This window comes from Leptospira kanakyensis, assembly GCF_004769235.1.
GTDB classification, from domain to species: domain Bacteria; phylum Spirochaetota; class Leptospiria; order Leptospirales; family Leptospiraceae; genus Leptospira_A; species Leptospira_A kanakyensis.
In genome coordinates, this window is record NZ_RQFG01000016.1 from 1 (window position 1) to 57040 (window position 57040).

The window sequence follows — 57040 nt, forward strand, 5'->3', positions numbered from 1 at the left end:
CGTTCACTGTGACCACTTAATTACAGCAAAAGACGAATCCGGTGTGGATCTTGGTATCGCTGTCAAAGAAAACAAAGAAGTTTATGATTTTTTATCCTCCGTTTCTAATAAATATGGAATCGGTTTCTGGAAACCAGGTGCTGGTATCATCCACCAAGTAGTTTTAGAAAACTATGCTTTCCCTGGTGGGATGATGATCGGAACCGACTCCCACACAGTGAACGCAGGTGGCCTTGGAATGGTTGCCATTGGTGTTGGTGGAGCTGACGCTTGTGATGTGATGGCAGGCCTTCCATGGGAACTCAAATGGCCAAAAGCCATCGGTGTCAAACTCACTGGAAAACTCAACGGTTGGACTTCCGCAAAAGACGTAATTTTAAAAGTAGCTGGGATCCTCACGGTTAAAGGTGGAACAGGTGCCATTGTAGAATACTTTGGTCCTGGTGCCGAAGCACTTTCTTGTACTGGAAAAGGTACAATTTGTAACATGGGTGCAGAAATTGGTGCTACCACTTCTACTTTCGGTTACGATGAATCCATGGAAAGATACCTAAGATCCACTAACAGAAGTGATGTGGCAGATCTTGCCAACAAGTATAAGGCGCAGCTCACTGCTGACCCAGAAGTGTATGCAGATCCTTCTAAATACTTTGACCAAGTGATTGAAATTGATTTAGATACACTCGAGCCTTATGTGAATGGTCCATTCACTCCAGACCTTGCCACTCCTATTTCTAAAATGAAAGAAGAGGCTGCAAAGAATGGTTGGCCACTCAAAGTAGAAGTAGGCCTTATCGGATCTTGTACGAACTCTTCTTACGAAGATATCTCAAGAGCTGCATCCCTTGCCAAACAAGTGGCTGCCAAAGGTCTTAAAACCAAAGCTGAGTTTACCATCACTCCTGGTTCGGAACTCGTTCGTTACACCATCCAAAGAGATGGATTCATTGATTCTTTCCATACGATTGGAGCCAAAGTATTTTCGAATGCTTGTGGGCCTTGTATTGGAATGTGGTCACGTGTGGGTGCCGATAAAAAAGAAAAGAACACCATTGTTCACTCTTTCAATCGTAACTTCCAAGCACGCCAAGATGGAAACCCAAATACATATGCATTTGTGGCATCTCCTGAGATCACAACAGCCCTTGCCATTGCTGGTGACTTAGGTTTCAATCCACTCACAGACACTCTAACCAATGAAAAAGGGGAAAAGGTGAAACTTGACCCACCAACTGGGGAAGAGTTACCTAAAAAAGGTTTTGCGGTTGAGGATGCGGGTTTCATCGCTCCTGCGGCTGATGGTTCTGGGGTGCAAGTGATTGTGGATCCGGCATCCACAAGACTCCAACTCCTCGCACCGTTTAAGGCTTGGGAAGGAACGGACATCAAAGGTCTGAAACTCCTCATCAAAGCAAAAGGAAAATGTACAACAGACCATATTTCGATGGCAGGCCCTTGGCTCAAGTTCCGTGGTCACTTGGATAATATTTCCAATAACTTACTCATTGGTGCTACAAACAACTTCAATGGAAAAATCAATGAAGTGAAAAACCAACTCACCGGAAACTACGAACCAGTTCCACAAACTCAAAGAGCTTACAAGGCTCAAGGAATTGGATCGATTGTTGTGGGTGATGAGAACTATGGGGAAGGTTCTTCTCGTGAACACGCAGCCATGGAACCAAGACATTTAGGTGTTCGTGCGGTTCTTGTGAAATCGTTTGCTCGGATTCACGAAACCAACTTGAAAAAACAAGGGATGTTAGCTTTAACTTTTGCAAACAAAGATGACTACGAAAAAATCCAAGAAGATGATGCGATTGACATTGTTGGACTCACTAGTTTTGCAGAAGGAAAACCACTGACTCTTGTGTTGAATCATAAGGATGGTAAAAAGGATGAAATTTCTGTAAACCATACTTACAATGCACAACAGATCGAATGGTTCAAAGCAGGTGCTGCCTTGAACTTGATGAAAGCATAAACTTAAGTTAACGACTTTACGATTCGCCAGATGGAAGTTTCCCTCTGGCGAACTTCCTTTCTCATGCCCAAACAAAAATCAAAACCCATCACAATCAAAACAGAAGAAACTTTGATTTGGACGGGATCTTCTTCTAACCAAACAAAAGCACAAAAAGAGTTTAACGATGCTCTTCGCAAACATAAAGAAATCTTAGAACATTCCAAAGAAATCGAACCATTGTTTCAGATGGTAAACGAAACCTATTTAAAAGAAGTGCTTCCGGAGCTAGAAAAACAAAAGAAATTGGAACGGATGCGTTTTGAACTGATGTGTTCCATTCTCATTGAAGAAAAACTTTCTTTTGGCAAAATGCAAAGAGAGTTCCTCCGGCGTTATTTATTAGATATATGTACAGATTCTATTTTGGAAGATCCAAATTTTTATGGGAAGTTTCGAGATCAGTTAGAAACCAAGTTTGAACGGATGGAAAGGCTTCGGTATAAAAACCAAATGGAATCCAAAATAAAACAAAAGTTTGGTGTTGAGATTGATTTAGATGATTTGAACAGAACACAGTTTGATTCCGAAGAAGATAGAGAATCCCACGAAGAGAAGTATAAGGATTTTCGTGAGAAATATGAAGAATATAGAGCAGAATACTTTAGAGGAAGGGGGACTAAATCTAGCGAACGAAAGAAATCTAAATCCCAAACGGAAAAAGAAAAGAAGATCCTCGAATCGGAACGTTTACTCAGCACAGACATCAATGTTCTATTTAAAAATTTAGCTAAACTCATCCATCCCGACAAAGAACAAGACCCTGTGTTACGGGAAAAAAAAGCAAAACTCATGACCAAACTCTCTGGTGCCAGAGACAATATGAATATCGCAGAAATTTTAGAAATCAAAATGCAAGTGGATGAACTACTTCCCAACCAACAAACGGATGTATCCTTCCATGATACTTCTATCAAACGATTTGTAGGGATCATCAAATCAAAAATTCGTGAACTAGAAGATTCAATCAGGCAAAGATTTTTTTCGCATCCACTGATGGCAGATTTTACAGAAAGAAAAATCACAAAAGAATCTCTCACAACTTATTTGAAACGAGTCAAAAAAGACAACCAAATGGTAACAAAGGCTTTTGAAGAAGAAGTGGAACAATTAACAAAAGAACCAAAATACATAAAAGAAATGATCAAAGAATTACAAAGCCTAGGAGTTCAATTTTAGTGAAAGGTTTCTTAAATAAAAAAAACTTTGGTCTTGGTAAAAATGGCAAACAGTTCGATGGTTCCTACTGGTCGGATATTTACGGGAATGGACTGGACGTAGATGGATCTTATAATGCCAAACAACATGCCGAATATTTAAAAGCACTTTTTCAACTCATGGAGATTCCTGTTTACAAAATGGCAGATTTTGGTTTTGGAAAGGCCATTTTACTTCGAGAGATGGTAAAAACTTTTTCTCCCGTGAAAGTGTATGCAGTGGATGCCTCCAAAGAAGCCTATGAAGATTTGAAAAAAAAAGACTGGGTCAAACGTTCTGACAAATTTCATCTCTACCATGAATCCCTAGAAACATTCAAACTTCCCAAATTAGAAAAAGAACCGGTAGAACTTGGGATTTGTAATTCAGTCATCCAATACCTTCCCGATTCCATGATTCCAGGTGTATTAGAAAAAATGGCAAAGTATTGTAATTATTTATATTTCACTGTTCCAACAAACGAAGACTATGCGGTCATGAAAGAAGAAATGAGTTTTTCTGATCCTTATGCCTTTAGTAGATCCAAAAAAAAATACCAAAAGTGGATATCTAGGGATTTCGAAATTGTCGGATACAATCTTTTGCAAAGCAAATGGTTAGGGGAAAAAGGATTTAAAGAAGATTTCTTTAGGATATAGTAAGTAAAAAGTTTTTGCAATTTATTTCCAAGTGAATATACTTGAGTCGATATGCGATGGCTACTTCGAATCACAGTAATTTGTGTTTTGGTTTCTACCACTCGCTGTAAGCAAATAGAGCTTGGTAATGCTTGTGATAGCCGATCACATGCTTTTTTCGACGCATTACTCATTAAGGTAGTCGCCAATCTCAGATCCCCACACTGTGGAATTAATGTTGATTTACAACTTTCACCTATCAAACACCTCTACGAAGGTAGAACACAATTACTTGATTATATAAAAAACGATGGAATCTCTGCCATCAACGCTTCCAATACTAGTTGTACGGGCACAGAGTTGGGTGGCTATAGTGCTTGTCTACATGCCGGTTTAATGTTGTCGGTAGAAGGCTCAGGAGGGATATTCAATTCCAATTCCTGTGATGGTTATTTTGCAGAAGATAACACAGGTACTTTGCAATTCACTTGTTTTGAGAAAACCGGTGGTGGTCTTGTTTTTGTAGCAACTTCTATCAAACCAGGAAAGTATCTCGGAGACCTGGTTGTTTCCGAAAATGGAAGTTACCATTTCGGCCCCATTTCCGTTTCTGTTTTTCATACAAACCAACTGGTAGGAAAAACACAGTTTGCTAACACCTGGACAAACCAGATTCTTTCTTATCCACTTGCAGGTGGGACATTGAATAGTCCTGGAACACTCTATCTACTCGATCAACCCACTGCCTCCTTAGGTTCTGCCGACATTCCATCCAATCGAACGGGAATTTTATACAAATCTAATACAAGTTTGTCTTTAGCTGCCACTTCACCATTCTTTCGCTTTAGTGGTAACTTCCAATACTTAGAAGGTGAATTCGGAACTCTTTCCAGCATCAATCCGCTAGTTTCTATTACAGAAACCAATCGTTTCATGTGGTCGCCTAACTTAGTGGCTACTGTTGGAGGAGCCACATTTTCCGTGCAAGGTTCGCAAGGTTTATACCAATCGATCCGAGTTTCTACAGAAAATAGCGGTAATGTTGTTAGTTTGTCATCTGCTGGGATGTCAGTAGGAAATCTCATTCAAAACAATACGTTTTCATCAATTACAGCCGGAGACATCGATGGTGCTGCTATCAGTTTATCTTCCGGTGGAACCAACAATCATATTTGGAACAACAGTTTTTTAGATACGGTTCTTTACTCCTCATCTGAGGATGGCATAGCTATTTCTACAGCAAATTCAAATATAGGTGGAAGTGTATTTAAAGATATGGTCGTTGCCAATAGTTCTACGAACGCAACGATCTCAGCATTTGAAACCCTACCAGCAAAAATTTCGGGTTTGACCATTTCCAATCAAATCTTAGTAAATATGGTTTCTGGGATTGGATTGATCAGTTCAGGTAGCTCTGATTTTAAAATGATCCTAGAAAACATTGGAATCTTTAGAGCTTCCAATTATGCATTTGAAAACTCTTCCGTTAACAATCATTACTTAACGGGGAATGTAAGGTTTTCCGGAAGCTTAAGCAATAATATTTTAAGCGGAACTAATATTGGTTTTACAGTCAATGGATTACCTGCTGGGTCCTCCGATTATAATTTTGTTAATAACATCCCTTATGAAAATAGTTTTGTTGGATTTATCTTCCAAGATGATACTTCAAACCCCAATGATAACTCTGGCTTTATCACTACTTATTTACGAAATGCTAGTTACATGAAATTTCAAAATACATATCGTTCTTTTACAAACTACGACTCATTAGGTGTTTTTACAGATAATGTGAAAGGAATTTGCTCCAACAATTGTCGAATTTTTGATTGGTCTTTAAAGAAATCTGATCCTTATTTTAAAAATACTAACGTATGTCCGGATTCATCGCGCCCTCTGTTACATACAGTTGGAGGTGTAGCAACTTCTGAATCAGATTGTCAGAATTTGGTACGAGGATCTAAATACCTTGGTTCCAATGTATGCGGAATTTATCACCTTAGAAATGCTCGAGAAATCATAGGAGATGCCAAAGGAAACGAAAACGGTCTCTGTGAATCGAATGAGGATTGTTTATTCACTCCCAATCTAGGTGCTTACCAAGGTCACGGCATTCTAAGAAAGTCAAATTCGATTGCTCCTTATCATTGTGGTGACATTCCTAAAAGCGAAGGTAATTTGAGCCAAATCCGATTATTTGGATTTGAAGAAAATGGTTATTAAATTTTTTCTTTGTAAATGACAGATTTTTTTTTATACGGCTCGATTGAATTTCCTCTTTTTTCTGTCTTCGGTTATACCATTAGTTTGATTGAATTCCTTGGCACAAGTTCGGGTCTTGTTTGTGTTTATTTAGCTTCGAGAAATCATATTCTCACCTGGCCGATTGGGATTTTCAACTCCATCTGTTTTTTCTTTTTGTTTTTCCAAATCCAGCTCTATTCAGATATGTTATTACAAATTTATTTTTTTGGATCAAGTATTTATGGTTGGTATGTTTGGAGAAAAAGAACTGGTGCTTATATAAAAATCCAATCTTTGGGAAAAATAAAAAACTTGGTTCTCGTTTTTGTGATTCTTTGCGGTACTTATTTTTTGGGAGAAACTACCAGTCGATTGCCATTGTGGTTCCCTCAGGTTTTTGTTAAACCACCTGAGTTTTTGTATTGGGATGCATTTACCACTGTGGCAAGTATCATTGCCAATTTTTTACTCGCACAAAGAAAGTTGGAATCTTGGTTTTTATGGGTGTTTGTCGACGTTGTTTGTATTACCATCTATTCTTTAAAGGAAATTCCTTTTGTGACCCTGGAATACATTGTGTTTTTGCTGATTGCCTTTTATGGATGTTACCATTGGTATAAAGAATACAAACTCCATTCCAATGGTAACCAGTGATCGAATTAACTTAAGGTTTTGTTCTGCGATTTTCTGGTCGTAAGTACCAAGAGATTGTCGTGAGTACAAGGAGAAGGACGGATGGAAAAATTTCACCGAATCCGTGTCCGCAAACAATATGAGAAATGGCAGCCCCAGACATAGCAAAGAAAAAACCCGCATACGCCCATTCTTTGAGTAATACAAACTTTGGTACAAGGACTGCAATGACTCCTAGTAGTTTCCAAATCCCAAGTAATGTTAGAAAATAAGTAGGATACCCTAATGCATTGATTTTTTCTACTTCTTCTGGTAGTTTGATTAATTGTACGATGGCAGTCGATACCATTCCGAGTGACAACCAAAGGGTAAAAAACCAATAGGCTATTTTTTTTGTTTTATCTGACATTGTTTTCTCCTAATCATTTTATTTTTAAATATGATTTCTTTTTGTTTGGATTGGTTTGAACATGAATAAGAAGTTCATATCCTACGCCGGTTAGTCATTTAGACCTTTTCCATTTAGAATATTTTTTTCCTGTTTTGAGATTCTTTCTTCTCTTGTTTCTGATTTTTTAGCTCCAGAAAAGTGGAGAAGGTAGGCACGTTGTCTGCCGGGAGTTAAGGATTCAAATGCAGTTTGTAACTTTGGGTTTTGTTCCATCCGTCTTAAAAATTCTTCCACGACCTCAAACTCTGTTGTTTTTTTCATCTTAACTTTTTTCCCTGATTCTTCAATTTGCAGGGCTTCTTTGATATAAGACTTAATGATGGTTTTTAATTTTTTGATTTCAGAGACATTTTGGAATCGGATTTGCCTTGCCGATTGTACATTTTTGGTTTGTTGGATGAGTATATTTTTCGGATCTTTGAGTAAGGCCCCTTTAAAAAATAAAATTGCACAGTAATCTTTGAATCCATGGATTAGAAATATATTTTGTCCATTAAGAGTATAACATGGTTGTCCCCACTTGATTTCTTCGACCAGTTTACTTCCCATGGCAATCGAACGTAAAATTTCAAACTCCTTTTTCCAAGATTTAAGTTCTTGGAAATAGTAATCAATTTTCTTAGCTTTAGGATTTGTTTGTTTCATTTAAATAACTCCGATTGGATTCATAACTTCTGATTGAAAATCAAATCAAACTTTTTTATGAAGGATTTCTTCCAATCGGTTGTGAGCCATGTTGATTCCTTGTGCAAATGGCATTTTTAAAATTTGATCTCTTTGTTCGACTGACTTGTAGATGATCTGCATGGTCAGTTTACTTTTTTGATCAGATATTTTTTGGAATGTAAAAAACTCCAGTTGGACGGGAAATCCAGTATTTTCCATTTCAAAGGTGCGGACAAAACTTTCATTTTCAATTAAGTTCAGTAAAACTCCATTGGCCCGAAACATCACAACACCTTCTGGGTTTTTGACTTCATAGATCCAACTTCCATGGTTTTTTGCTTCAAACTTAAGGACTTTGTTTCCCATCCATTGTTCGATGAGTTCTGGTATTGTGTGCGCTTTGAAAACTAAATCGGCAGGTAAATCAAATTCGCGTTCTATCGTTAGTTCTTGTTTACCGTCTTCTGCAATAACTTTTGTTTTTAATTCCATCGATTTTTCCTATTGGTATGTTTTTCAGGATTTTGATTTTTTTTGGTAATTTTTCATTACCGATTCCAATTTGTTAAACCGGTCGTCCCAAAGTTTTTGAAAGGGTTCTATGAAGTTTGCTATCTCTTTCATTTTATTTGGGTTTAGATGGTAATACATCTCTCGACCGTTAGGTTCTTTTTTTAATAATTCACATTCAGTTAAAATTTGTAAGTGTTTCGAAACGGTGGGTCTTTTGGTGTCAAACTGAGAAGCTATGGCTCCCGCGGTCATGGACTGGGTGGCCACAAGGAGGAGGATGGCCCTTCTTGTGGGATCTGCAATTGCCTGAAATACATCTCTTCGTAAATCCATTGTGTAGCCATTTGACTAATCAATAATATGTAGTCATTTGGCAACACTTTTTTTGTTTCGGGGGGTATCGCTTTTGTAAAACTTTCGCTTATATTTGATTGACTTAGCCCGTTAGATTAGCTAACCTATTGGTATGGAATATAACATTCATGACGCTAAATCCAGTCTCTCGAAACTCATTGTGCAGGCTCTAGAAGGAAAGGAAGTGGTGATCTCCAAAGCGGGAAAACCAGTTGTGAAGTTAGTGAGAATTACTTCTGATAAAAAGAATAAACGAGAGATAGGAATCTACCAAGGGAAAACAAAAATCTCAAAAGAATTTTTTGAACCTCTTCCCAATGAGGAAATCTCAGGCTTTTTGTCTTGAAGTATTTATTAGACACGCATACATATTTATGGATATTATATGAACCGGCGAACCTATCTAAAAAGGTTTTGCGAATTGTCGAAAATCCAGAAAATGAGTTGTATTTGAGTGTAGCAAGTATCTGGGAAATCATCATTAAATTTAAAATAGGAAAACTGAATCTACAATATTCTCCGGATAAAATCATTTCAGAATCGTTAGTTGCAATTGATTGTAATGTTTTGGAGATAACGATGGGGCATACATTTGGACTTCTAAATTTGCCCGATTTACACAAAGATCCTTTCGATCGTATTTTGGTTTGTCAATCTAACTTCGAAAAGATGGCAATTTTAACAAAGGATTCACTGATCACTCAATATGAAATAAATTCGATTTGGTGAACCAAGGAAAGTTGAGAAATGAATTTTCCGAATCAAATTTAAAAGAAGACTGCAATTGGGAAAAACCAGATTTTGAGGAACAATTGAGAGCGGAGGGCTTGGTCGGAGGAGGCGAAGGTCTCCGAGGACGGGAGCGAAGGCGCACCCCGGAGTACGCCCGGTCGTTTTACTTTAAGAACTTGGGTATAAGAAAAAGATTCGAGGCGCTCAACTTCCGAAAATAGAATCAGCGATTTTTCTATAACCCCAATCGCACTTCGTTATGGGATGAAACGTAAGAGTGATTGGTTGAGTGGGACTGGGAGTAGAACAGAACTTGTTTTCTTATTCTAACTATTTTTTTTAATCTTTTCAGCAACAAACGCCTTGTAGGCGGGGCTACCGAAACTCACGTCCATACGAATGATTTCGGGAGCAATGTAGGGATGATGTTTCATTATGTATTCTTCGATCGCATTGTACTTGTCAGCTTTTGCTTTGAGGAGGATTTTGTTTTCCGTATCAACAGTGATTTTCCCTTCCCATAAATAAACAAGTTCCACTTCAGGAAAGATGGTTCCTGAAACAATGATTCCTTGTTCTAACATTTCGGAGATTTGTTCTTCGGCCATATCGCGGTCGCCAATTGTGGTAAATACTAAAATTTCTTCTGAAGCCATAGGAAGTCCTTGTTTGTTTTTACAAAGATCGGCTCACATTGGTGAAACCCTTATACTTTTGGAGATTTATTTTGTAAGTAGGATTGGATTCCGTCTTTGACTTGGTCCACCATTCCTGACTCACGGACGGAGCGAACCACTCGTTGCCAAAATTTGATTTTGCCTTCAAACTCGTTCCAACCTAGTTGTAAGTCCATCCGTTTGATTTTGAGTAACATCCTAAGTTCAGTGAGTGACATGTCTTTTGGATCTTTGTCTAAATACCGGTCATGGTCTGTTAATGGATTGAATCTCATGGGATTATTTTTTCTTTAGAACGAGTGATAAAAAGAAAATAGCGAAGATTAAAAATCCAAATCCTGTTCCGAAACTTGCAAGGATAGGATCTCCTTCTGCGAGAAACTTCTGAATGCTTAAATACACACCATAGGATATGTAAACAAGGCCGAGGAAGATAAGGAAAAAAGAAGTGAAAACCCAAACGGAAGAAAGAACCAAATTCCTAATATAAATTTGGAGATTCTTTTGAATGTAAATCGCCATTACTTCGCCGTAAGCGATAAGTTTGGCGACTAAGTCTTCGAAGGCGGCTTTGATCCCGCCTTTTTTACGTTGTTTTGATTCTTTGTGATCCAATTATTTCTTCTTAAAAAACCAACCAAGCGCAAGTCCTAACCCAAGGCCTACACCAAATCCAATGACGGCTGCTTTTTGTGGGTGTTCTTTTACGTAAGATCCTACATTGTCTATGACTTCTTTTGCTTTGATAGAAGCCTCTTCACTTGCTTTACCTAACTTTTGTTTGATGTCGCTTACTTGTTCCATATACTTCTCCTTGGCTCTTTGTTCAATTTCTTTGGCTTTTTTCTCATACAACTTAATTTCGTCGATGAGGGATTTGTCTTTTTTCACTTCTTCCATAACGTATATTAGTCTGGGACTACTATGTTTTCAAAATTGTCTGTGAAACGATATCCGATTCCCCAAATGGTTTCAATCCATTCTGGTTGTGCGGAGTTTTTTTCTAGTTTAGAACGAATGCGTTTGATATGACTATCGATCATCCTTTCGAATCCATCCCATTCCACTCCCCAAACTGATTCCAAAATCATTTCGCGAGAAAAAACTTTCCCTGGTGAACCGGCTAAGAGTTGTAAAATATCAAATTCCTTTCTGGAAATATTGATGATGTTTTCGTTCAGAGTGACACGACGACGGATGGAATCAATTTTCAGAGCACCACGGATGATTTCTCCGGCTTGTCCCACATTGGGTTTGATCCCAATTTTTTTATCCCATCTACGAAAGAATACATCCACACGTGTTTTGAGTTCGCGAACTGAAAATGGTTTTGTGATGTAATCATCAGCACCTAACTCAAGTCCCATGATGCGATCAATTTCCTCTGTCCTTGCGGAAAGAATAAAAATTGGAGTACTTTCATCGGCTTTACGGATGCTACGGCAAATTTCCATACCATCAATGTCCGGTAAGGAGAGATCCAGAATCACTAAATCAGGATGATTGGATTTGTAAAATTTCAAACCGTCTTCGCCATTTTCAAAAACGGAGGTTGTGTAGTGAGCAGAATCGAGAGATTTCCGGATTAGGTTCCCGATATCCGGATCGTCCTCAATTACCAAAATATTTTTCATGTTTTTCCCTTGAGTTCTTTCTCAATTTGGTTCTTGTAGTAGAAAAAAAAAGTAAAAAATGGAATCAGGAACGCAAAGAGAAGCAAAATCGTGGGCGATGTTCGCCATCTCCGGACCAAGATTACGACCGTTGGAAGTCACAGAGAAATTAGGCATCCAACCGGATTATTACCACGGTGGGGATGTAAAAGACATCGAAAATATGACAATTCCAAGTCATTGGCAGCTCAATTCTAAATTGGGACCAGAATCTCCAGTCCTAGATCATATTTGGGATCTCTTAAAAACCTTAGCACCTGTTCGTAAAAACCTAAAAGAATTCACCGAAAGTTACGAATCCACGATTTATGCCTCCGTGGAGTTTGCATCTGAGTTCACAAAAGGTGTGATTCTGGACAAAAGGACTATGCTTTTGTTAGGTGAAATGGGTGTGAATTTAGAAATTATTCCCTGGGAACTCGATGAGACTCCCTAAGGATGGCTTCACTTGGGAAAATAAGCCGGATGAGACCAAATCGTTTTAAATAAATATACCCAGAGAGTGGGAGACCGAGAAGGACAAGGACTCGTTTTTTCAGGCGAAGGTCACGGGCCATGTTCAGTAGTTTTGTGAGTAGGCTCAACGGTAGATAGGGAAGGTTAGAAAGATCCATTTGGATATGAGATCTTGTTTGGAAAAACAACATATGCATCACAGAATCCATTTCTTCTTCTAGTTCCGCATGTACCTTCTTAGACAAAATGACAATTTCATACGCATTCTGAACTTCACGTACAGTGAGGTATTTTGTTTTTTTTGCCATTGGAGGTAATGGTATGATTTCTCTCTCAAAAGATACAGTTATTTTTCGATCTCAAGTTTTTAAGATGGTTCGTGAGATTCTATTTAGAAATGAATTTTTGGAGGTAGATACGCCGACACTCAAACCCATCGTGGGAATGGAACCATATCTTGATCCCTTTGAAGTCCGTTCGCCGAGTGGGCGTGAGAAAGGATATCTCATCACCTCTCCCGAATACAGTTTGAAACAAATGATGGCAAAGGGGTTGGATCGTATCTTTGAACTGGCTCATACTTTCCGCTCCGGTGAGATGGGAAGTGGGTTCCATTCCAAAGAATTTTTGATGTTAGAACTTTATGCCAAGGGAATGGATGATGTAGTGCTCAGACATTTTATTGAAAAATTCTTAAGGGAATTGATCCATATATTTGGAAGGAAAGAAGACCAAACGAAGTTGGCCAACCCCCAATGGATTCGTCATCTTTCTGTGGAAGAGGCTTTTTTACAAAATGTCGGACATGGATTTTCGAAGGAAGATTTATTAAAAACCATTACGACTAAAAAACTAACTTCTTCACCAGTTTTCGAACTTACCCAGTGGCAATACGAGGATCTTTTCTTTTTGGTTTTTTTGAATCTAGTAGAGCCGAAGTTAGGTGAAGGGATTGTTTTTTTATACGACTATCCGCCTGAATGTGCCGCACTTGCTAAAATTGTAGATGGAGTTGCCAAAAGGTTTGAGATTTATTGGGACGGACTAGAGCTTGCCAATGCTTTTTATGAACTGAGTGACGTAGAAGAACAAAAAAAACGGTTTTTAGAAGAACAAGAGTTACGTGCCAAACTGGGAAAAGAAGTGTTTCCAATGGATGAAGATTTCCTTTTGTCTTTAGAAAATGGATTTCCAAGTTGTGCCGGAATTTCCATTGGAATGGATCGGCTTCTTTTGAAATTATCTGGTAAACACGGACTAAGTGAGATTAGTCCGTATTGGATAGAAGTATAGAAATGGTTTAGTTTTCTTCTTGGAATTTTTCGCAAGACTCTGGCACTTTTCCTTCTTCTAAGTCTGCACATGAAAATGCCGCCATATCCTTAGCACATTTTTTCATATTTTCCAAATCTTCTTTGGTGAGTTTTTTTGTTGGTTTGTCATTCGTTGCCGGTTTTTGGCCTTCAACAACATAGTTTTTGTAGCGAGATTCACAGACGTTCCCATTCACAAACTGAGATTCGATCATCTTCCTTTGGTCGGCAGGAAGGTCTTTCAGTTTTTCTTTCATACACTCAGAGGTTTTCGCACACATCTTTTTAGAGAGTGCTTGGAATTCTTTAGCATCCTTTACAGTTTGTGCGGTGATGAAGAAGGGGGCGAGTATTAGTAAAAAAATAGAAATTTTTTTCATACGAAAACCCTCTGCTAACAAATGGCTTTCGTAAAGTTTTTTTTCGTTTCCTCAACCGAATGGTTGAGTCGAAAATAAATTGATTAATCTGGGGAAATTCCCTACATTCTTAGATTATGAAAAAAACCCTTATCTTAACCATTCTCTTTCTGTTTGCGGCAGGTCAGGCCTTTGCTCAGAACCTAACGCCTCGTAATGTGGTTGTTCTTCCTTCAGAACCAACTACAATTGAAGAATTCAAATCATTGCAGTCATCGATTGCAACCACTCCAGAAGGTGCTGCTTCCATGCTTGTACTTGCAATTTCACTTTATGGAAAAAATCCAGACTTAGGTACAAAAACAATGACCCTTTCGGTAGTTTCGAAAAATCGACAAAAGTCCAACAAACCTTCCGCTGTTGATGGAATGGATTTGGGGAATGGTGATAAATTTCTTCTTGGTCAATTGGATAAATACAAAATGTTATCCAATGGTTATTGGAAAGGAGCAGAACCTTCCAATGGATACACTCCTAGTTTGCCTTTGACAGTCGAAACATATACAAATCCTTATTCGGGTGAGGAATCCAGCGGCAGAATCAAACTTTTTGTGGCCACTCGGGGAGCTTCTAGTTTTCGTCCAGTGACCGTGGAAAAAGATTCTGATGGACTTTGGCGTGCCAAAGAAATGAGTTCTTTATTTGTTGGAATGATGCCAGCCAAATAGATGTTAGATTTTATTTTATCACTACATCCAGTGGTATTGGCACTTCTTGCCACTGGGTTTACTTGGTTTTGTACAGCCTTCGGTGCCGGTTTTGTTTTTTTCTTTCGAACCGTACCAAGGCCTGTGTTCAATGCAATGCTCGGTTTTGCTTCGGGGATTATGATTGCTGCCAGTTTCTGGTCTCTTCTTTTACCCTCGATTGAACTTTCAGAAAGAGCCGGAAATCCCGCTTGGTTTCATGTGAGTCTTGGATTTTTATCCGGTGGTTTGTCTTTATATCTTTTACATAAACTTCTTCCCCATTTGCATGTAGGTTTGGAGGAAAATCGTTTGGAGGGGGGAAGGTCTTCTTTCCAAAGGAGTTTACTTCTTGTTCTTGCTATTACCTTACACAATATACCAGAAGGTTTGGCAGTAGGCGTCGCCTTTGGAGCGCTTGGTGACGGGTTTACTTATGAAGCTCTTATGGCTGCGGTTGTAGTTGCTTTTGGGATTGGAATCCAAAACATCCCCGAAGGTGCCGCTGTATCCATTCCTTTGTTAAGGGAGGGTTTTTCGACACGGAAAAGTTTTTGGTATGGACAACTCTCTGGATTTGTAGAACCTATCGGAGGGTTATTCGGAGCGGCTCTTGTTTTTTATGTAGAAAGTTTGTTACCTTTTGCTCTGTCTTTTGCGGCAGGGGCGATGATCTTTGTGGTTGTAGAAGAACTCATTCCAGAATCACATACAGGAAAAGAAACAGAAATGTCCACTCTCGGTGCTATGATTGGTTTTGTTCTTATGATGGCATTGGATGTGGGTCTTGGATGATGAGGTTTCAGTAAGAAAGATTTGTTTATCGTAAGGTTTTGAAAACTATACTTGCAAGTTTTCTTATATTTCTATAAAATGATCCAAATGTTAAATAGAAATATTACGACCGTTATACTAGTTTTTATTTTCTATATTTCATGTGCTGTAGATATCAAACAAATTCCACAGCCCAGGGAAACAAAAGATAGTCTATACCCAATCATCAACAAACCAGTGTATATTGAAGCCATGATAGAAGTTACAAATTTAAAGGTTTTGGATCGATGTGCAAAAGAAATAACAAAATATTTGCAATAACATTTGTTTTGTTATTTGGGGCTTGTATCTCTTTGCCAGAAAAACCAAAAAATGAGAAAGAAAATTGTGTGGCTCATTTTTTTCATACAAAACGTAGAATGCGAGAAATCCAAATAGAAAATCGAAATTTTACCACCGCCATTTCCGGTTTATCTTTTATGGTGGGATTTTGGGCAGGTCCGGCAGGACTGACACCACTACTAGTTCTACCATACACTCAATATAAAAACAAAAATAGAGTGGATGTCATTCAATCTGAGTATGAATCCAAGTATTGCGATGTTTAAAAAATAATTTAAGGAAAATGAAATGAAAAAAATGAGACAAATAATGGTAATCGGGATTACTTTATTTTTGTTCCATTGTGCCAACACCTCTTATTACCAGACTTGGGGTAAAAATAAAGTACGGATGAATGGTTTTTCGACGAGTGAAGGGTATTCTGTTTATAGTAAGTTTAACTTTTCTTTTACTAGGGTTTACCTTTTTTGGGGACTTTCGAATGTTAGAGATAAGTCTTTGGATGAACTTTTAGCCGAAATCTATTTGAAATATCCGAACGCTAGTATTGGTGATCTAAAGATTGCAGAAGAGTATGAGTTTTCGGATGGAATGGTTGATTTGGTCACAGGTGGGATAGTGCGGCCATACACTCTTCATATTAAAGGTAACGTTTACACACTAAATCAAAGGACTCTTAAAAAATGAAATTTTATTATATAACCAGCATTATTGCTTTCCTCTCTATTTTTAGTTGCGCTTCGTATAAATATGAAATTACAGATACTAACATCCCTGTCAGTTTTTCCAACGACCTAGAGACCAACGACAAGTTTAGAGAGTTTCGTATTGAGACAAAACTTTCTTGGTATTTATTTGACACACAACCAATAGACACTTTTGACCTTGATGAAATCATTCGAACTAACTTGCCGAATGCAAAAAAAATATGTAATCTTCGGATTCATTCAAAAGAAAATGTTGCCGATTCAATGATCCGAACACTAACAACTGGTATACAATTTCTTTTTACTTCCAATCGAGCTCTGTACTCACAAAGGACTGTCATTATTGAAGGTTTGGTTGTGGAATAGGTAGGTTGTGTATAGTTTTAGTTTATTTCCAAATGTAATCGGAATGATCTGATTCAGATGAATTATTTTCCTTGGTAAAAATTATGAAATTAAGATTTTCTTTGTCTTTAGTATTTGTTTTGTTTGTTATTTTTTTCGTTAATTGTTTCGCATACCATATTAAAAATGGGAATGTTGGTCCAGTTGCTTCGGCCCTTGACAAAGGCCAAGACATTAACGAAAAAAATGAGGAAGGAAACACTCCTTTAATGTTAGCATCTCGTTACAAACAACATGAAATGATGAAGTTGTTGCTTAGTCGCGGTGCAAAAATTAATGAAACAAATTTGAAAGGAGAGACTGCTCTAACGTTATCGACTTCTCGGTTAGACCTTGTAGGAGTGAAAATTTTACTCGAACATGGAGCCAACCCAAATATCATAAAATCTAACGGTGACTCCGCCCTACATTCTGCGACAATTTCTGGGAATGAGGAAATCGCATTCCTTTTGATCAAACACGGTGCTGACGTCAGGGGAACTCAGCAATCGCAAGCCAACCTATTGTACTGGGCATCCCATTCTTGTTCCTTAAAACTAGTTACGTATTATTTAGGTAAAAACATTAACCCGGAATGGAAATATCTTTATGGTGCTACTCCAATCATGACAGTTTGTGCTACCTACAAAGATGCCAAAGAGGCTGTGAATCCCGAAAAAATTGTAAAAATATTAATTGAACATAAGGCAAATGTAAATGCAAGATCGGATGCGGGTACAACTCCTTTACACGCTGCGGCTTCAGACCCAAATTTTTTTCAGGCCAAGGCATTGATCGAAAACGGAGCCGAAGTGAATGCACTTGATAATCTAGGAGAAACTCCCCTAATGAAAAGTGTGGGTAGCGGTTTTACATATTATGTTGAGGTAAGAGTGATCAAGCTGCTTCTTTTGAATGGTGCAGACAAAACAGTCAAAGATAATTTGGGGAAAACCGCTTATGATCATGCTGTCAAAAATCGATTACCAAAAGAGTATTTAGATTTAGTCCGCTGAATGATTTGTATCATTTATATTTATACGAAATGATTTTAAATCAAATTTCACCTTTTGTGGGAGTTCATTGTGAAACCACGACCACTGGAACTTTGTTGAAACATATTGGAATCGAACTTTCCGAACCAATGTTATTTGGCATTGGGGAAGGTCTTAGTTTTATATTTTGGAATATGAAATCTATGGACTTTCCTTTTATTGGTGGACGGATTAAGCCAGACCAACTAACGACTAATATTGCTAAAAACCTAAATTTAAAACTGGAAATTCAGGAAACAACTTCAAAGTCCAAGGCTTGGTCATCAGTTCAAAATTTGATAGATTCAGGAATACCTGTTGGTCTGAAATTGGATTGTTTTCATTTGGAATATTTTTCTAAACCTTTTCACTTTGCGGGTCATTATGCGGCCCTATATGGATACGATGAATCAAATGTTTATTTGGTGGATACAAAACAACAAGGAACGAAGGTTCATACCTCTTTAAAAAGTTTGGAATTGGCTAGGAGTGAAAAAGGTCCCATGGCTTCCAAAAATCTTTTTTACACAATTGGCCTGGGTAAAAAACAAACGAACTTAACAAAAGTAGTGAGGTTGGCTGCAAAAAATAATGCACGTGAATACCTCAGTCCTCCCATTACAAATGTTTCATTTCAAGGGATTCGAAAACTTGCATCGTATTTGGAGAAGTGGTTTCATTCTTCGAAGGATATCCAAAGAGATTTTGGAACTACGGCAATGATGATGGAAAAGGCAGGGACGGGTGGTGCCATTTTTCGGAATTTGTATAGAGATTTCCTTTTAGAATCCTATGAATTAACCAAAGACCCTATTTTTAAAAATACGCATCTCCAATTCAAAGAGGTAGCAAACCATTGGACAGAGATTATTTCCTTGTTTGATTCTTTAGGAAAAAAAGGTGACGAACGTTTGTTAAGTGAAATCAAAAACCTCCTCCACACGATTGCTGATTTAGAGTTTTCTGCCATGAGTGATTTGTTAAAATTAAAGGAGGTTTGATCTATCTTTAGCGCCAGCGATTGCAGCGGAAATCCTTTCGCAACTGCGAAAGATTGGAGCGTAAAGCGCGGTCGCATCTAACAAAAAAGGTTACTTCCGGTTAACAATGGCGAGGCGCCAAAGAAGGTAGAAAAACAACTTTGGGCCTCAAAAATATACCGTCTTAACTTGAAGTTCTGTTTAGAACTGAGCCGTTACCATAAGGTAAGCAAACTGAGCATTTTTTGAAAATTGGTTTGTATAAACTTGGGAGCTTACGGTGCGGTCGTTCACCTTGTTTTGGATGGCATCTCCCGCATAAATCAAACTATACCCACATTCTAAAATTAAATTTTGGTAGGGGACATTGTATTTAAAATCTAATTCACGAAATAAACTTTTCCCAAGCATGGAAACCGGACGATTGTTTCCCGTTCCATTTTCTGTTAACACTTGGCTCACATCATACTGGTTGTTTGTTATGGATTCGGTGCTGGCTCCTGATTTAGCAACACCAGCAATGTCATACCAACTGTCTTGGAGTTTGTGTTTTTCGATGGCAAAATAATCCATACGAAATGATCCGTAAGCTCCCAGGTTGTAACTGATGTTTACTGATTTTGATTTCATATTGACCCAACTTACTTGGTCGGCCATCCCATAAAACAAATGGTTGGTGTGGAATAAATTTTGGAAACTAGCAACGGATCCGTCTGTGCGATTAGGATCTCCACTCCCCACATCATAAGCAACACCGACTCGTAATTTATTAATTGTGTAACCGAAATCAGCACCGAAGGCGTAAGTTTTGTATCTTTCTCTTTCGGCATAAAGACTATGTTTATAGTTTGTATTAGTTAATGGATCAACTAACGTAACTTCAGTTCGGTGGTCATCCCATCTTGGTCTGATGGATTTTCCTGTAGTTCCTGTTTGTACAACATATTCAAAGGAATAATCAAAAGTTTGGAGAGATTTTTTCCCAGCTTGTGTTTTGTTCGTTACTCGAATCCCATAGGTATGGAGTATGTCCCATCTACCGGCTCGGGATTCGGGTGTTCCTGTTTCCCCTGTGGTGAGGATGAGAGATTGGTTGGTTCGTAAGTATTCCTTTTGCAAACCTAAATAATACAAATCAATGTGAAAGTAGTCGGAGGGTTTGAGTGTATTAAAAAATCCTGTGAAATAAGAATCACCTAACTCTTGTCTTTGGGCATCTAATTTAGGTGTACAGGCTTTTGTTCCATTATAAGGACAATCCATATAAGTATTATATTGTGTTTTGACACCAAAGGCCGTTGTGTTCCCTGTTATATCGGAGTGACGTTCGCTGACTGATGTTACAAACAAATGAGAAGAGATGTATTTATCATCCCATTTCAATCTGAGTCCATCAAAACTTCGGCCTACATTTGTCCAATCTAAAGATCCCACCAACCGTTCGTCACCATATCTTAAAATTTGACGACCTGCTTGGATATGTAGTGGAAGGCCTAAATTATTTTTTACTTCAATATAAGCCTCGCGAACATCTGTACTTTGTCTAGTTCCGTCATTGGCGGTTGATAACCCTGTTAGGGAACCTTTTTCGGCTCCCCAGAGTCGTGAATCTTGGAAGGTAATTTTAGCGACCACATCTTTTGTGAATTCTTTTTGAACCCAAAATTGTATCTTTTGGCCTGTAAAATCGACATTGTCATTGGTAGTTCGATTGAAATCAAAGTTATATTTCATTTCTGGACGGACACGAACCATAGCCCCGGCACTGAATCCATCAGACCAAGTTGGTGGAGTCACCGGCTTCGGCGCTTCTTGTATGGTTTGGGTCGTAGAGTTTGTGTTTGGTGATAAGCTCGGAGTTTCTGGAGTTGGTGTTGTCGTTTGTCCAAAGAGCCCATAACTAATGAACAGATAAAAAGAAAGTAGGGTGGTTGATAATCTTCGCTTCTGCATTTTCTAAAAGACCAAATTTGCGGTCTTCTCCTATGCGAAGCGAAAATGCAAGAATCGTACAGAATGGAGGAAAAAAGGTTAAAAATATTTAATTTCTAATAAAACCTAGGCAATTTGTAATTTTCTTGGAATATATTATAAAACATTGGAAAAGTTTTGCCAGTAATTTGTATTTATGTTCATCAAAATGTTCCCATTTTCAGAATAATGTGTATATCCTGTACGGATTGTCCCAAAAAGAAAATAGATTTTCCCACTTGGAATCTTTGCAATATTGTAGATGAGTACAGGCGCCGTGGAATGGGAGATAGTTTTTAGATTCAATGGTTCATACATTTCTAACTATGGATTTTTCCAAAACAAACTAACATTGATTTCTTTAGAAGTAAGAACTTTTAGGAGTATGAATAGAAGAACCATTGAGCTGTTTCTAAATTGAATTTGTTATCCATTCCCTCTACAAGTGGAGTCAATGATTTTGATAAAAAACATAAGAATACGAATAAGAGGTATCAATTCTTTCTGTTTTTTTGAATGTATTAAATCGAATAAACTTTAAGTATTACGGATAAATGAACTGTAACAAATGTAATCTGACCATCTATCCGAGAATTATTGGTATTCAATTTGAAAGATTTCTTTCTTATTTTCTTAATAAAAAATTTGACTCTCTTCATGCAGGTTTAGAATATATGGAATGAAATTGGTTAAAATTTTTCTAATCGTAATCTCTTTGTTACTCTTTCAACAATGTATCACTATTATGGGCTGGAAGTGTGTAAACGAATGTAAAAATAATTCCGGCGAATACACGTCAGGTGTGAATGACAAATACATTGGACCAACAGCGATAAGTCCCAAACTAAGTAAAAATATATTTTTCTTTGGTAACATCTTTCCTATTGGGAAAGGTAAACTCATTTATGGTGAAGAAACTCCTGGTTCCAAACGAGCATTTAGAGACACAGGTGATTCTTATGAAGGAGATTTTGGCTGGGACGATGCAGGGATGTATAGCGTTTACTCGGGCGAAGGAACCTATACCACTGCCAATGGTACTGTGACAAAAACTTTTTGGGAAAAGGACTTTGTGAAAATCGGTGCTCCGGTTGAGAAAAAATTAGTAAATGGCAGAATCATAAAAGGGATTTTTGAGGTAAAAGATTTATTATGTGAAGGAAACTGCGTTGATGGTTATGGGCTTGAGACAATGGGTAAAGATGATTTTTTCAAAGTTGGAGATTTTAAGAACAGCAAATTAAATGGTAATGGAAGTTTTTTTAACGGGCTAGTCTATTTAAAGGGAAAGTTTAAAGATGATTTATTGGTGGAGGGACACGTTTTTTGTATGAAGACAAATGCAAATTTTTGTCTATATCTAACAGAAAACTACCGAAATAATCCTCTTTACCAAAACAAAGGATATCTTAGCGTGAAGAATGTTCCAAGAGAATAACATTCGATCAATTATCGAAAGTAGAATTAGATTAGAATCGATTTCTACTTTCTTAAATTTCATTAGATTTAGAGATATCATTCCATTTTAAACAAATCTCACATCAAAGGAGTTGAGGCAAGATGGATATTATAAAAAGATTCGTTCCAATTCACATAATTTACCTATTGTTATTGGGTATTGTTTCTATATTGAATCTTAATTGTGATTTTACCGGTACTGTTTCCATTGAAAATACTAGAGATTCTGAGATTATGATTGAACTTAGTTTTAATCATTGCATAAAAGAATTGCCGTCATGTTTTGAAAGGCCAGGGTTATTTAGAAACAGTGGAAGTCGGAACGCCCATTGGGAAGAGGATATAAAACCTTACCTTTCATTCAAAAATTGCAAATTGTATTTAAAAATTCCAGAAGAGTCTACTTTTTATATGAGTAATGTATTAAACGGATGGAACACCCGTTGCCTGCCCATCTTGAGTAAAATAAAATACGGAAATGAAGTTGGTTTTGTTGAAATTGTAGGCGAAGAAATATTGAATTCCTTTGAGTCTGAAAATAGATTCAATTTTAACTTAAAAATACCAAAAAGAAATGTATTTAGAGAATAATGTGAATTTAACTATTCTTTTTGGTCATCCAATTTAGATCACATAACAATAGAACGAAATTGTACGTTTATCTATTGTAAAAAAATTCATTCCCAACTCACCACAACTTTTCCAAAATGTTTTCCTGTTTGTAAATATTCCAATGCTTGTGGGACTTCCTCCCAACCGAACACTTTGTCCACAACGGGTTTCATTTTGTTTTGTTCGATGGCCCGATTCATTTTTTCAAAATCGGCACGGCTGCCAACAATCACACCTTGGACTTTGACACCCTGCATGAGGATGGGGTAAAGGGAAAGGCTGGATTCACCTCCAGCTAAAACACCGATAAGGGCAATGGTTCCGTAAGGTTTGACACTCATCATTGACTTTTGCATGGTGCCAGCTCCGCCCACTTCGATGATGAGGTCAGCTCCGGCCATCTTCGTTGCTTTTCGAACATCTCGTTCCCAATTGGTTTTGTTTGTATAGTTGATGGTAACGTCTGCCCCGAGGGTTTTAGCACGGTCTAGTTTTTCGTCACTGGATGAGGTGATGATGACTCTTGCCCCCATCATTTTTGCAAATTGTAAGGCAAATAAAGAAACACCACCAGTGCCTAGACAAAGGACATCGGATCCAGGTTCAATGCCTCCAAAATTCACAACGGCATTGTAAGCGGTAAGGCCAGCACAACCTAAGGTGGCAGCTTCTTTGTCTGTTAAATGACTTGGGGTAGCCACAAGTCCTTCTTCGGAGAATTTTCCATAGTTCGCTAAACAGCCGTCATGTGGGCCTCCGAGGGTGGAACGAAGGTTGTCCATATTGGGAGATCCGTCCATCCACTTCTGGGCAAAGATGGGAAGCACCCGGTCTCCTTTTTTCCAAAGAGTGACCTCTGAGCCCACTGCTTCTACCACACCAGCTCCATCAGAACATGGAATGAGGGGGAGTTTTTGTCTAGGATTGTATGTCCCAATCACCATTAAATAATCGCGATAATTCAGTGAAGTTGCTGTTAGGCGAACGAGTACTTCTTTAGGAGCCAGTGATTCAGAAAGATCCCTTGTCGTTTGTTTTAGGTTTTCTAATCCGAATGATCCTTGGATTTCCCATACTTTGTTTAACATATTCCCTCGTTCGATTTAGAATCAAAATTCACTCGTCAGATCCTAAGGTCTCCTTATCCTGTGTCGAGTGGGAATCAGAAGAAAGGGGCGTTATGAAAAAAGATTTTTGGAACGATAGGGTGGTAGTGATCACCGGAGCCACAAGTGGGATTGGGAAAGCATTGTATGAAGAACTCGCTGTTTATCCCTGCGAACTTGTCCTTGTGGCAAGAAGGGCCGCCGAAATTACTGAACCCAAAAACAAACACGAAGGCACAGTCATTCACCGTGTGGCTTGTGATTTGTCCGATCCTACTTCTGTATTGGATGCCATAGAGTGGATTGGAAAACAGGTTCCTAAAATTGATGTTTTGTTTAATAACGCAGGAATCACAGCTCATGGTCGTTTTGATTCCCTTTCGATGGATGTGTATCGGAAAACCTTCGCCACGAATTTTTTTGGACCCATCCAATTCATCCGTGGACTTTTGCCCCTTCTTCTAAGTGCCAAAGGAAATATTGTTACTACATCTACTGTATCCGCTCTCTATGGAGTGCCTGGGCGTGCGGCATATTCGGCATCCAAGTCTGCTCTACATGCGGCGCTCGAATCCCTTCGGATTGAAACTTTGAAGGATGGCCTTGGTGTTTCTCTCGTCTGTGTTCCTTATACGGACACAGGTTTGCGAACTTCAGGTCTTGATGCCAGTGGAGGAGTTTTATCGGAAGCACCTGCCAAGGGAAAACGAAAGACAGCCAAAGAAGTGGCTCATGTTTTGATGTCGGTAGCCAAAGACAAAGAAGCAAGGCTTGTGACATTCAATCTGTCCGGAAAATTTTTGGAATGGATGCGATTTTTCTCCCCAAAATTTTTAGAAAAAATTCTTTATAAAAAACTTTATGAGGACTTCAAATCTCACTGAACCCTGTCTAAACCAAGGTATAGGGAGAGGATCTATCCTTTGGAAAATTTATTATTTTCGTATTTAACGGCAGTTATATTTACGTTTTTTTTTATGAGTCTGATGTGGTTTTGGGGTAAGTCGAGAGACAACTACGCAGTCATTGATGTGGGTTGGGGACTTGTCATCGCCGGGATCGCGAGTGTCCTTGTTTCTTTTGGAACGGGGACGGTGTTTGCAAAATGGGCGGTGCTTGTTCCTGTCTGGATTTGGGCCGTTCGTTTATCAGGGTTTCTTTACTTCACTCGCATCCGTACAAACCATCCGGAAGACAAACGATACGCTGGATTTCGAAAGGACTACGGTGAAAAAGTCCACCAGAAGATGTTCACCAATGTATTTCTGTTACAAGGATTTTTAGCCCTTCTTCTTTCTGTCCCATTCTATTTTGCTGCCCATTGGAAATTATTTCCTAACTCTGGAATCATGGGGCCTAACGGGTATTTGATAGTTCTTCTCGGTTGGATTTTGTTTGTGGCCGGTGTGATTGGGGAAACCATCTCGGATCGCGACCTTCACAAATTTGTGGTTGATCCAAAAAATAAAGGTAAAGTCTGTGATTTGGGCCTTTGGAAGTACACAAGACATCCCAATTATTTTTTTGAATGGGTGATTTGGGTGGGGATTGGGATCATTCCGATTCTTTCTGCGCCAGAGGCGATACTTTCACTTCTCACCCCTCTCTTTATGTTTGTATTGTTACGATTTGTTTCCGGTGTTCCTTTTGCGGAGAAATATTCGCTGCTTTCTAAGGGTGATGTTTTTCGCGAATATATGCGCACCACAAATGCATTTTTCCCTTGGTTCCCTAAACAAAAATAAAAAAGGATAAAACATGAATTTTACGGATTCTACAAATAAAGAAGAAGGATCTTCTTTTGACATCAACTCACTTTTAGAAAAGGATATTTTCCCTGATTGGCTGATTCGGTTTCGGATCCGCCAACTTTTAAAACTTCGGATTCGCCAAGAAAGAAAAGAAAATGTTACGGCCCAACTCCAACATAAAATCAACTATGTGAACGAGTTAAAAAAATCTCCTATTGCAGTTCATACTGCGGCTGCCAACGAACAACACTACGAAGTCCCTAGCGATTTTTTTACTTATGTGATGGGACCTAGGATGAAGTATTCTTCTGGGTACTGGCAAAGTTTGGATACAAGTTTTGCTGAATCCGAAGAAGATATGTTAAGGATTACTGTAGAACGTGCAGAAATCAAAAACGGAATGAAGGTTTTGGATTTGGGATGTGGTTGGGGGAGTATCTCTCTTTATATTGCCGAAAAATTTCCCAAATGTAAGGTCACCGGTGTTTCTAACTCACGCACACAAAAAGAATTCATCGACAAACGAGCCAAAGAACGTGGATTAAAAAACCTAACCATCATCACAAAGGACATGAACGATTTTACCACCAAAGACAAGTTTGATCGGATTGTTTCAGTAGAGATGTTGGAACATATGAAAAACTACGAAAAACTTTTTGAAAAACTATCTAAGTTCCTTGTGGCGGATGGAAAGTTTTTTGTACATATTTTCACACATAAAGAATTTGCATATCCATTTGAGGTCATTGATAAAACCGACTGGATGGCGAAATACTTTTTTACTGGTGGGCAGATGCCTTCGGATGATTTGTTTTTATATTTCCAAAAAGATTTTCTCATCGAAAATCACTGGGTTGTGAATGGAACTCATTATGCGAGAACTTCTGAGGCTTGGTATGACAATATGATTGAAAACAAGGATAAACTAATGCCTATCCTTGCGAGTACTTACGGCGAAAAAGAAAAAACCAAATGGTTTGTGTATTGGAAAGTTTTCTTTCTCGCCTGTGCTGAGTTATGGGGTTATCGAAACGGTGAGGAGTGGTTTGTGAGCCACTACTTGTTTCGAAAACGCTGAGTTTTTTTCCCAGCCGCCTTTACGTAAACGCCACCTTCTTTTTTCGAAGAGGGTGAGCTGCTACGGCGAGAATCCCCACCTCGGTCGCTCCGTTCTCCACCGGATCTAGAACCGCCACGGTATCCACCACGACTTCCGCCGCCAGATCCGCCATCATCACGACGTCGTCTTCCACCAGACCCACCACCAGGAGGAGTTTCACTCCATTCCCCAGGTGTTTTTCCGATTTTTTCCGGTCCACTGATTTTGGTTTTATCAAGCATTGTGGAAAGAAGTTTTAAAGATAACGAACGTTTATCGTCTAACTTCAAAAGTTTTTCCAAAACTTCTTCTGCATCTGCATGGATTTCCGTTTCTACGACTCTGTTTAGGAAGTCTTCTTCTCTTCTTGCAAGAACTTCTTTTTTCGTAGGAAGGGCAGCAATCGTAAGATTCATTCCCGATGTACCTTTCAGTCTTAGAAGGGCACGAGATTCTCTTGTTGTTACAAGAGTCACTGCTTTTCCAGACTTTCCAGCGCGACCTGTACGACCAATTCTATGTGTATAACTTTCGCTATCAAATGGAAGGTGGTAGTTGATCACAAGAGACAAATCTTTTACATCAAGACCACGTGCGGCAACATCAGTTGCGACAAGGATTTTGACTCGGCCATCGTGTAGGCTTTTTAAAACTTGTTCCCTTTGTTTTTGGTTTAGATCCCCGTGAAGTGCTTCGACAGGATATCCTTTGAAACCAAGGGTTGCTTTTAAATCATCTGCTTCTTTTTTCGTTTTTGTGAAAATGATCGCCTTGTATGGGTTTTCATAATCCAAAATTCGAACAACAGCAATTTCACGTTCTGCTTCATCGATCACGTAGTACACTTGTTCGATGTTCTTAGAAGATTTTTCTGTTGCTGCAATTTTTACATGAGCGGGGTGCGTTTGGTACTTACTTGCCAACTTTTTAATAGGCTCCGGCATAGTTGCGGAGAAAAGTAAAGTTTGTCTTTTGGTTGGTAGTAGATTAAAGATGGATTCAATATCATCCATAAAGCCCATATCGAGCATTTCATCTGCTTCATCCAAAATCACCATCGAAGGTTTGAAATTTTTAAGTTCCTTTCCTTTCAATAGGTCGAGAAGTCTTCCTGGAGTTGCAACGGCAACTTGGGCACCTTTGGCCACTTGTGTGATTTGTTTAGAATAGGAACTGCCGCCATAAATAGTGGTGGTTTTGATTCCTAAATGTTTTCCCAATTTAAACAATTCATCAGATACTTGCAAAGCAAGTTCACGAGTCGGAGTGAGGACAAGCACTTGCATGCCATCATTCACTTGGATTCGGTTCAAACAGGGGAGTCCGTAAGCTGCAGTTTTTCCGGTTCCGGTCTGCGCTTGTGCGATTAAATCTTTTCCTTCCAATACGAGCGGAATCGCTTGTTTTTGGATAGGGCTTGGTGATACGAAGCCTGCTTCAGTGATTCCTTGTAGTATTTCAGGACGTAATCCGAAGGATTGGAAGTCATTTCCAACTTCGGTGTCATTCTTAGTCATGGAAATAGGATACAATAAAAAAATGGCCTAAAAAAGAAAGGTAAAAAATACCAGAATGGCTAGTGCCTTCGGTCGGCAATTTCCTTTAGGTGGTGGTAAAGATCCTCTTTGAGATAGGGTTTTGGCATAAAATACTCAAATCCAGAGGATAGGATATGGTTTTTTTCTTCCGGCATACAAAGTCCGGTGCAGGCAAATAAAACCGGGCGATTCGGTTTTTCCGCCAGACCTTTCGCAATTTCTGTTCCATGTTTTCCCGGCATCTCAATGTCCAAAAAGGCAATGTCATAACTTGTGTTGGTTAATTCTTTTTCTGTATCAATCCCGTTATTTGATTCGGTGATTTCAAATCCAAGAGGTTTCAAATAACTGCGTAGGACCTTTCGGTTGAGATCATTATCATCGGCAATCAGGACTTTTTGTGGTTTTGCAAAAGATGGTAATTTGGATTTAGAGTTTGTATTTGTAGTTTGGGTTTCGTTTTTTTTCGATTTCCAAAGGATAGGAATTTTGACTTTAAATGTGGAACCTTCACCTAATTTAGATTCTACTTCAACTTCACCGCCCATTTCTTCTAAAGAAAGTTTTACAATAGAAAGTCCAAGGCCAGAACCGGAGATACCACAACCTTCGGGAACAAATTCATTGTACTTTTGAAAGAGTCTATCTTTTACCTCTGGAGAAATTCCAGGACCAGTGTCTTTGACTTCTATATGTAAAATCCCGTTCTCTTCAGTTTTCGTTTCTAAACGAACTGTAAAAGTAATATTCCCTTTGTTTGTAAACTTCACTGCGTTGGCAGTTAGATTCCAAAATATTTTTTCTAACTTTCTTTTATCGGAATGAATGGTTAAGTTTGAACCCGCTTGGTTATGAAGAAAAAAATTTACTTTTTTACGTTTGGTTTCTGCTGTAAAAAACGAATTCAAAATATCTAAACATTCTCGAAGTTCAAACCATTCATTTTTAAGTACACTTACGTTTTCTTCTAACCTAGAAATTTCAATGGTATCATTTACCAAATGTAAAATGACTTCTCCTGCGTTTTTGATATGATCCACATAACCTAAAATGGTTGGATTTAATTCTGTTTCACGAATCATCTCCGACATACCGAGAAGAGAGTTCAAAGGGTTCCGAATGTCGTGGCTTATTGCAGCGATAAAATCTCTTTTGGCTGCGGTGGCTTTTTCGGCAGCGAGTTTTTCAATTTCGAGTCGTTCTGTGGCCTTTCTCATCTGCAACAAACGAATGGTTTGTTTGGCAAGGAGATTCAACATTTGCATCTGCTCCCCATTCAATTCCCTTGGTTTGTTATCGATGACACAAAGTGTGCCTAGTTTGATTTGGTCGCCCAAGGCCAGAGGAATCCCTGCATAAAACATAACATTGGGTGATTCCAACACATAAGGATTATTATAAAAACGAATGTCTTCTTTGGCATTAGGAACAACAAAGGGTCCATCACCTAAAATGGCATGAGCACAAAAGGCAAGAGACCTTGGGGTTTCACGATCTTCCAACCCATGATGGGACTTGAACCACTGCCTAGTTTCATCCACCAAACTCACAAGAGAAATAGGGGCTTCACAAATTAAGGAAGCGAGTCTTGTGATTTCATCGAACATTTCCTCTTCAGGAGTATCGAGGATTTCGAGTCCTTTTAAGGCCGAAAGACGTAGAGTCTCATTTTTCGGTAAAGGGGCAATGATCATACGAAGTTTAGACGAAATCATTTTCGCCTAAAGGAAAGCAAATTTTCCTTTTTTTATATGAGTCTAAATCCTATGAAACGAATTTCCATTTTGTCTTTCATTTCGTTATCTCTAGTCTTTTATTTGTTTCTGGTAACTTCCTGTTCCCAAACTTCCTCCGGCTCAGCGAAAAAACCGGAGAATCCAGAACTGCGGAAAAAACTCACGGATCTCCAATACCGTGTCACCCAAGAAGATGAAACAGAACCTCCTTTTCAGAACGAATACTGGGACAACCACCAGTCGGGTATCTACGTGGATATCGTTTCGAAAGAACCTTTGTTTAGTTCCAAAGATAAATTTGAGTCAGGCACCGGTTGGCCTAGTTTCACAAGACCACTCGTCAAAGAAAACGTGATCGAACTGACAGACAATTCTTATGGAATGACTCGCACAGAAGTACGTTCTAAAAAAGCAAATTCTCATTTGGGACATGTATTTGATGATGGGCCAAGACCAACAAACAAGCGATATTGTATGAATTCGGCATCCATGGAATTTATCCCTAAAGACAAACTGAAAGAAAGAGGGTATGCAATTTTTCTATCTGAATTTACGGAATCAGGTAAGGACTAGGGATTACTAAAGCAAGGCAGTAGATAAGCGTTCTTCGTTGTTATGCCATTTATAGTAAGCCTGACGCCAATATAATTTCAATGGTTATTTTTTGATTACTTAGGTTAGGTTTTTTTACGTGAAAAGTTGGCCCAGGGTTTTCTTCCTCCGCATTTGCGATTTGTTTCCCTGAAAGAAACTCGTAATTTGTATCAAATTGGATATTTCTTTTTTGAAGATGTTTTATCACTATTTTTAAGTCAAAATCGTTTTGATAAAACTTTGACAGGTTTATCAATTTTTCAGTGAGTAGATTGATAATTTTCTTTTGATCCGAAAACTTCAAATTTGAGTTAGTTTCAATCTTTATTATATGAGTGAAATAATCACATCCGCCATTTCTGATTGAGAAATTAGTATCTTTGATTTTGAATTCTTCATTATAGGTGAGTTCTTTTCTGTTAAAATTAGCTTTTTTTTCCAAACCAATGACTGTTTCCGTTGGGATAGATCTGCTACAAAAGGTAATATCCTTTTCAAAAGTTTTTGAATCCGTAATATAATAACCGAAAACCCAGCCGACTAAATCACTTGAAGTTTTAACTAAATAGAAATAATCCTTTTTTTCAATTTTTCCGATTCGGGTAGTTGACTCAGATTCAGATTTTTCGCCTACGAAATCGACTGTTTCGTTTTCTTTTAAAATAGTTAGGATTTTTGAATCTAAGGAAGGTGATTCTCTCAGTCTTACTGACTTTGCATTTACGTAAAAGTATGTTTTTTCTGAATATAAATTAGTAGAAATTATGAAAATTAGTATTATGCATTGTTTAATCATAGTTGCTTATTTAACTTTAAATTGAATTAATTTTCTACCTTTTTTAAATTCATCACTGTGTTTTTCTGGAATGCCAGTGTTTGAATAAATTTCGATCATAGGCTCATCAAAAGGGTTGGTTATTACCTTGAACGTTTCAGAGTGAAATTGTTTCGGTTTACATGAGTCGGTTTGTTTTGACTCATAACAAAAGTTTAAAAGTTTTTCGTTACAGTTTCCAATTTTCGTATGAATATAAAGTTCGTTTTTTGTTTCTGAGTATCGAATTCTATTATACTCAACATCACCACCTTCTGGATAACATAAAGCATCTAAATCTTTAGCAGATCCATAAAAAGTAAAAGATTTATTGTTACCGAATAGGGCAATTATTGGAATTGTCGTTGCACAACATCCGTAACAAATATATTTCTCGCCTTCGATTATTTTTCCAGATTCATACATTCTGATCGGGTGAACATTGCTTACATCAGGAAATTCGATAATATTGGATCCTTTTATCGTTTTTATAAACGTTTTAGGATAATATTCTTCACCAAGACTAATTGTCTCAATGACAGAGTGATCATTTTCATAGAATTTTTTGAAAAGAGTTTTTTCGCTTCCGTCAATAAAAGCTGCATTTTTAGTTTTAAGCATTTTGATGATAGGTAATTTTCCAGAATCGCTAACCAAAAATTGAGTCATTGGTGCCTGATTAAAGGTTTGAGAAATTAAAAATTCCTTATCTAATGCTATGACAACGTGACCAGAAAAGACATAACCGAACTCGTTTTCAAATTCTGTTAGAATCCATTTACCTTTATATCCTTTGATGTCGATTGTCTCTCCCAGAAACTCATATATAGGAGAAACTGTCGTTTTCGGCAAGGTTTTGATTTTTGGAAAATTGGTTCCTGGGCCTTGTCTCAAAATTAATCCACTTGGTGCCGTCACTTTTAAATAGCTAATGGCCTTTTTCTCTCTATTTGGGAGACTACAGTATGAAAAAATAAGTATAATAATGATTATTGGTTTCATTCTTTATTGGATGCCATTTCATTTTCGAAATATATTTTTTGCCATTGTCGAATAAAGGCAATATAAAGTAAAAAGTATATAGAAAATAAAATAAAAGTGACTACTAATCGTAAATAATCTATAAAATATACAATTAAATCGAATTGAAATATAAGATTAATCATTATCAGAAATGAAAAAATATTTAACAGTATTTTATGTTTTAAAAATATTTTAATCTTAGAAAAAATATTATATCGAGATCTAGATCCGATGATGGATGCTAATGCTAAGTGGTATATTGATATTAGGAGTATAGTCAAAATATTTCTAGCGAATGCAGGCATTTGAATTAAATAATTTGATAATAAATACAAAAAGGGTATCATGAAAATTGAAATTATTATTTGAAATTCTAATAAAGTCCAAAATAAATACATAGGTTTAACATCTTCTTTATTTGGTTCTGTGCTAGTAAGTTCAAAAACTAAATTGAATAACATAATCAATATATAGATCCCTCCGATAATGATTAGTAACGAAATCGGAAAAAGTAAAGTAGGCTCAAGATTGTATTTTTTGAAGTTCAGGTTTATATAGAAAAGTGGAGCAATTATTATAAATATTAAACATATCCTTTTAAATTTATTATTTCTGGTAATATCACTTATTAAATTATTTATTAAAATCATTTTACTTTCCTTTGTTTGACTTGAAACGTATCACATAACTTTTTATTCGGTAATTTAAAAATTGGCAAGAATTGCAATTGTTTTTTTAATTTAAGAAAAGGAATTAACTCTGTTAGAATCAGTTCATTGGTATTGATATTACCAAGATCGATTAATTTATCAACTTCAGAAGAAAATTGAGAATTTGAGTTTCTGAAATATTCGATCCAGACTGATGAATCTAACAGAACTTGGTTCATCTTTTTCTCAAATAATTTAAATTTACCTCAAGGTCTATAGAACCTTTGAAATTTTTTAAATTTTTTAGTTTCTCTTTCCTTATTAGAGTATTTAAGGCTTCTTTAATTACATCAGTTTTTGTTTTGATGTGTGTAAGTTTCATGGCCTCTAATACTAATTCTTCAGGAATATCAATTGTAGTCCTCATCTTATGCATAAGTTCGTGCTTTTGTATGCATAAGTCAAGTTTAGTCTCTTGTTTTTGATTTTAAAAGTAATTTCCGCGACCTATTTTCTCTAGTTTTTTGTTACTAGTGTCCTGAGACATACATTTAGGTAATTAAGGATAACGAACTAGGAGAGACGACATCCCTCGTCGCTGAGCCTCGAGAGGCACAAGAGTATCTATCCTCGTATTTTAGTTAAGCGACATGACAATTGAGGGGTTGCATTTATATTTTCAGAATCGAAGAGAGTAAAATCAAGAATCGTTTTTTCATTGTTTATTAAGTGAAAGCTACCGTGAAATTCACCTAAAAAGAAAAGTTTTCCCGCTTTCTTTGAATCAAATCGTATTTTAAAATTACCGGTATGAAAATTGCCTATTAGTCCGCTATTTGTAGTTATTTGCGTAATAATAATTCCATACTCTGATTGGGTAAACTCAAGAATAAATTTCTTATCTTTGCATTTCCAATGACCAATCAGAAAGCGACTATCCTTGATTTCCTGTTTTGTTATTTTTGAATAAATATCATCTTCGTTAATAGGAATGATCGCAGAGATTTCAAATTTATCTCCTTTTAGAACATATTCTATTCTATTATCCCCTCTTAATAAGGTTATCTTATTAATATTTTCATCTATTGTTTCACCCCTGGCCCACAGATAACCAATCTTATGTGGAATACTGGTGCAGTTATCAAGAGTATCACAAGAAAAATATTGAACTATAATATCTCCAACCTCTAAAAATCCATGTCTCCCGGCAGATAAGTTTTCGTATCCGAGACCCAATCGGATGATTCCTGGCAAAGGTTCCCTGGGATCATCCGATGAAAGAAGAACCGTTTTGGCCTTCGGTGTACACATCAAAACCGCCAAAATTGTTGAAAATAACAAAATCTTAAAAGTTTGTTTCATATTTGCCTTCCATTTCAAATACATCGAGGCCAAAGTGCGGTGAATAGCCACTGTTATGTGCTGGACTATATTTTTTTAAAGTTTATATCTATTTTTTTTACTTTTATAGTTTTAATTAAGAAAAGTTTATATATTCTCGATTCTTTTACAAATAAATATGTTGGTACATATAGAAACGCAATGAAAAGCGGTATTATCGTAAAATTTCTCGTGATTGCCGCAGAGTAAAATATGTATTTATAAATTAAATTAAAGGTATTAAGGCCTAATATAATGATAAAAATAGTCTGAATTAATTGGCTAACCCAGTGAATTCGAACACGTATCGAAACTAAGGTGAATCTCTTTTCGGGGAAAATAGTTCCCTGAAGATAGGGCATAAAAGAATTTCTATAGTCAAGGTGTCTGTAAATTTGAAATTGATTATTTACAATTCTAAGAAAATATTTGTTTTCTGTTTCATTTTTCAGATTTTTAGAAATTTTTTCTGTATCTAATCTTGTATAGAGAATATAGTTATCAAAGAAAAGAAAGTCCCTTAATTTCCTAGGCGATTTTTTAAAATTGTTTACTATGAAGTGTTTTAATTCCTTCCAATTTTTGTTTTTCATTTTGTCTATAGTCTGGCTATACGATGTTACTATTTTGCACCTTCTTTTAAAAGAATATTTATTTTGTCATGTTTGAATATAAGGGCTAAAGGATAATAAAAGAACAAAAGGAATAGATTTAGTATTAAGTTTAGAAAATATTTGAATTTATTGTTTTCATCCTTATTTTCAATTTTATTTATATTTATGGTAATGATGAGCAAAGGAATAAATAAAACAATGCTCAATAAATACGTATATTCTTGAGGAATATTTAAGATATCTTTGATAACTAAATCAACTAGATATATTTCTAATAGAAATAGTAGGATAGTGATAACAGATTGCAAAATCAAAGCAAAGAAAATTGCTATATTATTCCTAAATTTATACAATTTTAATAGAATTTCGAAATATATTATATTTATTAAAAGATGCGAGAAAGGCATAATATAGTCGTCGAATTTTGCTTTTATGGGAAATCTCATTATGATTGGTGAAATAATAATGAATATATGTATGCAGTATATCATTGATTGAAAAGCAAGTAAAGATATTCCTTTAATTGGTAAAAACATTCTGATTTAAATTTCCTTTTTGGTTTGAATAGATTGTAATGTCGCAGACCAAGCGAGGCCGTAGTGCCGAAGCGCAGCGTTTACGTGCTGTTAGCCGAAGTGAATCAATTTATTTGGAAATTATAACTGAATCCGACATCCATGCTTTAATATTTTGAAATCCAGAAACGGATTTAAGTATACGGCATTTCCCAGCAAAGGGAGGGTCATTGTCAAATATATCTGGTGCCATATCATAATGAGCAACTATTCCTGACGGACGTGCCAAATCTTGCAATCTTGATGCAAGATTAATAACTGAACCTGCATAGTCTTTTGTATTGCCATAGTCGAGTTTCCAGGCATGCCCCTTTGCTACTCCAAAGCCAATTTCTAATTCTGTCACGTCGTCTGAATATGCATTGCGCTCTATCGGTGTTAAGTCCCGAAAATGATAATAGAATCTATCTTGAAAGTAATGTATTAATCCTAGAATTTCAAGCGTAAGTATGCTTTGTTCGCCTATTTCTAACTCAGATGGAATTTCCCATACCATCATTAGCCCATCACCTAGATTCTTATACATCGTTGGCGCAACCATTGAAGGATTGAATAGGTTCGTTGAGTTGTCGTTATACCAAATGGCAAAAGCCTCTGAATAAATACGAGTAAAGCGTTTTAGGAAATTGTGAATTTTCGTATCTTGATTTTTCTGTTGTTGAAGGCGGCAATAACTTGTAAATCCGCGAATATCAGAGAAACAAGCGATGACTTCGGAGTCCGATATAATGGGTTCTATTGCGGTTTCCAGAAAATGCCCTAAGGTCAAATTACGCTGCAGGTGCATTATAACATCAGCCTCTGAGATTTTTTTTAATTTCGGAATTTTCTTTTCAGGTTTTTTCGTATTCATTTTTTTTAAATTTATTCCTTAAATTAATTTTAGAAACTGTCGCATAACAAATAATAACTACATACAAATTCAATTCTTGCAGTTTGATCGAAAGATTTTATAAGTTTGATGAGTGTAATTTAAAAAACCTTTGGCACTTTTAGGCCCAAAGGTTCATCATAAACTCTTCATCATTTCGTAGAGAGATGAGTTTGTATTTGGTTTCATGAATGTCTTCCCGAGAAACTTCGCGTTTCCACCGAACGTCTACTTTCAGTTTACGAACGCGCGTTTGTAATTCAAGAAGTTCAAAAACCGAATCTTCCATTTCCTTTCGATACAGATTGGTGAAAAGGGGAGCCAACTGGTCAGGAGTGTCCATTTTTAAAAGTTCGACATGAGTTAGGTCATGGATATTTTGCAACGCCCAAATGTGAAGGGTGAGAGTTGTGATCCTTTCGAGTTGAGAGATTTCGTCTTTGATATTTCTTGTGACTTGTTGTTTGAAAAAACGAATTCGTTTTTCTAAGTAGGCAATGAGATCGGATTTTGGAATTTCTCTTTGTTTCCATTTTTCCCAATCGGTTTTTAAATCTTCAAAAAGACCTTCCCCGAAAAATATAGAAGAAGCTTCCATCAGTTGCACACTTCCTGGTTCGGAAATTTTGAGTCTGTGTCGAAGAGAATCGGCATCTCCTGCAATCATATTCACTGGAGCCACGTCTTCTAACTTCTGCAAGGCGCGGGAGATCGAATCGATGAACTGCGATTTCATTTGGTCTGTGGAATGAGCTACCAAATAAAAATTAAGATCGGACTCGAGGTGGAAATCACCACGTTCCCTCGATCCATAAAAAAGAATTTGGTAGGGTTTCGTTGACGGGATGATTTCTAATTCATCCAAAACTTGTGCATAGAGGTTAGGGTTTAGTGCTTCAAATTCCATGGTTCATTCAAAGTATAATTTCATTCGGGATAGATTTTCTAAAATGGCTTTGAAGGCGCGGTCACGTTCTTCATTACCAGGAAAGGGAAGGGATTTTACGTTATTGAGATCTTGGTATATGATTTCAATGGAAGGTTGGTTGGGATTTTTTTTGATGGAGGCAATGTAATCCAAATTAATAACTTCCGATTCGCCGAGTTTTAACCACATAGAATTTCTCCTCAAAGCCTAACGCCCTCTCCCTATTTGCCTAATCTTTTTTTCTAAAAAATCAGGCTTTGTGGGAAATCTAAAGAGTTAGTAGAGATCGAGGGACTGGAGCACCATTTGGTGGAGTTCTTTTGCCAGTTCTTTGGAACCATTCTGGCCTGGAATGACGGTCTCAAAAACGAGTAAAAACCCATTATGGATCCCTTCCCAACGGGCATAAAGTTTTGTATCGGGGAGAGAAAATACAAGGACACTGCATTTTTTGTTCCCCCAAACAAAATAGGAAACATCGGGATTTTGGATTTCGTCCTGGTAGAAATAAGGAAACCGAGATTGGTTTTCTCTATCCGTGGAGGAGAGGCGCATCCATTGGATTTGTTTGTCCGATTCCAAACGGATTTCATAACTGTTTCCTGTTCCAAAAATAGAACCTGACTTTATGAGTTCAAAATTTTCTTTTGCTACCCAAACGGCGTGGTAGGTGAGGCGTAGTTCTTTTGTTAGGTTGGATTTTTTAGAATCCAGGTTTGGATTTGGTTTTAGAGTTTCCGCTTTATTTTCCAAAAGGATTTGTTTGTTGGATTGGCAGTCCACCAGAATCATCAGTGAAAAAATAAAAATGATTTTAATGGCCCACTTCATATTCATCTCCTAAATAATTTTGGAAAAGATATCCATCTTTTGTTTTCTTTTGTAAATAGTCTGGAGAAAGAAGCACCTTCCCACCACCACCGGTCAGGTCTTTTACATAACTAGGGATAGTGATTCCGGAATGGTAACCTCGTAGTTTTCGATAGATTTCAATCCCACGTTCGATGGGTACAACAAAATCAGAACTCCCAAATACTTCATCACATTGGTGGAGGTAATAGGGTTTAATCCCGATGGAGATCAGTTTGTAATTGAGTTCCGACAAAATTTTTGCGTCATCATTGATTCCCGATAACAAAACAGATTGGTTAAAAATAGAGACATGACCTGTTTTTATCATTCGCATAACATACATTTTAGTTTCATCTGTAATTTCGTTCGGATGATTGAAATGAGTGACCATATAAAGTGGAAAGTATTTGGCAAAAACTTCGTTTAAAGATTCAGTAAGCCGCATAGGCATAGTGACAGGATGGCGGGTGTGGATTCGCACTTGGTTCAGATGTGGGATGGATTTTAATTCCCCTAAAAGATAATCGAGTGAGGAATCAGCGAGAGTGAGTGGGTCTCCCCCGGACAAAATGATTTCTCGTAATTCCGTATGGGTGCGAAAGTATTCCAATGCCTTTTCCCATTCGTTTCGGTTGGGGGTTTCTTCTGGATCGGATACCTTACGTTTCCTCGTGCAAAACCGGCAATAGACCGCACATACATGAGAAATGTACCAAATGGCGCGGTCGGGGTAACGGTGGGTCACTCCTTTGACCGGCATGTACCTTTCTTCTGCCAGTGGGTCTTCCACTTCATTGGGATTTTTTTTCAGTTCGCCGGCTCTGGGAAGGATTTGTTTGCGGATGGGACAGTTCGGATTTCCTTTCTCCACTCGTTCCAAATAGTAAGGAGTGACGGCAAAACTAAATTCTTCTAGTGCAGGTGCAAAACTCTCCCTCTCTTCTTTGGTAAGAGTTATTTTTTCTTCCAAATCAGCCAAAGTAGTGATTCGGTTTTGTAACTGCCATTTCCAATCCGACCAGGTCATCGCTTAGACCATACTTCGGTTGACACATGGCCAAGTCCCTCGGATTTTGTTTACGAGTAACGAAATTATGAACTTAGGCATTACAGAAGTAAAAAAAGGAATGATCCTCAAGATCGAGAACGAGCTTTATTCCGTCGTCAAAACAGAGTTTGTGAACCCAGGAAAGGGTTCGGCATTCATCCGTACCAAATTAAAAAATATTGTTCGCGATTCTTCCATTGAAAGAACCTTCAAAGCGGCTGAAAAATTAGAAAGTGTAGATTTAGAACGTCGTAAAATGCAATATTGTTACGCAGACGGTGACCAAATCATTTTTATGGATGTCAACGATTACGAACAAATCCCTGTTTCCAAAGATTATGTGGAAGACATCCTTCCTTTTATGAAAGAAGAAACTCCAGTGGAAGTTTCGTTTTACAATGAAAAACCAATTGGGGTGACACCTCCTAACTTTGCTATATTGGAAGTGACTTATGCAGAGGATGGATTGAAAGGAGACACAACCGGTCTTGCGCTCAAACGAGTGACTGTGGAAACTGGTGGAGAAGTCCAAGTTCCTATCTTTATCAAACAAGGGGACACTGTAAAAATTGACCTCCGAGATTTGACTTACGTGGAGCGAGTGAACAAATAGATTTGGACCCTCACCCTTCCTTAAAGGAACTGACCAAACTTTCCCATACTTATTATGAAAGGCAGTGGATGTATGCCACTGCTGGGAACCTCTCCGCTCGCGTTGGAGATACATTTTGGATCACAGCTTCCGGAAAACATAAGGGAGAACTTACTGACCATGACTTTGTTTCGGTTTCTGTAGTGGACGGGTCTTTGGTTTCTGCGGGCGAAGGATTGAAACCATCTGCAGAAACTAGCATCCATCAGGTGGTCTACTCAAAGATTCCTGACGCCGGTGCTGCCCTCCACGTCCATACTTTGGATTCTAATCTTTTGGAATTTGGAATTGGAAAAGAAGAGGGGTTTCGAGACCTTCCCCTGCCACCAATCGAAATCATCAAAGCCTTTGGAATTTGGGATGAAAAACCAAATCTTACCTTCCCTGTTTTTTACAATCATACTCATGTTCCGACCATTGCTTCGGAAATCAAACGCTACATAGAAACGAAAGGACAACCACAAGTTCCTTTTCTCCTGATCGAAGGCCATGGCCCCACGGTTTGGGGAAAGTCTGTAGTGGAGGCCAACAAACATTTAGAAGCAGTTCATTTTCTTTTGCAAGTAATGGCTAGGCGTATATGAAGACGGATGCCCATGTTTATATTTTTGGAATTGGTTCCGGAATTGGACAAGGGCTTCACAATCGATTTTTAGAAGACAAATCTGTTTCTCTGTTTGGATTTTCTAGAAAGGGAAGCCTTCCTCTGGGTTCCTTCTCTAAAGAAGAAAATGGAACTTTTGTTTTAGATGCCATAAACCTGGAAGACTTAAAAACTTTTGAGACATCGCTTGCATCCAAATATGGATCGCAAACAAATACTGACTCTTTAAAGAAGAAAGACCTTATTGTTTATTTTGCTCTAGGGGATGGAGTGTTCGGATCACTTGCCGATTTACAAGCCGACGAACTATCCTCTCATTTCCAACTCAATGTCCATTCTCTCATTTTACTGGCGAAGGCTTTTGTTCCCCATTTGCCTTTGTTCCAAAATACCACCTTTGTTTTTTTAGGATCTACGGCGGGAAAACAAGGATTTCCAGAATCGGTGGCCTATTGTGCGTCCAAACATGCAGTTCTTGGGATTGCCCGGGCGCTTAGGGAAGAGTGGAAACCACTGGGAACCAAGGTAGTTCATGTGGGCCTTGGGGCTGTGGCCACGGAAATTTGGGACACAAGACCCCAATTTGACAAGAATGATATGGTTTCTATTTCGGACATTTCCGAGTATTTGTGGAGTATTTCCCACTTGCCTAAATCTGTCTTTGTAGATGACTTATCCATTACCCCAAGAAAAGGAATCTTATAGTTCCCATGGAATTTAAGGAATCGATTGTACTCGTGACCGGCGGCAGTGGAGGGATTGGACGAGAAATCGTACGAACCCTGGTTCTTGCGGGGTTTTCTGTTTGGAATCTGGACAAAGTCCGGCCCACATCCCCCATCCTCCAAGAGACCTACCGCGAAGTGGATCTGGCAGAAACACCTTTTGTGGTGGAAAGAAGTCTTGCGAAAATCATCCAAGAGAGTTCCGATGCGGGTGATATCTATGGGTTGGTACACAATGCTGGGTATGGTGGGCCTTACCATCCCATCACAGATGTTTCCATCGAAGAATGGGATTCTATTTTTCGTATCAACTTAGGTAGTTTATTTCTTTTATCCAAATTTCTTTTGCCTATCTTTCAAAAACAAAATTTTGGAAGGATCGTAACCATTGCTTCTTCTTTGTCTATTGTTGGTTCTGCTAATTCGGTGGCATATTCTTCCTCCAAACATGGATTAGTTGGTTTCATTCGTTCCATTGCCGATGAATGGGGAAAATTTGGAATCACCGCCAATGCGGTGAGCCCCGGATATGTAGATACAAAAATGGGAATCCAAGATGACCAAGTTTCTGATCATAAAGCAAAAATTATTGACAAAACACCTGTTAGGAGAATCGCAGAACCTTCGGAAATTGCCCGTGTGGTGAATTTCCTCCTTCAAAAAGAATCCGGATATATTTCTGGATCCAACTGGACTGTCGACGGCGGACTCACAGCCATCTAAACATGAGAATATCAGTTCCTCACGATCATTTTTTACAACTGACCACTAAAGAAAACTTAGGAAGGTCATCCGGGATCATTTTACAAAAAGAAGCCTTGTCTATTATGAAAAATGTGGAGATTCAAAGTTCGCGCGAGAACATTGAAGCCGGCCATTTGTTTCGACCAACAGATTCGAATTTTGAAAAATTAAAAATGGATCATGAAACTGCCCTGGATGCGATGTGGCAGCTCATTGATTACGGGCTCACTACCCAACTTTTTGAAATCAAATACGATGCCGATGTGGGTGAGTTACGATTTGTGAATTTTCTTGTAGGCCTTCCCGGAGGAATGCCTTTAGAGGAACCATATAAATTACTCATCGCAAGATCTACAGAACATTTATACCAATACATCCAAGCGAAGCGGATTTTATCTGAAGATACTTGGCGGACTGTATTAAACAAACTCGCAGATATTGATTACAAAGAAGAAAAAGGTTCTGGTGACGAATTAGATCGGATGTTGGAACCTAAACAGTTCCCCTTACAACCGTCAGCTGAGATGTTGAAACGTTCTCGTGGACTCATTATCGATGAATTGGAAGCGGATCCCCGGATCATTGTGCTTCCCCATGTAGGTTTTTATTCGATTCCAGAAATGGAGGCCGCCAGTTTCCTCCATATCGCCAATGAATATTTAATGACGAAAGTAGAACCTTTAGCCAAGGCCTTTGATACAGAAATCAGATTGGCCTTCGAGCGGATTCATACAACAGTACCTGCCAATGGCAATTCAGAACCGAGTGAAATTGATCTCATCCGTTCCAAAATTGAAATGTTGTATGGGTTTAAGGAAATTTTAAAGGAAAACGGATTTTATCCCTTAGTTCACAATTTACGAAAAGTGGCTGAGATGGCAGCCAAATACGCAGAGGTCGAAAAAAAACGGGAAGTAGACCGGCTCCTCAAAGTGTATATGAAGATGTTGGATAGCCAATTTGATTTTGATTCAAGACTACTTCGGATCAATTTAGAAAAGGACAATGAACACGATACCATCATCATAGATTTACTTCGAAAAAATCCCAAAGTTCTTTCTGCAGAATGGCATGACCAAGATTCGAAAATTGCTGTTTTTGTGAATAACAACCAAAGTAATATCAAGGATATCAATAATCTAATTTTTCAGAATTACCGGTTCACAACGGAACATATTTTATACCTAAAGGCCATCATTGAGTTAAATGAAAAAGAACTAAAACCTCTTTTTAAAGATGATGAGTTTGTCAAAACCTACGGTAAAAATCTGCAAACTGTTTATTTCAATTATATCCCTTGGTTTTATAAACTTTTTTATTATTTAGGAGTGACTCCTATAGTAAACTCTGGTTATGCGAAGGCAAAATCGATCTTAACCTATGCGCAGATGGATCGCCAGTTTTTATACCAAAAACGAAGGGAAAATTTCTTTAAAAAGAAATTAAGGGAAAGAGAAGAACGATTTGAAAAAGAAAAAAAACAACAACTGAAAAGGGCTCTCACTTCTGCTCTCAGTGATGCCTATTTTCAAAAAAATTGTTTACCATCAGTAGATTGGTTGGGTTCTAATTATCCGGCTTTCTCTGCGGAAACTTTGGAAAAAATGATCCCAGACTTTGCGTTTATATCCACAACTGGCAAAACAGTAAAATCAAACTCTGTAATCCTTTTTCCCAATTCACCCGAGTTTGAATCACTGAACAAACGTTTGAAGGAACTTTTCAACCAATGGACAAGAGGGGAAATCGAACCTCCTGACGAAGACAAAGAGTTACTGGTTCAAATTCGTAGTTTGATTTAGCATTAATACCAACTAATACCAACGTTTGATTCTAAAATAAAGTAACATCAAAATACCTAAAAACCCCATAGCTCCAAGGGCAGTGATGAATCCATATTCCCATTCTAAAGTTGGCATATGTCGGAAGTTCATTCCATAAATTCCTGCGACAAGAGACATTGGTAACATAATTGCAGTCATGATTGTGAGTATTTTCATGATTTCGTTTGTTTTACGAGTGGAGATTGCAATATGGGCTTCGAGGGCAGACGATATGGATTCTATATTACTATCTACAAGTTCTAAAATCCGAAGGGAATGGTCACGAACGTCCCGAAAAAAAGCATCGGCTTCATCACTGAAAAAACTGTTTTTGATTTTTTCTAAATCTTCTAACACTTCTTTGTTTTGTAACATCCCTTTTTTGATGGAAAGAAGGCTTGCTCGTAAACTATAAACATTACTGATATCCAATGACTTTGCATTACTAAAAATTTGATCTTCAAAATGTTCGATCCTTTCTTCGATCTTTTGAGTGATGGCAAGTGTATGGTCGGTTTCAATGTCTAAAATTTTGTGTACGATAAATTCATACCCACGCGCCAAAATTTTATGATTCACTTTCCATTGGTCAATTAGATCCCCAATACTGTCTCGGTAATCAAGTGTTAAGGAAATGATTTGGTAAGGAGTTAAGATAAAGTTAAAATTCTTCTGTGTGAGTTGGTTCCTTTCAAAATGAAACCCACGAAACACAAAAAAGATATAGTTAGGAAAAATCTCTAGTTTGATCCGGCTCGTTGGATTCAAAATGTCTTCAATTGTTAGTTGGTGGATGTCATGTTTTTGAAAAAGAAAGGTTAGTTTTTCCTCATTTTCTGCCGTGATATGAATCCAATGTTTAGGATGCCTATGAGAGAGGGGGAGCGGCCGGTCTAGGAGGACTTCATCTTTACTAGAAGGTGTGAGTATGAAATTAAAAAGTGCTGGCATTTACACTACATTCCTTAGAAAAAATTCTCTGAGTTCTTTTCTCTCATCAGTTGTATCCTCTGCGATCACAAATTTTCTTGTTTTATAGAATCCAGATGCTGTGATCATAGACTCTTTGATTTTCCCGGCCCGAGAAAGGATGAGATGGAATTTTTCTCCTGGCCTGAGATTTTTTTCCAATTTTTGTAAGGTGTTGGAAGACGCACGTTTGCCATTGATCGCTAAAATTTCATCGTCTAACATTAAGTCAAAAGATTCTGTATCTGCTTTGTGAAGTAACTTTTGTATGTAAAGGTTTCCTGCTTTTTCTTTTGTTTTGAACCCGGTGTCTCCTACTAAATCAGTTTGGATCCTTTGGATTCCAATGATATCTAAATAATAGTCTACTGGAATTGGTTTCGGATTCTCTAAATAATCATTAAATTCTGTTTTTAAATCGACACCAGTTACTTCTTTTACCGTATCAAAGAATTCTTGTTTGGTGAATCCTCGTCCTTTGGTTTTTACAAATACTTCGTTTAGTTTATGGAAAACATGGCGGATAGTTTTTTTCTCTTTGGATTCCTTTAACAAAAATAAGTTCATACAGAGGGCAAGAACTCCTCCCTTTGTGTAATAAGAAACTGTGATGTTGTGGCTATTCGCGTTTCTTTTGTAATATTTTGTCCAAGCAGTAAAGGATGATTCTTCCAGACTCATCCAAGAATCGGCTTCATTGTCTTCCAAAGATAAAATGTCCGATTGGAGTTTGGATAAATATTCTTCTTTCGTAAGAAACCCAGAGTGGTAAAGAAAATATACATCATAAAAACTTGTGAAACCTTCGGCAATCCACAATTCACGAGTTAGGTTTGGTTTTTGGTAGTCAAATGGTCCGAGAGCAATGGGGCGAATCCGTTTGATATTCCAAAGATGAAAGTATTCATGTGATAGTAGCTCAAGGAGTCTTTTGTATTCTTCTTCATCGGAGAGAAGTTCTGGATTAAAGTAATTGATACTTGAGGCTCTGTGTTCGAGTCCTCCATAAGCCGGTAAACTCAAATTGAGAACAAATAAATAATAAGGATTTGGACTTTCCATCATCCATTCAATTTGTGTTTCTGTGATTCGTTTTAAGTCTTCCGCGAGTTTGGTTTTGAAATCGAAGGTTACATCACCTTCAACAAGTAATTCATGTTTGGTGGTTCCTGCGATGAAAAATACAGAATGTTGTTTGCTTAGATGGAAAGGGGAATCAAACAATTCATCAAAATGTTTGGCATAAAAGTTTTTTTGATTCTCTACATCGCGAGTCAAACTGGAATACACATAAGGAAAATAATCCGAAACTTGGAACAACACTGTAGAAGGTTGGTTGAGTTTTCCCTCTGGGTATAAAAACAAAGCTGGAGGATTGATGAATCCAAACTCTGTTTCTAAATAATTGGTTCTTACCGTGAAGTCTTCAAAGGCATAAATGATATAAGTAATTTCAAATTCAGGGGGTAGATTTTTTAATTTCCAACGGTGTAAGTCGACCATTTCCCAAGAAACAGATTCTCCTGTTTGGGAATTTTTCACTTCGAATTTATGGAGGTGGGTTCCGTAGTCTCGGATCATATAGGAACCAGGGGTCCAACTAGGCAAACAGAATACCATTTCTGATAGGTCGGAATGGACTCGAAGTTTTACCTGGAAGTAATGTTTGAAGAGGTCAAAAATGGAGACTTCAAAATCCAGCTGAAGGGAGTTAGACTGGTCTACTTCGGTTATGGTTTTTTCCTGTGGTTCTTTTGCCATGGTAACCCTATCTTCTTTTATTTTTAGTTTTGATCAAATGTTTTCTTGACGTTATTTCTCAATAGTACTAGAAAAGGCATAGCTAAGGTATGAGCAAAGGAGGTGGTCTATTTGGAAAGTAGTTGTTACAACAAAAGATTTTTGACTCGCGAGGTGGCTGGGCAATAACGCCTCTAGCTTTGTTGCAAAACCGACCAGACACAGTCTTTCCAAGTTCCGAACGGGTGGTCTCCTTCGGGCTTATGCAGTCGCTTGGAAAGATTCCTTCATTCCTTCTCAATCCTAAAACTTTTGAGTAATTCATCAAGTGTGTTTGTCACTTGGCCAAGGCGTTCTGCATTCTCAGACATCGAGGATGTTTGGTCAGATAACACCTGTGAGCTATTGGAAATATTAACCGTCATATTTGCCAGTTCCGCTGTGGCTCGTTGTTGTTCCTCGGTGGAAAGTTGGATGGCCTTTACCTGTTCTGTGATTTCCGCGACTTCGGTATATATACTTTCTGTTCTTACACTTTGGTCTTCAAACATTGGTCGTATTTCATTGGAGGAAATATAAATTTCGGATACTTCGTCGGTGATTTTTTTCAAAACTTCGACTAGTCTCTCTACTTGGACGTTCCCCCGTTCTATGGAGGCGAGAGCTTCTGAGGAGAGAAGATTGATCTGTGAAACTGATTCCGCAGATTGGCTTGCCAGTTTTGTGATTTCTTCTGCCACTACTGCAAAACCTTTTCCTGTTTCCCCAGCACGTGCGGCCTCTATGGCAGCATTTAACGCAAGTAATCCGGTTCGTTTTGCAATATCAGAAATTACGTTAGAAAAAGCTGTGATTGTTTTGGATTTGTCTTGGATCTCTCGGATGGCCAAGGAAGTTTCCTTTGCCATAATTCTTCCTTCTTCCGCGTTGCGGTTGGCCCTGACCGAAATTTCACCGAAGGAATTTACTTTTTCTAAAATCCGTTTCATTAATTTCTGAATGTCACCTAATGACTGATGGATGGTCTCTGTGTTTTCCACCGCACTTAATACATTGCTATGAATGGTTTCTGAAGAAGCATTGAGTTCTTCCACAGTGGCACTGGCTTCCTCCGAAGACGCAGCTTGGTTTTGTGCTAAATCATTCAGTTCTATGATGGTTCCTTGGATTTTGTCTGTGGTATCACTGATTTTACTCGAGGATTTTTGTGCAATACGTATAAGTTTTCGTAGATGTTCGATCATTTTGCCTAAACTTACCATAATACTGCCCAACTCATCTAACTGATCGATTGCGATGGACTCTCTTAAATCACCAGCTGCTACTTTTTCTGTGGATAGGTTTATGGCTTTAATCCTTCGATCTACCAACCTCTGAAAACTGAAATAAATGGATAAAGTAGAAAGTATCACACCCAAAATCCCAAGAGTTATGGTTGTGATCAGGATGGAGTTCAATGTGGATTGTATTTGTGACTCTGGGATCGAAATTCTAGCAAACCATGGATTGTTCCCTGCGATGATGGTGATGGGTATAGCGACATGATAATAACCATCGTACTTATAAATTGATTTATCTTTGTTTTTTAATCTTTCATAAAAAGATGGGTCGGCAGCGGAGCGAAAGTCTAACCCTTCCGATAGGTCCGAAAATCCATCATACAAAACCAAGTGGTTGTCAGAGATGAGAGTAATTTTTCCTTCACCATCAGCAAACTTGAGTGAATCTAAATATTCTTTGATAGTGTTAAGGCTAATATCAATTCCAGAAATCCCAATAAATTTACCGTTACGTAAAATAGGTTCCATAATTGACACGATAAAAATATCTTTCCCTCCTGCTTTGTAGATATAAGGAGATGTGATACTTTTAATTAAAGTAGCCTTAGGTTTTTGATAATATTCTCCGTTAATGGGATCATCTAAATCTTTTAATGGTTCGATCACAATTTTATCCCCATCGCGAAAAACATAGGGGATAAAACGGCCCGATGTGTCATGGATGGCCGCCCCTTTATAGGCGGAATCTTTTCCATCAAATGCATTGGGTTCAAAAGCACAATAAACGGCGAAGGCGATGTCTTTCTCTTGGATTAAATGTTTTAGATAACGAATGGCAACTGGTCGTGTGTTTATGGATCCGTCTTCGTAGGACTTACGAATGGCGAAAGTTTTATTCATTGGTGCTGTCAAAGTATGAGAAATGTCACTAACGATTTTTGAAGAGATGTATTCGGTATCCTCTCCCAGATTATGAAGTAAAGTTGACCTCACAACAAGAGACAAAACCACCATAATCCCGGCGATGATGACGGAGATAACGGCCAGAGAAATTAGGATGATTTTCTTTTTGATGCTCATGGTTCGCCTATAAGTTGAATTTTAACAAAACATCGGAAATTTTAGAACTAATTCCTGTCATGCGAAGGGAATTGGCTGACATGGTTTCTGATTGTTCCGATAGGATTTGTGAACCGTTGGAAATATTAATTGTCATATTTGATAGTTCAAATGTGGCTCTTTTTTGTTCTTCCGTTGATTGTTGGATGGATTCTACAAGAGCCGTAATTTCTTCAATTTCCTCATAAATTTGATCGGTTTTTGTTTTTTGATCTTGGATGAGTGGGACAATCTCTCTAGCTTTTTCAAAAATAACGGAAACTTCTTTGATGATTTCTCGTAAGAGATCAATGAGTTTTGTAACCTGTGTTCCCCCGTTTTGGATGGAATCTAAAGCTTCTTCCGATAGGGTATTGATTTGTGAAACCGATTCGGCAGCTTGGGCAGCAAGTTTAGAAATTTCTTCTGCCACCACAGCAAACCCACGCCCTGATTCTCCCGCACGTGCTGCTTCAATCGCAGCATTTAACGCAAGTAAGCTTGTTTTTTCTGATATATTCGAAATTACTTCTGAAAATTCAGTGATCGCCAGTGACTTCTCTTGGATTTCTTCAATGGCTTTGGAAGTGAGCCCCGCCATATTTCGTCCTTCTTCTGCTTTTTTATTGGCAAGGACAGCAATTTGTCCAAAGGATTCCACTTCCGTTGTTATGTTTTGAACTAGTGATTGGATGGATAATAATGAGTTGTGAATGGACTTCGAATTGTCTACTGCTTGTACCACATTGGAGTTGATGGTTTCGGACGATGCATTCAGTTCTTCCACAGTGGCACTGGCTTCTTCGGAAGAAGCAGCTTGGCTTTGTGCTAAGTCAGAAAGTTCGATGATGGTATTCTCCATAAATTTCGAAGTTTCTGTCAGCTCAGTCCCGGATGTTTGTGCAACACTTAAGATATGGCGAATGTTTGCAATCATTGCGACCACCGCTTCTACTAAGTTTCCAATTTCATCTTTCTGGTTGTCATTGATTTCTTTAGAGAGATTCCCACTTGCTGCATCTTTCGTAAATGCAATCAATGTTTGAAGTCTACTATCCACTAGTTTCCGAAAGATAATGATATTGGCTAAAGTAGAAAAAAGAATCCCTGTGATTCCTAGGCCTAAAGCAATCCAAAAGATAAATTGGATTTCGTTTGTAATCTTTTCTTGTGGATAAGAAACGCGAAGTGTCCATGGAGCTGTATTTTCCACAAGATGGATGGGCAAACTTACATGAAAGTAGTCGGAGTCGGAATAATTTTGCCTTTGTCCTGTACTCATCGCCAAATTCACATAAGGATCTTCTTTGTCCTGCCAGTTTACTTCTTTTGTGTCGGGGTGGAGTCCATTAAAAAGTACGTATCCGTTACTGGCAATGAGTGAGATCTTTACTGTTCCCTCTAGGATCTTTAATTTTTGAAGATAGGATCGAATGGTTTCTAAGGAAAGGTCAGCACCCGCAATTCCCACAAAGGTTTGGTTCCGAAGCACTGGATACACAAGAGAAATCATCGTGACTTCTTTACCATCCACCTTGTAATCAAAAGGAGGAATGAGTTCTACCTTTTTGTTTTTTTTGGGTAATTGGTAAAAGTCAGATTCAGGAAGATCTGAGCCCACTACGGGTTCAATGATGATTTTCCCATTGGATTTTACCGAATAGGGAATGAACCTCCCTGTTTTGTCATGATAATTCGCATTACGGTAGTTAGAGTCTTTGCCGTCGAAAGCATTCGGTTCAAAAACAACATAAGTTCCTAAGATAGATTCGTTGGAAGCAGTCATTACATTTAGAACTCGAAACACTCTCTCCCTATCTAGTAGATTTGGCTCTTGTAAAATTTGTTTCAGAAGGTAGGCTTCATTTAAGGGAGCGGAAAGATAATCACCAACATCGAGAGAGATTTTATCTGCTAAAACTGAAATGTTTTCCAGTGCGTTTTCTTTGGCATTTTTGTATATGACATAAGAGATGAGAGTGAGTATTACTCCTAATGAAAAAAGTGTAATGACTGATGTACCTAAAGCTAACTTCTGTTTGATGTTCATTCTCTTGGATATTCTTTCCTAAGTGAATTGTTACCATAAAGAGCTTCTATGTTTTCTCAACACATTTCCTAAATGATTCTAAGTTTTTCTGGATAATTGCTTAGGCCGAGTAAATTCCCATCCGTATCTAAGAAGTAAACCGTATACTCTGTTTTGTTTTGGATTTCTATTTGAGTCAGAAACTGGATCCAATCTGATTTTTCATTTTCCGTTAGGGAAAAAACAAGGGCGCGAGAGGACTTCTTTTCACCTTCTTCTAACATAAGGATGACCTGGCCAAACTCGATCCAAACGGAACGCAAAAGCCCAGAAGGATAATGAAATTCTTGGATTTGTTTTGCGCCGGGAATTTTAAGGTAAAATGCGGCTAAATGGGAAGGGTCCGGTGTACCGATGGCAATGTGGTGGATCATTTTTTTCTTTTCAAATCCCTTTCTAAAAAAGAAGTTATCATGAAATCTATGTATCGGAGTTTTTCATGAAAAAATCCCTCATTCTGGCGCTCGCTCTCGGGCTTTTCTTGGCTAATTGTAAATCCAAAGTGTATACCCAAGAAGAGTGTGAGTCGGCTCTCGCTAGCACATTCACTCAAATTGAAGAAGAAGCTAAAAAGAATCCAGCAGCAGCACCAGTTCTCGCAGGATTGCAACAAGGTAAACAAAAAATGATCGATCAGTGTATGGAAGGAAAATTTGATCCAAACTGTTTGAAAAATGCTCCAGGTTTTGCTGGCATTATGGGTTGTGTAAAAAAATAATTTTTTAGAATCCTACCGGGAACTTGTTTTCCCGGTTTTTGTTTCCTCTTCTAAACTTTCAAATCCCCCCGGTTCTTTGTAACAGCCGTGTGTTCGGTAAGGGCCATCTTCAAAAAACCGAATTTCCTGCGCATACCGTTTCCCTTCCCATAAACATCTTTTGCAAATCAAAGGCCGAATGGCCCAGTCTTCACATTCTTCCGGTCGGAAGGTGGGGAAAACTCGGAGTAAAGGTTTAGAAATTTCTTCTGTAACATCAGCAAGAAGGACAAAACCAAAAACTAGAAATACTCCCAAAATCAAAGTTAGTTTCATTCAATAAAACTATCGGGATTTCCTTGTGGTTTCAGGATGGGTTTAGTGAAAGAAAATACGAGTAAAGAATGGAAAGGGGTGGTGCTGGTTCTCATTGGAGCACTTTTATTTAGCGCAAAAGCCGTGATTGTAAAATTGACTTACAGATACGAAATTTCTGCCATCGGGTCTCTTTTCTTTCGAATGGTTTTTGCATTTCCTTTTTTGGCCTGGATGGCTTGGAAAGCGGAAAGGGAAGAAGGTAAAACAACACTTACAAAAAAAGATATCTTTAATATTATCTTTATGGGAGTGGTTGGTTATTATTTAGCCAGTCTTTTTGACTTTTTAGGACTCAAATACATTAGTGCTGGCCTCGAACGAATCATTCTTTTTGTTTATCCCACTATAGTTGTGCTTCTTTCCTTTTTATTTTTAAAGAAAAAAATCCATACAAGGGAAGTATTCTCTCTCATTCTAACTTATACCGGAGTTTTTTTGGCTTATGGACAGGATGTCCAGTTAGGTTCTGCTAAGGATGTAAGTTTAGGTGCTTTTTTTATTTTATTATCGGCACTTACTTATGCTATTTATTTGATGGGAAGTGGATCCATCATTCCAAAGTTAGGTGCAAGAAAATTTACCGCTTGGGCGCTGATCATTTCTTCTTTTGCTGTATTCATTCATTTTGCGATTTTTGGTACTTATCAAGAACTCATCCAACCATTGTCATTTTACGCTTTGGCCTTTGTTATGGGGACAGTCAACACTGTCGTTCCTGCTGTATTTGTTTCCGAGGGAATCAAACGAGTTGGTAGCAAAACAGCTGCTATTGTAGGGTCAGTTGGGCCAATGTCGACTCTTTTCCTTGCTTACTTATTACTGGATGAACCCATTACTATACTACATAGCATTGGTACTTTATTCGTACTGACTGGTGTTTTTTGGATTAGCACGGCAAAAAAAGCAAAAGAAGTGTCTGTTTGAGAGAGAATTTTTCTTTCCAATTGTTGAAACCAGGTAGAGAATTAAGGATCTATATGAATTTGCGAAATCTGCTACTTCTACTCGTATTTGCCACAAGTCTGTCCCAATCGGAACTGTATGCACAATTTACTTGTGAAGGATCGGCTTGTAGTTTTTTACCAGCTCCACTGACAGAAGCAGGGAATGGTTCCCTTAAAAAGTTTGAAACAGGGTACTTAAACGAAGTACTCAAAACCAATTTAGAAGCTGGTTTTCTTGCCAATGTGGGCGCAAGTAATATCGGAACAGGAACTGTACGTCGGATCCAATTTGGTGTCAGTGCTTCTGCTGCCGGATACAAAAAAGACGACATCCAAATCCAAGACGATTATATCAAATATCCAAAACTTCCTAACGTAGGTGGTGCTGTGATTCCTTCCTTCCATCTGGATATCAACCCTGGATGGTTGATTGGGGCATCGGATGATAGTTTTCTCCGTAGGTTCGGAATTTTCCTCCATGGAATGAATGTGGCGGTTTCTCAAGACCAAATCCAAGCTGCTTCTAATAATAAAAACTATGAAGGTCGTATCGCCGTACGCTCGTATGGTGGTATGTTGCGTTACCAATTGGTAGAGAAAGAAGGTTTTTTGATGAACCTCATCACTTGGAATGGAATCAATGTGGGGGTGGGACATCATGTAATGGAACAAAACATGAGTCTTAGTTACCTAGAAGGGAAAGCTGCCCAAATTGAATTCCAAGGTGTGAAAGGAAAGTGGGGTGGGGATACCAATTTTGTTTTTAATACCAAGGTTCAAACTACAAATGTTGATTTGCGTACTGGACTCGGGGTATTCTGGATTGCGAATGTGATCGTGGGTGGGGGATATAGCTGGAATTCAGGAAGTAATTCCGCTTCTCTATCGAGACGTGGCCCATTTCTTGTCACTTTGAATGACACACTTCCTTTGGAACTTCCGAGAGAATACCAATCCGCTCTAGACAAGGAACTCCTTGCACAAAATCCGAATGCCACTCTTGGGTTTCGGGCCTCAGGTGAGTCCCATTCGAGAAGGGGGATTGGATACGGGATCGTCGGTTTGGAACTGGATCTCTTCTTAGTGAAGGTCATTGCCGAAGGTTTGTATGGAGGAAAGGACCTCTATTCTGCCAACTTGGGAGTCAAACTCTCCTTTTAGGAAATCTTCGGGGAAATCCATAAAACCTTGCCGTACGAATCGCGGATTTTACCCTTCGTATTAGGTCTAAGTTTCAATGAATTTATACAAAAGATACTCCCGCGCATTCACTCTTGCTTCCCAAGTTTTTTCTTTGGGAATCGTGGTTCCGATTGGAATCGCTCTAATTCTTTTCTACGTTGATTTAAGTCCCACACAAATCAAAACCTTCATTGGCTCTACCATCGCCGCGGGACTTACCAGTCTCATTTTACCCGCTTTTATTTTCCCTAAAAAACTCAATGCCATCAAACAAGCGCTAATTGAACTTGAATCACAAACAGAAAAGAATCCAGCCACGTATGTTGCCGTTTGGGATCTAATCGCAAAAATGCCGGTAGTTGGGGCAGTTGTTGGAAGTGCACAGTGGATTATGGCCTTTCCGATTGTGATTGGCCCAATGCTTTATCTACCTGAAACCAGTAAGTCAGATTCTTTTTATATTGTTTGTATTCTCATTTTAACAGCCCTCCTTAATGTTTTATTTTCATTCATTCTTTTGGAAAAGGCTTCCCATTTGGTTTTGGAAGATGAAATCCTCCAAGCAGATTTAAAAGAACGGATCACACCCTACTATAGAAACTTAAGAAGTACAGTCCCCATTATGTTTTCTATTATGGTGATGGTGCTTTCCATTTTTCTTTTGATTTTTGCTTTCAATACAAATGCGAAGTCACTAGAAAAAGCATTTTCAAACCAGTTGTACAACTTCAACCAAAGTAATGAGGCGGGGATTCATGTTTATTTTGAATCTGTGGAAACCAATTTAAAGGGGCTCGTGGTTTTACCTGTCGTAAAAACTGCTTTGGAAACTAAAAACTACAAACTAGCAGAACCAGCTCTTTCCAAAGTCCTCGAAGATTCTCAATTACTTTTAGAAAATGCATTCATTGCCTCCTTTGACGAGGGAGTTCCCATCGTTGCTTCTGGTCTTCCGGGCGGCGCAAGTGTAGGTTATTCTCTAGCTTCCAATCCGGAAGTTTTAGAAAATATAAAGGCTGCCAAAGAAGGGAAAAACCATGTGGGTGTGGCTGTAAAATCTCCGATTAACGGAAGTATTGTGATCATGGTTACAGGCCCAGTCAAAAATGCCAATGGATCGATCATTGGGATGGCTGGTATGCCGTTTCTAGTAGGAAAGGCTATGGAATCTTTCCTGAAAAATGTAAAAATTGGAACTACTGGTTATTCTTTTCTTTTGGATAAACAATCCACCATGGTTTATCATCCCAATCCAAAATACCTAATGCATAGTTTCAAAAATTCAGAATTTGAGGAATTGGCAAAAAATGCTGGGGAATCGGATTCGTTTCGTAATCCTTGGGAAGGATCTACATTTTTACTCCGAAGAAAGGTAAGTGAAAAATACGGTCTCCAATTTTTTTCTACTATTGATCTAAAAGAAATTGAGGTAGAAAGTTTATCTTCTTTACGAGGGCTAACAATCATTAGCTTGGTTGGCGCCGTGCTCATTGCAATCGCCATTTATTCGCTTTTTACTGCCAGGTTCCGGCCAATGAAAACCATTGGGAAAATTTTGCAAGATATCGAAGTGGGGGATCTACGTCACAATGCAAAAATGGAATCTTCGGATGAATTTGCAAGACTTGCTCGTGGTCTGAATGCCACTTTAAAACAGATATCCGAAGTTGTAGGATCTAACCAGGCATTTTCAGAAGATTTGGCATCTTCCGCAGAAGAGATGTCAGCTTCTCTCAATATGTTATCTTCCAACGCACAAACACAAGCTGCCTCTGCCGAAGAAATTTCTGCTTCGATTGAAGAGATTTCCGCAGCTGTTCAAAACGTGGATGCACAGGCAGAAGACCAGTTCCGAAAAGTTGATTTTTTGAAATTAAAAATGGCAGAACTCTCTAGCCTCATTGAAGCGACAGGTAGGCAAGTAGGGAAGGCTTCACAGGATGTGACTTTAATTTCAGAAGAAGCAAGATCTGGTCAAACTTCTCTAGACTCCATGAGAAATTCCATCACCAAAATTAGTAATAGTTCGGAAGAAATTGGAAGTGTGATTGAAATCATCAATAATATCTCTGAACAAATCAACTTACTTGCGTTAAATGCTGCGATTGAAGCTGCAAGAGCCGGGGTTTATGGAAGAGGGTTTGCGGTTGTTGCCGATGAAATTGGGAAGTTAGCTGAAAAAACGGCTATGTCCATTAATGATATCGGAGAACTCATCCAGGCCAATGAAAAGGAAATTGAAAGTGGTAGGGAGAATATCGAAACCACCATTTCTCTCATCCAAAGGATCATCCAAGGAGTTAGTTCTTTCAATGAAATGACTGATTCCATTGAATCAAGCACACGTGAACAGCTCATCATCAACCAAAAGGTGGGCGAAGAAGTGGATAAGGTGAACCAAATCAGCCAGGCCATCCGCCTTTCTATGGAAGAGCAGAAAAATGCGATTGGGGAAGTGGCCCAGGCCATTTTCAGTATCAATGATCTGACCCAGGGCACGGCAGCGGGACTTGAAGAGATGACGGCCACCTCCAATGGGATTGCGAATTTGGCAGAAACCCTGAAACGAAAGATCAATTTCTTTAAAATCTCTTAATCG

General features: G+C 38.1%; 61 protein-coding genes. 31 read left to right on the forward strand and 30 right to left on the reverse strand.

Annotation, left to right across the window (positions count from 1 at the left end):
* From EHQ16_RS11120 to pnuC, 5 genes are all read left to right on the forward strand, one after another.
* On the forward strand, positions 1-1984 hold a 1984-nt coding region (locus EHQ16_RS11120; RefSeq protein WP_135638874.1), incomplete at its 5' end, for an aconitate hydratase.
* A 63-nt stretch (positions 1985-2047) separates the two neighbouring features.
* Positions 2048-3202, forward strand: coding sequence for a hypothetical protein (locus tag EHQ16_RS11125; RefSeq protein WP_135632056.1), 1155 nt, complete (start codon positions 2048-2050; stop codon positions 3200-3202).
* Positions 3202-3879, forward strand: coding sequence for a class I SAM-dependent methyltransferase (locus EHQ16_RS11130; RefSeq protein WP_135631851.1), 678 nt, complete (start codon positions 3202-3204; stop codon positions 3877-3879). The genes EHQ16_RS11125 and EHQ16_RS11130 overlap by 1 nt, the downstream gene beginning before the upstream one ends.
* 51 nt (positions 3880-3930) lie before the next feature.
* Positions 3931-6081 (forward strand): hypothetical protein, encoded by a 2151-nt coding sequence (locus EHQ16_RS11135; RefSeq protein ID WP_135631850.1) that lies wholly within the window; start codon positions 3931-3933, stop codon positions 6079-6081.
* A 15-nt stretch (positions 6082-6096) separates the two neighbouring features.
* Positions 6097-6756, forward strand: coding sequence for a nicotinamide riboside transporter PnuC (gene pnuC, locus EHQ16_RS11140; RefSeq protein ID WP_135631849.1), 660 nt, complete (start codon positions 6097-6099; stop codon positions 6754-6756).
* Positions 6757-6766: 10 nt separating this feature from the next.
* Here the strand turns inward: pnuC and EHQ16_RS11145 are convergent, their stop codons facing one another.
* From EHQ16_RS11145 to EHQ16_RS11160, 4 genes are all read right to left on the reverse strand, one after another.
* Positions 6767-7144: a DoxX family protein gene (locus tag EHQ16_RS11145; RefSeq protein ID WP_135631848.1), complete on the reverse strand. Its 378-nt coding sequence runs from the start codon at positions 7142-7144 to the stop codon at positions 6767-6769.
* Positions 7145-7234: 90 nt separating this feature from the next.
* On the reverse strand, positions 7235-7831 hold the full coding sequence (locus tag EHQ16_RS11150) for a YdeI/OmpD-associated family protein (protein ID WP_135631847.1): 597 nt from the start codon (positions 7829-7831) through the stop codon (positions 7235-7237).
* A gap of 45 nt (positions 7832-7876) precedes the next feature.
* On the reverse strand, positions 7877-8344 hold the full coding sequence (locus EHQ16_RS11155; RefSeq protein ID WP_135631846.1) for an SRPBCC family protein: 468 nt from the start codon (positions 8342-8344) through the stop codon (positions 7877-7879).
* Positions 8345-8368: 24 nt separating this feature from the next.
* On the reverse strand, positions 8369-8698 hold the full coding sequence (locus tag EHQ16_RS11160) for an ArsR/SmtB family transcription factor (protein WP_135586106.1): 330 nt from the start codon (positions 8696-8698) through the stop codon (positions 8369-8371).
* Positions 8699-8831: 133 nt separating this feature from the next.
* On the opposite strand from EHQ16_RS11160, the gene EHQ16_RS11165 reads away from it, so the two are divergent.
* Positions 8832-9065 carry a type II toxin-antitoxin system Phd/YefM family antitoxin gene (locus tag EHQ16_RS11165; protein ID WP_135631845.1) on the forward strand — a complete coding sequence of 78 codons (234 nt, stop codon included), beginning with the start codon at positions 8832-8834 and terminating at the stop codon, positions 9063-9065.
* Positions 9062-9448: a type II toxin-antitoxin system VapC family toxin gene (locus tag EHQ16_RS11170; RefSeq protein WP_135631844.1), complete on the forward strand. Its 387-nt coding sequence runs from the start codon at positions 9062-9064 to the stop codon at positions 9446-9448. The genes EHQ16_RS11165 and EHQ16_RS11170 overlap by 4 nt, the downstream gene beginning before the upstream one ends.
* A 329-nt stretch (positions 9449-9777) precedes the next feature.
* Here EHQ16_RS11170 and cutA read toward each other — a convergent pair whose 3' ends face one another.
* Genes cutA through EHQ16_RS11195 form a run of 5 tightly spaced genes read right to left on the reverse strand, consistent with a single transcriptional unit; the run spans position 9778 to position 11762 of the window.
* Positions 9778-10107 carry a divalent-cation tolerance protein CutA gene (gene cutA / locus EHQ16_RS11175; protein ID WP_135631843.1) on the reverse strand — a complete coding sequence of 110 codons (330 nt, stop codon included), beginning with the start codon at positions 10105-10107 and terminating at the stop codon, positions 9778-9780.
* 50 nt (positions 10108-10157) lie between these two features.
* Positions 10158-10403 (reverse strand): hypothetical protein, encoded by a 246-nt coding sequence (locus EHQ16_RS11180; protein WP_135631842.1) that lies wholly within the window; start codon positions 10401-10403, stop codon positions 10158-10160.
* A gap of 4 nt (positions 10404-10407) precedes the next feature.
* Positions 10408-10743, reverse strand: a complete 336-nt coding sequence (locus EHQ16_RS11185; protein WP_135631841.1) for an LBF_4227 family protein — start codon at positions 10741-10743, stop codon at positions 10408-10410.
* Positions 10744-11028 carry a DUF883 family protein gene (locus EHQ16_RS11190; protein ID WP_135601148.1) on the reverse strand — a complete coding sequence of 95 codons (285 nt, stop codon included), beginning with the start codon at positions 11026-11028 and terminating at the stop codon, positions 10744-10746.
* Between the two features lie 8 nt (positions 11029-11036).
* Positions 11037-11762: a response regulator transcription factor gene (locus EHQ16_RS11195; RefSeq protein ID WP_135586115.1), complete on the reverse strand. Its 726-nt coding sequence runs from the start codon at positions 11760-11762 to the stop codon at positions 11037-11039.
* 58 nt (positions 11763-11820) lie between these two features.
* Here EHQ16_RS11195 and EHQ16_RS11200 point away from each other — a divergent pair, with 58 nt between their 5' ends.
* Positions 11821-12237, forward strand: a complete 417-nt coding sequence (locus EHQ16_RS11200; RefSeq protein WP_135631840.1) for a DUF4279 domain-containing protein — start codon at positions 11821-11823, stop codon at positions 12235-12237.
* Here EHQ16_RS11200 and EHQ16_RS11205 read toward each other — a convergent pair.
* Positions 12206-12565 (reverse strand): hypothetical protein, encoded by a 360-nt coding sequence (locus EHQ16_RS11205; RefSeq protein ID WP_135631839.1) that lies wholly within the window; start codon positions 12563-12565, stop codon positions 12206-12208. The two genes, EHQ16_RS11200 and EHQ16_RS11205, sit on opposite strands and share 32 nt — an antisense overlap.
* Positions 12566-12578: 13 nt before the next feature.
* On the opposite strand from EHQ16_RS11205, the gene EHQ16_RS11210 reads away from it, so the two are divergent.
* Entirely contained in the window at positions 12579-13550 is a 972-nt protein-coding gene (locus tag EHQ16_RS11210; protein WP_135631838.1) for an amino acid--tRNA ligase-related protein, read from the forward strand.
* A 7-nt stretch (positions 13551-13557) separates the two neighbouring features.
* Here the strand turns inward: EHQ16_RS11210 and EHQ16_RS11215 are convergent, their stop codons facing one another.
* Positions 13558-13950, reverse strand: a complete 393-nt coding sequence (locus tag EHQ16_RS11215; RefSeq protein WP_135631837.1) for an LA_2478/LA_2722/LA_4182 family protein — start codon at positions 13948-13950, stop codon at positions 13558-13560.
* Positions 13951-14066: 116 nt separating this feature from the next.
* Between EHQ16_RS11215 and EHQ16_RS11220 the strand changes: the two genes are divergently transcribed.
* The 7 genes from EHQ16_RS11220 (at position 14067) to EHQ16_RS11250 (ending at position 18917) form a co-directional block, all read left to right on the forward strand.
* Complete coding sequence (locus tag EHQ16_RS11220) at positions 14067-14657, forward strand: DUF6935 domain-containing protein (protein ID WP_135631836.1); 591 nt, start codon at positions 14067-14069, stop codon at positions 14655-14657.
* Positions 14658-15470, forward strand: a complete 813-nt coding sequence (locus EHQ16_RS11225) for a ZIP family metal transporter (protein WP_135631835.1) — start codon at positions 14658-14660, stop codon at positions 15468-15470.
* A gap of 332 nt (positions 15471-15802) precedes the next feature.
* Positions 15803-16057: a hypothetical protein gene (locus EHQ16_RS11230; RefSeq protein ID WP_244242051.1), complete on the forward strand. Its 255-nt coding sequence runs from the start codon at positions 15803-15805 to the stop codon at positions 16055-16057.
* A gap of 22 nt (positions 16058-16079) precedes the next feature.
* Positions 16080-16478 carry a hypothetical protein gene (locus EHQ16_RS11235; protein WP_135631834.1) on the forward strand — a complete coding sequence of 133 codons (399 nt, stop codon included), beginning with the start codon at positions 16080-16082 and terminating at the stop codon, positions 16476-16478.
* Complete coding sequence (locus EHQ16_RS11240; protein WP_135631833.1) at positions 16475-16864, forward strand: hypothetical protein; 390 nt, start codon at positions 16475-16477, stop codon at positions 16862-16864. Before EHQ16_RS11235 ends, EHQ16_RS11240 begins: the two co-directional genes overlap by 4 nt.
* Before the next feature lie 83 nt (positions 16865-16947).
* Complete coding sequence (locus tag EHQ16_RS11245; RefSeq protein ID WP_135631832.1) at positions 16948-17898, forward strand: ankyrin repeat domain-containing protein; 951 nt, start codon at positions 16948-16950, stop codon at positions 17896-17898.
* A gap of 5 nt (positions 17899-17903) precedes the next feature.
* The gene (locus tag EHQ16_RS11250; protein ID WP_244242052.1) at positions 17904-18917 is read left to right on the forward strand and encodes a BtrH N-terminal domain-containing protein; all 1014 of its coding nucleotides are present in this window, start codon (positions 17904-17906) and stop codon (positions 18915-18917) included.
* 180 nt (positions 18918-19097) lie between these two features.
* On the opposite strand, the gene EHQ16_RS11255 is transcribed toward EHQ16_RS11250, so the two are convergent.
* Complete coding sequence (locus EHQ16_RS11255) at positions 19098-20849, reverse strand: alginate export family protein (RefSeq protein WP_135631831.1); 1752 nt, start codon at positions 20847-20849, stop codon at positions 19098-19100.
* A gap of 697 nt (positions 20850-21546) precedes the next feature.
* On the opposite strand from EHQ16_RS11255, the gene EHQ16_RS11260 reads away from it, so the two are divergent.
* Positions 21547-22305: a hypothetical protein gene (locus EHQ16_RS11260; RefSeq protein ID WP_135631830.1), complete on the forward strand. Its 759-nt coding sequence runs from the start codon at positions 21547-21549 to the stop codon at positions 22303-22305.
* A 122-nt stretch (positions 22306-22427) separates the two neighbouring features.
* Positions 22428-22916, forward strand: a complete 489-nt coding sequence (locus EHQ16_RS11265) for a hypothetical protein (RefSeq protein ID WP_135631829.1) — start codon at positions 22428-22430, stop codon at positions 22914-22916.
* 86 nt (positions 22917-23002) lie between these two features.
* On the opposite strand, the gene EHQ16_RS11270 is transcribed toward EHQ16_RS11265, so the two are convergent.
* Positions 23003-24025 carry a zinc-dependent alcohol dehydrogenase family protein gene (locus EHQ16_RS11270; RefSeq protein ID WP_135631828.1) on the reverse strand — a complete coding sequence of 341 codons (1023 nt, stop codon included), beginning with the start codon at positions 24023-24025 and terminating at the stop codon, positions 23003-23005.
* A 92-nt stretch (positions 24026-24117) separates the two neighbouring features.
* Between EHQ16_RS11270 and EHQ16_RS11275 the strand changes: the two genes are divergently transcribed.
* Genes EHQ16_RS11275 through EHQ16_RS11285 form a run of 3 tightly spaced genes read left to right on the forward strand, consistent with a single transcriptional unit; the run spans position 24118 to position 26872 of the window.
* Positions 24118-24927 (forward strand): SDR family NAD(P)-dependent oxidoreductase, encoded by an 810-nt coding sequence (locus EHQ16_RS11275; protein ID WP_135631827.1) that lies wholly within the window; start codon positions 24118-24120, stop codon positions 24925-24927.
* Positions 24928-24966: 39 nt separating this feature from the next.
* The gene (locus EHQ16_RS11280) at positions 24967-25788 is read left to right on the forward strand and encodes a DUF1295 domain-containing protein (RefSeq protein WP_135631826.1); all 822 of its coding nucleotides are present in this window, start codon (positions 24967-24969) and stop codon (positions 25786-25788) included.
* Between the two features lie 13 nt (positions 25789-25801).
* Positions 25802-26872, forward strand: a complete 1071-nt coding sequence (locus tag EHQ16_RS11285) for an SAM-dependent methyltransferase (RefSeq protein ID WP_135631825.1) — start codon at positions 25802-25804, stop codon at positions 26870-26872.
* On the opposite strand, the gene EHQ16_RS11290 is transcribed toward EHQ16_RS11285, so the two are convergent.
* Positions 26851-28410, reverse strand: coding sequence for a DEAD/DEAH box helicase (locus tag EHQ16_RS11290; protein WP_135631824.1), 1560 nt, complete (start codon positions 28408-28410; stop codon positions 26851-26853). The two genes, EHQ16_RS11285 and EHQ16_RS11290, sit on opposite strands and share 22 nt — an antisense overlap.
* 59 nt (positions 28411-28469) lie before the next feature.
* Entirely contained in the window at positions 28470-30125 is a 1656-nt protein-coding gene (locus tag EHQ16_RS11295; RefSeq protein ID WP_135632053.1) for a hybrid sensor histidine kinase/response regulator, read from the reverse strand.
* Positions 30126-30197: 72 nt separating this feature from the next.
* Here EHQ16_RS11295 and msrB point away from each other — a divergent pair, with 72 nt between their 5' ends.
* Positions 30198-30740 carry a peptide-methionine (R)-S-oxide reductase MsrB gene (msrB, locus tag EHQ16_RS11300; RefSeq protein ID WP_135631823.1) on the forward strand — a complete coding sequence of 181 codons (543 nt, stop codon included), beginning with the start codon at positions 30198-30200 and terminating at the stop codon, positions 30738-30740.
* A gap of 49 nt (positions 30741-30789) precedes the next feature.
* Here msrB and EHQ16_RS11305 read toward each other — a convergent pair whose 3' ends face one another.
* The 9 genes from EHQ16_RS11305 to EHQ16_RS11350 all read right to left on the reverse strand — a co-directional run bounded on the left by EHQ16_RS11305 (position 30790) and on the right by EHQ16_RS11350 (position 39495).
* Positions 30790-31557, reverse strand: a complete 768-nt coding sequence (locus EHQ16_RS11305) for an SH3 domain-containing protein (RefSeq protein ID WP_135631822.1) — start codon at positions 31555-31557, stop codon at positions 30790-30792.
* A gap of 6 nt (positions 31558-31563) precedes the next feature.
* Complete coding sequence (locus EHQ16_RS11310; protein WP_135631821.1) at positions 31564-32577, reverse strand: SH3 domain-containing protein; 1014 nt, start codon at positions 32575-32577, stop codon at positions 31564-31566.
* A gap of 906 nt (positions 32578-33483) precedes the next feature.
* Positions 33484-33684: a type II toxin-antitoxin system VapB family antitoxin gene (locus EHQ16_RS11320; RefSeq protein WP_208742285.1), complete on the reverse strand. Its 201-nt coding sequence runs from the start codon at positions 33682-33684 to the stop codon at positions 33484-33486.
* Positions 33685-33872: 188 nt separating this feature from the next.
* The gene (locus EHQ16_RS11325; RefSeq protein WP_135631820.1) at positions 33873-34610 is read right to left on the reverse strand and encodes a hypothetical protein; all 738 of its coding nucleotides are present in this window, start codon (positions 34608-34610) and stop codon (positions 33873-33875) included.
* Between the two features lie 1277 nt (positions 34611-35887).
* Positions 35888-36670 (reverse strand): hypothetical protein, encoded by a 783-nt coding sequence (locus tag EHQ16_RS11330; RefSeq protein ID WP_135636178.1) that lies wholly within the window; start codon positions 36668-36670, stop codon positions 35888-35890.
* A gap of 139 nt (positions 36671-36809) precedes the next feature.
* Positions 36810-37595: a hypothetical protein gene (locus tag EHQ16_RS11335; RefSeq protein ID WP_135638876.1), complete on the reverse strand. Its 786-nt coding sequence runs from the start codon at positions 37593-37595 to the stop codon at positions 36810-36812.
* Positions 37596-37598: 3 nt separating this feature from the next.
* On the reverse strand, positions 37599-37805 hold the full coding sequence (locus EHQ16_RS11340; protein WP_100791940.1) for a hypothetical protein: 207 nt from the start codon (positions 37803-37805) through the stop codon (positions 37599-37601).
* Between the two features lie 87 nt (positions 37806-37892).
* Entirely contained in the window at positions 37893-38447 is a 555-nt protein-coding gene (locus EHQ16_RS11345; protein WP_135632050.1) for a hypothetical protein, read from the reverse strand.
* Complete coding sequence (locus tag EHQ16_RS11350) at positions 38431-39495, reverse strand: KamA family radical SAM protein (RefSeq protein WP_135632049.1); 1065 nt, start codon at positions 39493-39495, stop codon at positions 38431-38433. Before EHQ16_RS11350 ends, EHQ16_RS11345 begins: the two co-directional genes overlap by 17 nt.
* A gap of 67 nt (positions 39496-39562) precedes the next feature.
* Here EHQ16_RS11350 and efp point away from each other — a divergent pair, with 67 nt between their 5' ends.
* Genes efp through EHQ16_RS11375 form a run of 5 tightly spaced genes read left to right on the forward strand, consistent with a single transcriptional unit; the run spans position 39563 to position 44043 of the window.
* Positions 39563-40129, forward strand: a complete 567-nt coding sequence (efp, locus tag EHQ16_RS11355; protein WP_135585676.1) for an elongation factor P — start codon at positions 39563-39565, stop codon at positions 40127-40129.
* 2 nt (positions 40130-40131) lie between these two features.
* On the forward strand, positions 40132-40752 hold the full coding sequence (mtnB, locus tag EHQ16_RS11360) for a methylthioribulose 1-phosphate dehydratase (protein WP_135632048.1): 621 nt from the start codon (positions 40132-40134) through the stop codon (positions 40750-40752).
* Positions 40749-41477, forward strand: coding sequence for an SDR family oxidoreductase (locus EHQ16_RS11365; RefSeq protein ID WP_135632047.1), 729 nt, complete (start codon positions 40749-40751; stop codon positions 41475-41477). Before mtnB ends, EHQ16_RS11365 begins: the two co-directional genes overlap by 4 nt.
* Positions 41478-41482: 5 nt before the next feature.
* Positions 41483-42220, forward strand: a complete 738-nt coding sequence (locus EHQ16_RS11370) for an SDR family NAD(P)-dependent oxidoreductase (RefSeq protein ID WP_135632046.1) — start codon at positions 41483-41485, stop codon at positions 42218-42220.
* Between the two features lie 2 nt (positions 42221-42222).
* On the forward strand, positions 42223-44043 hold the full coding sequence (locus EHQ16_RS11375; RefSeq protein ID WP_135632045.1) for a hypothetical protein: 1821 nt from the start codon (positions 42223-42225) through the stop codon (positions 44041-44043).
* A gap of 12 nt (positions 44044-44055) precedes the next feature.
* Here the strand turns inward: EHQ16_RS11375 and EHQ16_RS11380 are convergent, their stop codons facing one another.
* The 5 genes from EHQ16_RS11380 to EHQ16_RS11400 all read right to left on the reverse strand — a co-directional run bounded on the left by EHQ16_RS11380 (position 44056) and on the right by EHQ16_RS11400 (position 51614).
* The gene (locus tag EHQ16_RS11380; RefSeq protein ID WP_135632044.1) at positions 44056-45015 is read right to left on the reverse strand and encodes a magnesium transporter CorA family protein; all 960 of its coding nucleotides are present in this window, start codon (positions 45013-45015) and stop codon (positions 44056-44058) included.
* Positions 45016-46794 carry a M61 family metallopeptidase gene (locus tag EHQ16_RS11385; RefSeq protein WP_135632043.1) on the reverse strand — a complete coding sequence of 593 codons (1779 nt, stop codon included), beginning with the start codon at positions 46792-46794 and terminating at the stop codon, positions 45016-45018. It abuts the gene before it with no gap.
* Between the two features lie 266 nt (positions 46795-47060).
* Complete coding sequence (locus tag EHQ16_RS11390; protein ID WP_135632042.1) at positions 47061-49133, reverse strand: methyl-accepting chemotaxis protein; 2073 nt, start codon at positions 49131-49133, stop codon at positions 47061-47063.
* A gap of 7 nt (positions 49134-49140) precedes the next feature.
* The gene (locus tag EHQ16_RS11395) at positions 49141-51201 is read right to left on the reverse strand and encodes a methyl-accepting chemotaxis protein (RefSeq protein ID WP_135632041.1); all 2061 of its coding nucleotides are present in this window, start codon (positions 51199-51201) and stop codon (positions 49141-49143) included.
* A gap of 68 nt (positions 51202-51269) precedes the next feature.
* Positions 51270-51614, reverse strand: a complete 345-nt coding sequence (locus tag EHQ16_RS11400) for a VOC family protein (RefSeq protein ID WP_135632040.1) — start codon at positions 51612-51614, stop codon at positions 51270-51272.
* A gap of 65 nt (positions 51615-51679) precedes the next feature.
* Here EHQ16_RS11400 and EHQ16_RS11405 point away from each other — a divergent pair, with 65 nt between their 5' ends.
* Positions 51680-51958 carry a TIGR04454 family lipoprotein gene (locus tag EHQ16_RS11405; RefSeq protein WP_002975661.1) on the forward strand — a complete coding sequence of 93 codons (279 nt, stop codon included), beginning with the start codon at positions 51680-51682 and terminating at the stop codon, positions 51956-51958.
* Between the two features lie 12 nt (positions 51959-51970).
* On the opposite strand, the gene EHQ16_RS11410 is transcribed toward EHQ16_RS11405, so the two are convergent.
* Positions 51971-52273, reverse strand: coding sequence for a hypothetical protein (locus EHQ16_RS11410; protein ID WP_135632039.1), 303 nt, complete (start codon positions 52271-52273; stop codon positions 51971-51973).
* A gap of 36 nt (positions 52274-52309) precedes the next feature.
* Between EHQ16_RS11410 and EHQ16_RS11415 the strand changes: the two genes are divergently transcribed.
* The 3 genes from EHQ16_RS11415 to EHQ16_RS11425 all read left to right on the forward strand — a co-directional run bounded on the left by EHQ16_RS11415 (position 52310) and on the right by EHQ16_RS11425 (position 57037).
* On the forward strand, positions 52310-53239 hold the full coding sequence (locus EHQ16_RS11415; RefSeq protein ID WP_409035636.1) for a DMT family transporter: 930 nt from the start codon (positions 52310-52312) through the stop codon (positions 53237-53239).
* A 53-nt stretch (positions 53240-53292) separates the two neighbouring features.
* The gene (locus tag EHQ16_RS11420) at positions 53293-54420 is read left to right on the forward strand and encodes an Lsa36 family surface (lipo)protein (protein WP_135632037.1); all 1128 of its coding nucleotides are present in this window, start codon (positions 53293-53295) and stop codon (positions 54418-54420) included.
* A 76-nt stretch (positions 54421-54496) separates the two neighbouring features.
* Positions 54497-57037 (forward strand): methyl-accepting chemotaxis protein, encoded by a 2541-nt coding sequence (locus EHQ16_RS11425; RefSeq protein ID WP_135632036.1) that lies wholly within the window; start codon positions 54497-54499, stop codon positions 57035-57037.
* Positions 57038-57040 lie beyond the last annotated feature (3 nt).

Excerpts from the sequence above, each read along its gene's own strand:
- EHQ16_RS11125 (WP_135632056.1), top strand. The coding sequence starts at position 2,048 with ATGCCCAAACAAAAATCAAAACCCATCACAATCAAAACAGAAGAAACT.
- EHQ16_RS11135 (WP_135631850.1), top strand. The coding sequence starts at position 3,931 with ATGCGATGGCTACTTCGAATCACAGTAATTTGTGTTTTGGTTTCTACC.
- pnuC (WP_135631849.1), top strand. The coding sequence starts at position 6,097 with ATGACAGATTTTTTTTTATACGGCTCGATTGAATTTCCTCTTTTTTCT.
- EHQ16_RS11145 (WP_135631848.1), bottom strand. The coding sequence starts at position 7,144 with ATGTCAGATAAAACAAAAAAAATAGCCTATTGGTTTTTTACCCTTTGG.
- EHQ16_RS11150 (WP_135631847.1), bottom strand. The coding sequence starts at position 7,831 with ATGAAACAAACAAATCCTAAAGCTAAGAAAATTGATTACTATTTCCAA.
- EHQ16_RS11155 (WP_135631846.1), bottom strand. The coding sequence starts at position 8,344 with ATGGAATTAAAAACAAAAGTTATTGCAGAAGACGGTAAACAAGAACTA.
- EHQ16_RS11160 (WP_135586106.1), bottom strand. The coding sequence starts at position 8,698 with ATGGATTTACGAAGAGATGTATTTCAGGCAATTGCAGATCCCACAAGA.
- EHQ16_RS11165 (WP_135631845.1), top strand. The coding sequence starts at position 8,832 with ATGGAATATAACATTCATGACGCTAAATCCAGTCTCTCGAAACTCATT.
- cutA (WP_135631843.1), bottom strand. The coding sequence starts at position 10,107 with ATGGCTTCAGAAGAAATTTTAGTATTTACCACAATTGGCGACCGCGAT.
- EHQ16_RS11180 (WP_135631842.1), bottom strand. The coding sequence starts at position 10,403 with ATGAGATTCAATCCATTAACAGACCATGACCGGTATTTAGACAAAGAT.
- EHQ16_RS11190 (WP_135601148.1), bottom strand. The coding sequence starts at position 11,028 with ATGGAAGAAGTGAAAAAAGACAAATCCCTCATCGACGAAATTAAGTTG.
- EHQ16_RS11195 (WP_135586115.1), bottom strand. The coding sequence starts at position 11,762 with ATGAAAAATATTTTGGTAATTGAGGACGATCCGGATATCGGGAACCTA.
- EHQ16_RS11200 (WP_135631840.1), top strand. The coding sequence starts at position 11,821 with ATGGAATCAGGAACGCAAAGAGAAGCAAAATCGTGGGCGATGTTCGCC.
- EHQ16_RS11205 (WP_135631839.1), bottom strand. The coding sequence starts at position 12,565 with ATGGCAAAAAAAACAAAATACCTCACTGTACGTGAAGTTCAGAATGCG.
- EHQ16_RS11210 (WP_135631838.1), top strand. The coding sequence starts at position 12,579 with ATGATTTCTCTCTCAAAAGATACAGTTATTTTTCGATCTCAAGTTTTT.
- EHQ16_RS11215 (WP_135631837.1), bottom strand. The coding sequence starts at position 13,950 with ATGAAAAAAATTTCTATTTTTTTACTAATACTCGCCCCCTTCTTCATC.
- EHQ16_RS11220 (WP_135631836.1), top strand. The coding sequence starts at position 14,067 with ATGAAAAAAACCCTTATCTTAACCATTCTCTTTCTGTTTGCGGCAGGT.
- EHQ16_RS11225 (WP_135631835.1), top strand. The coding sequence starts at position 14,658 with ATGTTAGATTTTATTTTATCACTACATCCAGTGGTATTGGCACTTCTT.
- EHQ16_RS11235 (WP_135631834.1), top strand. The coding sequence starts at position 16,080 with ATGAAAAAAATGAGACAAATAATGGTAATCGGGATTACTTTATTTTTG.
- EHQ16_RS11240 (WP_135631833.1), top strand. The coding sequence starts at position 16,475 with ATGAAATTTTATTATATAACCAGCATTATTGCTTTCCTCTCTATTTTT.
- EHQ16_RS11245 (WP_135631832.1), top strand. The coding sequence starts at position 16,948 with ATGAAATTAAGATTTTCTTTGTCTTTAGTATTTGTTTTGTTTGTTATT.
- EHQ16_RS11255 (WP_135631831.1), bottom strand. The coding sequence starts at position 20,849 with ATGCAGAAGCGAAGATTATCAACCACCCTACTTTCTTTTTATCTGTTC.
- EHQ16_RS11260 (WP_135631830.1), top strand. The coding sequence starts at position 21,547 with ATGAAATTGGTTAAAATTTTTCTAATCGTAATCTCTTTGTTACTCTTT.
- EHQ16_RS11265 (WP_135631829.1), top strand. The coding sequence starts at position 22,428 with ATGGATATTATAAAAAGATTCGTTCCAATTCACATAATTTACCTATTG.
- EHQ16_RS11270 (WP_135631828.1), bottom strand. The coding sequence starts at position 24,025 with ATGTTAAACAAAGTATGGGAAATCCAAGGATCATTCGGATTAGAAAAC.
- EHQ16_RS11275 (WP_135631827.1), top strand. The coding sequence starts at position 24,118 with ATGAAAAAAGATTTTTGGAACGATAGGGTGGTAGTGATCACCGGAGCC.
- EHQ16_RS11285 (WP_135631825.1), top strand. The coding sequence starts at position 25,802 with ATGAATTTTACGGATTCTACAAATAAAGAAGAAGGATCTTCTTTTGAC.
- EHQ16_RS11290 (WP_135631824.1), bottom strand. The coding sequence starts at position 28,410 with ATGACTAAGAATGACACCGAAGTTGGAAATGACTTCCAATCCTTCGGA.
- EHQ16_RS11295 (WP_135632053.1), bottom strand. The coding sequence starts at position 30,125 with ATGATCATTGCCCCTTTACCGAAAAATGAGACTCTACGTCTTTCGGCC.
- msrB (WP_135631823.1), top strand. The coding sequence starts at position 30,198 with ATGAAACGAATTTCCATTTTGTCTTTCATTTCGTTATCTCTAGTCTTT.
- EHQ16_RS11305 (WP_135631822.1), bottom strand. The coding sequence starts at position 31,557 with ATGATTAAACAATGCATAATACTAATTTTCATAATTTCTACTAATTTA.
- EHQ16_RS11310 (WP_135631821.1), bottom strand. The coding sequence starts at position 32,577 with ATGAAACCAATAATCATTATTATACTTATTTTTTCATACTGTAGTCTC.
- EHQ16_RS11320 (WP_208742285.1), bottom strand. The coding sequence starts at position 33,684 with ATGCATAAGATGAGGACTACAATTGATATTCCTGAAGAATTAGTATTA.
- EHQ16_RS11325 (WP_135631820.1), bottom strand. The coding sequence starts at position 34,610 with ATGAAACAAACTTTTAAGATTTTGTTATTTTCAACAATTTTGGCGGTT.
- EHQ16_RS11330 (WP_135636178.1), bottom strand. The coding sequence starts at position 36,670 with ATGAATACGAAAAAACCTGAAAAGAAAATTCCGAAATTAAAAAAAATC.
- EHQ16_RS11335 (WP_135638876.1), bottom strand. The coding sequence starts at position 37,595 with ATGGAATTTGAAGCACTAAACCCTAACCTCTATGCACAAGTTTTGGAT.
- EHQ16_RS11340 (WP_100791940.1), bottom strand. The coding sequence starts at position 37,805 with ATGTGGTTAAAACTCGGCGAATCGGAAGTTATTAATTTGGATTACATT.
- EHQ16_RS11345 (WP_135632050.1), bottom strand. The coding sequence starts at position 38,447 with ATGAAGTGGGCCATTAAAATCATTTTTATTTTTTCACTGATGATTCTG.
- EHQ16_RS11350 (WP_135632049.1), bottom strand. The coding sequence starts at position 39,495 with ATGACCTGGTCGGATTGGAAATGGCAGTTACAAAACCGAATCACTACT.
- efp (WP_135585676.1), top strand. The coding sequence starts at position 39,563 with ATGAACTTAGGCATTACAGAAGTAAAAAAAGGAATGATCCTCAAGATC.
- EHQ16_RS11365 (WP_135632047.1), top strand. The coding sequence starts at position 40,749 with ATGAAGACGGATGCCCATGTTTATATTTTTGGAATTGGTTCCGGAATT.
- EHQ16_RS11370 (WP_135632046.1), top strand. The coding sequence starts at position 41,483 with ATGGAATTTAAGGAATCGATTGTACTCGTGACCGGCGGCAGTGGAGGG.
- EHQ16_RS11375 (WP_135632045.1), top strand. The coding sequence starts at position 42,223 with ATGAGAATATCAGTTCCTCACGATCATTTTTTACAACTGACCACTAAA.
- EHQ16_RS11380 (WP_135632044.1), bottom strand. The coding sequence starts at position 45,015 with ATGCCAGCACTTTTTAATTTCATACTCACACCTTCTAGTAAAGATGAA.
- EHQ16_RS11385 (WP_135632043.1), bottom strand. The coding sequence starts at position 46,794 with ATGGCAAAAGAACCACAGGAAAAAACCATAACCGAAGTAGACCAGTCT.
- EHQ16_RS11390 (WP_135632042.1), bottom strand. The coding sequence starts at position 49,133 with ATGAGCATCAAAAAGAAAATCATCCTAATTTCTCTGGCCGTTATCTCC.
- EHQ16_RS11395 (WP_135632041.1), bottom strand. The coding sequence starts at position 51,201 with ATGAACATCAAACAGAAGTTAGCTTTAGGTACATCAGTCATTACACTT.
- EHQ16_RS11400 (WP_135632040.1), bottom strand. The coding sequence starts at position 51,614 with ATGATCCACCACATTGCCATCGGTACACCGGACCCTTCCCATTTAGCC.
- EHQ16_RS11405 (WP_002975661.1), top strand. The coding sequence starts at position 51,680 with ATGAAAAAATCCCTCATTCTGGCGCTCGCTCTCGGGCTTTTCTTGGCT.
- EHQ16_RS11410 (WP_135632039.1), bottom strand. The coding sequence starts at position 52,273 with ATGAAACTAACTTTGATTTTGGGAGTATTTCTAGTTTTTGGTTTTGTC.
- EHQ16_RS11415 (WP_409035636.1), top strand. The coding sequence starts at position 52,310 with ATGGGTTTAGTGAAAGAAAATACGAGTAAAGAATGGAAAGGGGTGGTG.
- EHQ16_RS11420 (WP_135632037.1), top strand. The coding sequence starts at position 53,293 with ATGAATTTGCGAAATCTGCTACTTCTACTCGTATTTGCCACAAGTCTG.
- EHQ16_RS11425 (WP_135632036.1), top strand. The coding sequence starts at position 54,497 with ATGAATTTATACAAAAGATACTCCCGCGCATTCACTCTTGCTTCCCAA.